This window comes from Paenibacillus sp. MSJ-34, assembly GCF_018918005.1.
Classification (GTDB): domain Bacteria; phylum Bacillota; class Bacilli; order Paenibacillales; family Paenibacillaceae; genus MSJ-34.
The window spans coordinates 1-57,671 of record NZ_JAHLPR010000006.1 but is presented as its reverse complement, the minus strand read 5'-3'; the positions used below and the strand labels follow the sequence as shown (position 1 = coordinate 57,671).

The following is a 57,671-nucleotide window of genomic DNA, read 5'->3' as shown; positions in this document are numbered from 1 at the left end:
ACAATGACCCGGTAAAGAATCACATAACTCCCCCACTTTTTACTTTAATTGAATAAGCCGCCGGTTGCGCTGCTCCAGCAAATGCTCGATATGTTCGATCGACCGTCCGAGCTTGGCCGTTTCTTCATACGGTTCCTCCACCTCGTTGAGCAAACGGAAACGATCCTCCAGTTCGCGCATCTGTTCAAGCAGAAGCTGATCCGTCTCGAACAAGGAAGCATGAGTTACCGGATCGCTGTATTTCACCTTCTCCTCCAATTGATGAACGAGCTTGCGGAGCAAATCGCTCTGCTTCACATCGCACATCTCCAGATTCCGCTTCGCGGCCGAAATCGTCAGCTGCATCTCCTTGATAAGCTGGGTTTGCACCTTGGTGTCCTGCTCTTGGCGTTCAATATATTTGACGCATACGGCCACAACGCCGAACAAAATGGCTGCCGCCATAAAAGCGATGGCATGAATGATGAAATACGAAAAGACCGAATGAAAAGGCGAAAATAACAAGACGATCACGAAAGCGGCAAGAAAATACAAGACGGCCACCGTGCCGTAAGCAAGAAATCCCGGAACCTGTTTCTGAAAACGCCGGGAATGAAGCAAGGAATAGAGAATGACGCCGTAGATCGCCGACTCCGCCACAATCAGCGCGCCTATTGAGATCATTAAATTGTAAATGCGCCCAAACGGCAGCCCGATCCATAGAACGATCGCAACGGTCAATGCTGCGGCCAGAATATAAACCGTATTCCAAATGGCTAAATAACTCCGATCTTTGTTCATGCCGCTACCCCCTACTCAAATCATTGCCGCATTCCAAACAAAATTTTTGATTCGGCTTGATGTCGTGTTGGCATCGGCTGCATGTAAGCGATGTGCTCGTTCCGCAATTCATGCAAAATTTGGCTTCGCCGCTCAGCGGTTCGCCGCAACTATGGCAGTTGATTTGCGGGCCGAGCGATGTGCCGCATTGGCCGCAACGCGCGGCGTTCTCCGGATTATCGGCGCCGCATTTGGGACATGCGGAATATAAATCTCCGCAATGCGGGCAGAATTTGGCCCTCGCAGGCATCGAATTGCCGCAATGGCTGCATGTCACCGTTTGCGGAGCGGATGTCTGCGCCGCGGCAGGCGGCGCGTAACGGTAGCCGCAACTCGCGCAAAATTGGGCCTCCCCTTCGTTCATCGCATGACAACTGGGGCAGCTCTTACCGGACGGTACCTGGAATTGATTCGTTAACATCGACATGACTTGGCCCAAATTGCCGCCCAGTCCGAACCCCATGCCGAGTCCCATGCCGGCATTCATGACGCCTCCCCCCATACCGTCGTTGCGCGCGGCGCCTTCCAACGTATCGAAGGTGCGTTCCTGTTGATAGGTATAACCCATAATATCCATTTCGGCTTTTTTCGCCAGCGCTTCCTTCAAACGCGCGGTAGCCGGGTCGTCATCCGGTACATTGATCGATTCGACGTAGAAATCGAGCAAACGGACGCCGTATTCCGCAAAAACAGAAGCGCTCCGTTCCATCACGTGGCTGGCAATTTCCCCGATGAAAGCGTTCATTTCCAAAATGCTGATTCTTTTATGTACGATATAAGAAGTGATTAGTTCGCGAATATTCATCATCAGCACGCCGCGAAAATATTTCGTCATCGCCTCCTTGTCGAATATAGGAAGCGTGCCGATCAATTTCAGCAAAAATTTGCGCGCATCTTCGATCTGGAGACCGAACTGTCCGAAGGATCGCACCGGCAAAATGACGTTATATTTCGGATCTTGAAGCTGCAGCGGCGAAGCCGTTCCCCATTTAATATCGAGCGTGTTCAATTTATTAACGAACCATATTTCCGCGGCGAAAGGCGACCGGCCGCCGAAAGGTATATTGATCAACGATTGCAGCAACGGTATATTGGGCGTACTTAACGTATGCCTCCCCGCGCCGAACAGATCCAGGGCCTCCCCGCCCTTGAACAGGACCGCTTCTTGCGTTTCATTGACGATTAATTGCGTCCATGTGCTTAATTCGCTATTCGGATGCTTCCAAGCGAAAACATTGGCAGGACCGTCGTATTTAACGACATCGATAATAGCCGCTGCACATCCTCCTCTGGCAATATTCCCCGACCTGAAGTCATATGTATATTTTACTAGTTTCCTACGCAATGTGGAATGATAAGTTGCTATTTTCGGTAAAAATCATGAATAAATGATAGCTTTCGAGACGATCGAACATCCGGCCGCAGCCTTCCGTCCGATTTGCATTTGCCGTACGGTCCTCTGGTATAATCTTCATCGAGATGTCGAATGATAGATCATAAAAATAGGAGTAGGTGCACAATGAGAATTCATATTCTAGTGGCGGATGACGATCCTCATATTCGCGAACTGCTGCGGTTTATTTTGAACAAAGAAGGCTATTGGACAGTCGAAGCCGAAGACGGGGAACAAGCGATGCGCTTGCTTGAGAACGAGCAGGTCCATCTGGCCGTGGTCGACGTCATGATGCCCGGGAAGGACGGTTTGGAGCTTTGCGGCATGATTCGCAAGCATTACGATATTCCCGTTATCCTTCTCACCGCCAAAGGCGAGTTGGACGATAAAGAAAAAGGGTTTCTCTCGGGAACGGACGATTACATCGTCAAGCCGTTCGAGCCGAAAGAATTGCTGTTCCGCATCAAAGCGCTGCTGCGGAGGTATAATATAGTCTCTTCGGAAACGATCCGGCTGAACGGCGTTCTGATCGACCGCAAAAGCTATGAAATTCGAATCGGGGACGATACGATGATGATACCGTTAAAAGAATTTGAGCTGCTGTCGCAAATAGCGAGCCATCCAGGACGGATCTTTACGCGGGAGCAGCTGCTGCAATTGATATGGGGCGCGGATTATGAAGGGGACAGCCGTACGATCGACGTGCATATTAAACGTTTGCGGGAACGGTTCCACGACCGAACCGGCGACTTTGTGATCAGCACTGTACGCGGCCTGGGATATAAGCTTGAGGTTCCCGTCAGATGAGGACGCTCTATTTCCGCATCGTCGTCACCTTCGTTCTCATCGCCATCGTAAGCAGTATGCTTGCCCTCCTCCTGACGAACGTATATTACATGTCTTATATGAAATCTTATCACGAGCAAAAAATATGGAATATCGGCAAAGAAATCCGGACCCTGTTCGAGCAAACTCCTAATCTCGATTTAGACAATTATTTGGCTCATGTCGCAAACATGGGATTTCAAATCTATGCCGTGGACGAACGGATGGAAGGCGCTTTTTACGGCGCTCCTTTCAAACATAAGCAATTCGAGCAGGAGCAGATCCGCCGGGTGCTGGCGGGAGAAACGTATCATGGAATGGAGAAAAAGGTCCGTTGGCTGACGGTTACCGGCTTCTTCGAGAATAGCATCCGCAATAGCGTCGGTCTTCCGCTTGAGGCGAACGGGGTGAAGTACGCCTTATTTATTCGACCGAATTTGGAACAGCAAATCGGGGAAGTGCGAATTTTGCTTGCTCTGCTCCTCGGGTTTACTTTTTTATTCAGCCTCATTTTCATCGTCATTTTTACCCGTTATATTGTCAAGCCCGTGAAGAAGTTAACGGAAGCAACGAATAAAATTGTCGGCGGGGATTACCGGATCGAAATGGATGTAACCCGAAAGGACGAGATCGGCAATTTGGCCCGTCATTTCACCCATATGGCCTCGTCGCTGCAACAGCTTGACCAAATGCGGCAGGAGTTCGTCGCCAATGTGTCGCATGAAATTCAATCTCCGCTAACGTCCATTCAAGGGTTTGCCCAATCGATTCTGAATAAGGAGACGACTCCGGTAGAAGCGGAACGCTACTTGCAAATTATTGAGGAAGAGAGCAAACGATTGTCTTCCCTAAGCAAACAGCTATTAACCTTGGCTGCGCTGGACAAAGAAGATAACGTCGTGAAGCGGACCCGGTTCCGACTGGACGAACAAATTCGGCAAGTGTTGATCGTGACGGAATGGCAATGGACGGAGAAGCGATTGTCGGTGGAGCCGGACATGCCGGAAATCATCGTCTCCGCCGACCGGCAACTATTGTATCATGTATGGTTGAATTTGTTGACGAACAGTATCAAGTTTTCCGAACCGGGAGGGATCATCTCGATCGGCATGGCTGTGGATCGGCACATTGCGGTGAGCATTCGCGATACGGGAGTTGGCATCCCCGAATCGGAACTGCCCTATGTATTCGACCGGTTCTATAAAGCGGATAAAGCCCGAAACCGTTCCCGCGCAGGCAGCGGATTGGGGCTGTCCATTGTAAAAAAAATCGTCGAACTCCATCAAGGGAGCGTGGAAGTGCGGAGCGAATTAGGCAAAGGCACGACGTTCACGGTGCGGCTGCCTTATTTGTAATGTTCCGTTCATCATCCGTTCATATACCAGTTCTTGCTACAATCCGCAGTATTTTCTGAGACGAAGATGCATAATTTTCTGCTCTCCGATCGGACCTGTCTTCCTGCCTCCGCGGTCTTCGAAACCCGCCTTGGCATATAGAGTTTGGGCGGCAACGTTCCTGAGGTTGACGGACAGCACGATCTCATCGATTACCGGAAAATGCGCAGGCACGAAACGATGAAGCGATTCGAGGCCTTGTTTGGCGTAGCCCTTCCTCTGCCGGCGATAATCGATGGAGAAAGCGATCAATAATAACGCATTGGGATTGACGGTATACTCTTTGACCCGCTCGCCGGATACTAACACGAAGAAGCCTACCGGTACGGAATCGGCCGTAATGACGATCGGATGCTTGTTCGCATCTCCTTGCGCCTCCCCAACCATTTGTGCGGGAATTCCGGTAAAAACGGCCTGCTCTTCCGGAAGCTCGAATTGGCGAACGAACTCGTCAAACTTTGCTTCATATCTCTCCAATTTCACCGATTGATCCGTCATAGTACCTCTCCTTTTCTCCTCCATTTGCAACAAAATATTTTCTATTTTTAGTATCGCCCATTTTCTCGACATGAATCTACTATTTTTTTCGCAGAGTACTTGACTATCGAATCTATTAGATTTAATCTAGTAATAGATAGGGCAATTTTACCAAATTCATATATTTATCTTTATTGATAAAGGCAAACCTATTGAAAAATAGGGACGCAAAACTATAGGGGTTAAGGCGCTTCGCGCTAAGCCAGCCAGTTACCGATATAGAGGAACGACGCCGTTAATGCGGCGTTGTCTGCGAACCTTCTTATTCGGTAAGAAGGTTTTTCTTATTCACCCATATCTTCAACTCTATATCTCATATTGATAAAGGCAAATCCATTGAAAGATGGAGACGCAAAGCTACAGGGGCTACCACGGGTCAAACCGTAATGCCAGCCAGTTGCCGATATGGAAGAGTGTATCGCCTTTCTCGCGTTACTTCAACCCTTCCTAACTCGGTGTAAAATGTTTCGCATCCGTTTTACGATTCGGGAGGGTTTGAAATGAAACGCACTCTTACTTTAGCGATTGCTTTCGTATTATTCGCCATGCATTTGCTCGCTGCGCCGGCCTATGCCGCTACGAGCGCCGATCTATTGAACGATATCGTCGTCTTACCCCAAGGCGAATTTAATAAAGCCGAGGCGGATCGCATGATCGGCCGACTGGGGCTGATCCCCGCGCCTTTACTGCAAGGCTTGAAGGATCGCGGCGTGAAGATCAAGCTCGTCAACGGCAAAATTACGGACGAGCCCGAATTCGCGCAATATAAAGGCGTTACCCCGCGCGGCTGGGAGAACACCGGCCTCACTTGGGACGACGTGCCCGGCGTAAGCGCGAATAACGTCGTTGCAAGAATCGGCTATAGCGACAAAAATCACGGCCACACCAGCCACAACCTGGAAATGCACGAAACGTTCCATGCCATTGACCGCCTCGTCTTGAATGAAGTCAGTTCTTCGGCCGAATTCATCGACGTTTGGCAGCAAGAAGCGAACAACAATTATAGCGGCGACGGCTACGTATCGGTATATTCCACCGAATATTTTGCGGAAACGGCCACGTTGTATTTGTACAGCGAACAAACCCGCAAGCAGCTTCAAGAAGATATGCCGTTAACGTACGATTTTCTGGACAAGCTGTTTACGAATTTATAAGAACGACAAAAGAGCTCCTCTCCGGCAGCTTGGCGGCTGCTTTCGGAAAGGAGCTTTCTATCATTAGAAACGGAGAAAAGGGGTTATTTCGCCGGTATAGGTTAGCTCCAATTTATGCATTGCTCTCGTACAAGCAATATACAGCAAGCTTTTGTCCAAATCGGTGCGATAGTTCGATTCATTAACGAACGGCACGATCGCTTGGTCGAATTCCAATCCTTTGGCCATATGCGCGAAAGTGACGACAATCCCGTCATGGAATTGTTCGCTTTCAAAATCTACGCAGTAAATGCGGTCGCTGAAATGCCGTATCTTTTGAAAAAGATCATTCGCCTCCGCCCTCGTTTTGCAAACAACTCCTAGCGACTGCCGCTCCGATTGCAGAAATTCGCCAACGAGGCTCCTGATCGTCTCAAGCTCTTGATCGGAACTATCGCATTTGACGATGCGGGGCTCCTCCCCGTGCCGCTCCATCGGGATCAGTTTGTCGTTCCGTTTTATTTTTTGTGCGAAATTCGAAATTTGAACGGTCGAACGATAGCTCTTGAAAAGCTCGACGACGTCCGCTTGGGAAACGCGTTCCTGATCTCGGCCAACGACGACGAAGTATAAGGATTCACGCTTTGACCGCCGTCTCCCAAAATCGTTTTTTTGCAAGGGAATAATTTGGATAAGACCGCGTATTGAACCGGCGTATAATCCTGCATCTCGTCCACGACCAAATGCTTCATATCCTCGTAGGAGGTTGTACCCTCGAAATCGATTTTCATATAGATGAGCGGAAACACATCGGCATATTCCAGCGTTTTGGCCCGTTTCCATTGGAACATCTCGGGTTTGCCGATATCGAGGTAAAATTGCTTATATAAAGAAATAACGTTCTGGAACGGCAACATTTTTGCGATCGCCGATTTGACCTTTCTTGTAGTGGATGGCGTTAATTTTTGCCCGTCCGCATCGCGTTTTCCGGCGGCGATGACGGAGGCCGTCTTGTCCAGCCTTTGTTTCAAAGGCATTCCCTTCGTAGCCTGGAAGCTGCGCAGGAGCTCGTCTTGTGAAATGAAAACGGAATCGATGCTTATATCTGCGGGTACATAATATTGGGAATCGATATGTTCGAGAAAGGAATCCAATTCGTTCACAAAATTCGGAGAAGCTTTATACTTCATCCTTTGAATCATGGCATCGTCCGCGGTATCGAGAAGCTCCGACACTTGCTGGCTGAACGTCTGAAACTTGCATACGCCCGCAAGCTCTCTCGCTGCCAATTCTTCCAAGCTCGCTTCCGCGATCGGTTCTTCGCCCAACTCGGGCAGCACGTTGGATATATAGTCGGAAAATACTTTATTAGGAGACAGGATCAGCACATTCCGCGAGGTTAATGTATCCTTAAACCGGTATAGCAAAAAGGCGACCCTGTGCAAAGCGATCGACGTCTTGCCGGAACCGGCGACGCCTTGAATAATGAGTACGTTCGAGGTTTCATTGCGAATGATCGTATTTTGTTCCTTCTGGATGGTGGCAACGATATTTTTCATTTTTTCGTCCGTCGTCCTGCTTAATTCTTTTTGCAAAACGTCGTCATTGATGTTGAGCGAGCTTTCGAGCATGTATTCCATCGTTCCGTCTTTAATTTTGTACTGTCTCTTGCGGCGAATCTCGCCGTTTACTAATCCCGAGGGCGACGTATAATAAGCCTTTCCGACGCCGAAATCGTAAAAGATGCCGGATACGGGGGAACGCCAATCGTAAATTAAATTCTCATGCCCGTTATCTTCGGCAAAAGAGTGAACCCCGATATAAAAAGGCTTGGCCTCGGCTTCATTGTCGCCGATAAAATCGACTCTTCCGAAATACGGCGATTGAATTAATTTATGAATCTTTCTGCGCTTGTCCACCGCCTTCTCGCCAAAGTCGATCGCAAGCGAAACGTCAACCCGATTCGCCGCCCGTTCTGCCGGATCGATGGCGGCCATATTTTCCCACATATATTTTTTGGCTTGAATGACTTCGCGGTAAGAAGTAGAAATCTTCTCGTCGATCTTCTCCAACGCTTGCCGAAGTTTCTTCAGAATGATTTCCAGGTAACGCCTTTCCTCCGCTTCCGTGCCGTTCAACATAAATAGGCCCTCCTCGTCAATAAGAATACTTCCTAGTATAGAAAAAAACTCGAAAAAGTATAGACTTTTTCTTGCCGGTATAGTATTATATATTGAACGTGGGTCCTAAAAACCGTGTACGAATGATCGATAAAAATAGAAGAACCAGGCGCGCCATGCCCTGGTTTTTTATATTGAGTTCATAAAAAAAAGCTCCTTTCCGAACAGCTAACGCCGCCTCGGGAAGGAGCTTTGCAATTGTTACGTTTATGGGTAGATCCGGTCTGGTTTCACTTGTTCCCAGATTTCAAATCCGTTTTCTTTGCGCGAATATTCATGATGATTCGTGGCTTCCTGTACATGCTCGTAGTACCACTTGTCAGGCGTATTGTCCGGCCACGTTTTGGCATCGGCATGAATATCGTCTTTCTTCACTAATCTGTTCAGTACGCTGTTGATGAAGGCCATTGCCTCCGCGCGCGTAATGTACTGATTCGGTCTGAACGTATTGTCCGGATACCCTTTGATCCATCCTTTATTCGCTGCGGACGCGATATACTTCTCCGCCCAATGTCCGGCGACATCCGTAAACATATCGTTGGTCCGCTCGTCGAGCTTATCGAATCTGGATGCGATCGCTGCGAACTCGGCTCTCGTAATGAATTGCTCCGGCTTGAATGTTCCGTCCGGATATCCTGTTACGATGCCCGCATTCTCCATCGTGGAAATATGTTTGTTCGACCAGCGTTCGTTTTCGATATCCGTGAAACTGTTGCTCGTTTTCAAGTATTGGGCACGGCTCTCGTCGTCCATTAACCGGTAGAAAATCGCAGCGACCTCTTCGCGGCTGATGCGGTTTTCCGGTTTGACCATTCCGTCCGGATACCCGTTGATGTAGTTGTAATGATTCTCGGTGTCAAGCTTGGGCGGTACGGCCGGCAACGGCGGCAGTGCAGGCACTTCCGGCGCAGGCGCAGGCGTAGGATTCGACGTAACTATGGTCGTGGATCCGCCGGGACTTGATGTATTTCTATTGTAGTAGAAAATGTATTCCTGGCTTTCCTTTTCCGTAAAAGTGTAATTCTCTCTAGCCTTGACAGCCGTATATCCGGAGATCGAAGCTGCCGTCAGCGTAACCGTCTCCCCGACTCGACCGCTTATCGTGGTCGGATTCGCCAATTGTCTGTCTGTCCCCAATTCCAGATACTTCACGGTCACGTGTCGTTCGACATTTGGCACTTCTTTCGTGTAATAGAACACGACTTGTTGATTGGCTTCCGATGTAAAGGTGTACTCGATGCTCGCTTGCTCCGGCTTGTAGACAGACCCGTTCGCGTTGATTTCCTTCGCTTTTAATGTAACGGTTTCTCCCTCTCTGCCTTGCAAGTAGGTTGGTTCAGCCAACACAGCACCGGTTTCTCTGTCCAGATAATTTACAGTCAATTGGTAAATATCTGTCGGTTCGCCTTTCGTATAGAAGAAGGTGTATTCCTGTTCTTCATCGATCGTAACGAGATAATCGTAATTGAAGTTCTCTGGCGTGTACACCGCATCCGCTACCGTAATCGGCTCGGCGTGAAGCGTAATCGTTTCACCGACTCTGCCTTCCGCGAATGTAGGCTCTTTTAGCGCTGCTCCCGTTTCTCTTTCCACATAATTCACGGTTACATAACGTACAGCGCCGGAATCGTCCGCAGTATATTCGAATACGTACTCCTGATGAACCGGTTCTGCTGCGAAGGTGTATTCAACGATATACTCATGTGGCTTATACACCACACCGGATACTGTAATATCATTCGCTTCGAGAGTGATCGTTTCTCCTACTTTGCCCGAGTAATCCTTAGGATCGGATAAATGTTCCCGCGTCACGGCATTCACGTAGGTGACGGTCAAGCTTCGCTCATCGCTGGTGTCTTTCGTGTAATGGAAGATATACTCTTGGCCTTCCACAGCAGTGAACGTGTAACTATCCTTCGACTTCGTCGGCGTGTAGCCCGGTACTTCCTCGGCAGTCAGTTCGATCGTTTGACCTGTCTTGCCTTCATGAGTCGTCGGGTCGATCAGATCGCGGCCTTCTTCGTCGACATAGCGTACTGTCACTGTTTGCTTGTTCGCCTTGTACTGGAAGATGTACTCTTGGCCTTCCACAGCAGTAAACGTGTAGCTGTCGCTCGACTTCGTCGGCGTGTAGCCCGGTACTTCCTCGGCAGTCAGTTCGATCGTTTGACCTGTCTTGCCTTCATGAATCGTCGGGTCGATCAGATCACGGCCTTCTTCGTCAACATAGCGTACCGTTACCTTCTGTTCCTTCGCTGTGTAATGGAACGTGTACACTTGATTTTCGTCAATGGTGAACGTGTAACTATCCTTCGACTTCGTCGGCGTGTAGCCCGGTACTTCCTCGGCAGTCAGTTCGATCGTTTGACCTGTCTTGCCTTCATGAGTCGTCGGGTCGATCAAATCTCGCCCTTCTTCGTCAACATAGCGTACTGTCACTGTTTGTTTGTTCGCCTTGTACTGGAAGATGTACTCTTGGCCTTCCACAGCAGTGAACGTGTAGCTGTCCTTCGACTTCGTCGGCGTGTAGCCCGGTACTTCCTCGGCAGTCAGTTCGATCGTTTGGCCTGTCTTGCCATCATGAGTCGTCGGGTCGATCAGATCGCGGCCTTCTTCGTCGACATAGCGTACTGTCACTGTTTGCTTGTTCGCCTTGTACTGGAAGATGTACTCTTGGCCTTCCACAGCAGTAAACGTGTAGCTGTCGCTCGACTTCGTCGGCGTGTAGCCCGGTACTTCCTCGGCGATCAGTTCGATCGTTTGACCTGTCTTGCCTTCATGAGTCGTCGGGTCGATCAGATCGCGGCCTTCTTCGTCGACATAGCGTACTGTCACTGTTTGTTTGTTCGCCTTGTACTGGAAGATATACTCTTGGCCTTCCGCAGCGGTAAACGTGTAGCTGTCCTTCGACTTCGTCGGCGTGTAGCCCGGTACTTCCTCGGCAGTCAGTTCGATCGTTTGACCTGTCTTGCCATCATGAGTCGTTGGGTCGATCAGATCTTGACCGTCTTCGTCAACATAGCGTACCGTTACCTTCTGTTCGTTCGCCGTGTAGTGGAAGATGTACTCTTGACCTTCCGCAGCGGTGAACGTGTAGCTGTCCTTCAACTTCGTCGGCGTGTAGCCCGGTACTTCCTCGGCGGTCAGTTCGATCGTTTGACCTGTCTTGCCTTTATGAGTCGTTGGGTCGATCAGATCTCGGCCTGCTTCGTCAACATAGCGTACTGTTACAGTTTGATCCCCTGCCGTGTAATGGAACGTATACACTTGGTTTTCGTCAGCGGTAAACGTGTAACTGTCCTTCGACTTCGTCGGCGTGTAGCCCGGTACTTCCTCGGCAGTCAGTTCGATCGTTTGACCTGTCTTGCCATCATGAGTCGTTGGGTCGATCAGATCTTGACCGTCTTCGTCAACATAGCGTACCGTTACCTTCTGTTCGTTCGCCGTGTAGTGGAAGATGTACTCTTGACCTTCCGCAGCGGTGAACGTGTAGCTGTCCTTCAACTTCGTCGGCGTGTAGCCCGGTACTTCCTCGGCGGTCAGTTCGATCGTTTGACCTGCGACTCCATTCACCGTTGTCGCTTCAGCCAGTACTTTATTTGAACCTTGTTCCAAATATTTGACGGTAACAGTTTGTTCAACAGCCTCCGTATAACCGAACCAAATAGTAGGCGTTAAATTCGTTGTCGTCAATGTGACATCTTGCGGGCTGGTTCCTACTTTAAGTTGGTAACCTGAAAGGATAGGCGCTGTGACCGTATATGGTACTCCTCTTTCAAGAGCTTCGTTGCCGTTAGAATCTTTGAAATATTCACTGTGCAACTGTTCAGCGAATTCCCGACCCTCAACGACTTCGCCGTCCGCATTGACAGGTTCTCCATTCGCATTGACTTTATAGCCTTTAATTAGAATGGATCCACTGCCGATGCTAACTCTCGGCACTTCAAAATTCTTGGACGTATCCCGGCCGTTAACATCTGTATAGTTCATGGTCGTCGTGCCGTTCGTCGGGTACAATTTATTGGATTCCGGATTTTTGGATTGATCCATCACGACTTTGTAAGTTAATGTTGCGGGCTGGCCTTCCATAATGTTGCCGGCTTCCCAAGTAAACGTCTCGCTGACAGGATCCCAAGATACCGTTCCTTGCGAAGGAGTATAATTTGCAGCCGGCGGGACCAGATTGAACATTTCGCCCATCGGATCGGTAATGATTGCGTTTTGCGCGGCATATGATATTTTTCCTGCCAGCTCGGAGTAAATTTTATCCAAGTCAGCGCTGCTAGCAGAGTAGTAGCCTTTATCTTGGCTGTTCTTGAGTACGTATTCCGCATTATTGCCGCTTCCTACATCAAGTCCGATCGAGTAGATTCCAATTCCTTCTTTTTGAGCGAGCTTCGCCTCTGATAAAGTGGCTATTCCATTGTCATTAACCTTATATCCACCTGCGCTGTAAGTTTCATCACACCATCCCCACCCTAGAAGACCACAGCCCTTATACCTCAATTCGAAGTTGCCGCCGGAACCCAGAATCGTGCCGGTATAATCAAAGTTATCGAGTGCAAAATTATACTTATTGTTCGGCCATGATAGAGATTCTGCTGCACTAGCCTTATAACTATATGTCGGCTCCCCGTCGCTTAACAATACAATGACCTTGTTCTGGGCATTGCTTCCTTCCAATAAGGTGCGAGCTTCGTGCAATCCTGCTTGAATATTGGTGCCGCCGCTGGCGGAAATCCCATTGATTGCCGTTTTTAAAGCAGTTTTATCGTTAACTCCTTTAAAATTGGTAACGGTGACATCCTTATTGAAAGACACAACCGCAATTCTTGTTTCGGAGCCCGCTATGAGCAAGTTATCAACGAACTTCGTCGCGGCCTCTTTCGCTTTGGCCATCCTAGATTCCTTCGGATTCCATGTATTATCCATACTGCCCGATCTATCAATCACTAGTACGACATCCGAACGGCTCTTAATATTTTTGCCTTCAATTTTTAACGTGACTTCCCATTCGCCGGATTTCCCCGTCGGTTCCGCCGTCTTGCTTAACTTGATCGCTCCGGGATTCGGCCAGATCAATTCCCCTGAATTTGCAGCCTGCCCGAACGCTCCCGGCGTCAGCCCGAAGAAAACCGCGAACAAGCATAGCCATGTGACTACGACTTTTAAACGCCCTTTCATATGTACCTCCTCATTTTTTCATTAGAATCCTCCTTTTCAGACTCTATTTCCCCTACCCTCCTCATCGAAGATTGGATCTATGCTCCTCGGAATATAGTATTCCGTTGAGAACTCAGGAAAATAAAAAGTCCGGCCGCATTAACATTTGTTAATTGCAGCCGGACGATCATTAGTCAAACGACTATTAGACTCCAAAGCTTTGCGACCTAATCTTTCGATTAGTGTGCCGAGTTTTCAATTTTACATTAGTACAATAGTCCTATATTTATGTTGCCAATTTTAATATATTTTACTAAATGACTTTTGTCAACTGTCATAATGAAATTTTTGTAATAATTTTCATTTTTTACAGCATTCCCGGTTTCGAGGCCAATAGTTTGTCTATTGTTTCTATGATTTCCGCGCCATGGCACGGTTTCACGATATAATCTTTGGCCCCTAGACGGATCGCCTCCAGGATGATCGTTTTCTGCTGAATCGCAGAACACATAATAATCTTGGCGTGCGGGTCCAGTCCTTTTATTCGTTTCAGCGCGGTTAATCCATCCATGCCCGGCATCGCAATGTCCATCGTTACGAGGTCGGGTCTCACTTTTTGGTAGAGAGCTACGGCTTCGTCGCCGTCAGCGGCTTCGGCCGCAATTCGAAATCCGTTGGATGTCAATACGGATTTCAACATGGTCCTTGCGAAAACTTCGTCATCTACAACCATGACAGATTTCATACGTATTACGAACCCTCTTTTCCATTGTCGTACTTAACAGGGATTAATTCTAAAAGATACAAGCATATCTCGCCATCCCCCAAAAGAGGTGTTTTTCACGAAACCGTATGTTCCATGCCTGCTCCGGTTGTGCGGCATATCGCTTTGTTAATGGGTATTCGTTCAATACAAGCAGTTAGAACAACACTTTTATATTTTTTCAATTGTAAGGAATTACCAACGCAAAAAAACCGATCTGTACGAAACAGATAGGCCATTTGCTGAAAAATTTTCGCATCTCAATGAAATTGAACGTCGATTCTTTTTTTGGTATCTCCTTGCACTTTCGGCATATGGATCTCCAGAACCCCGTTTTTGTACTTCGCCTGGATTCCTTCGGAAGATACGTTTGATGGCAAGCTGATCGAGCGGTGAAACCGGCCGAAAAACCGTTCTTGCCGATGCATTTGCTCTTCTTGCACTTCGTTGACTTTGTTAATCGTTCCGCTGATGGAAAGGACGTTGTTTTCAATGTCGATATTGACATCCTCTTTTTTCTCCAAACCCGGTATGTCGCATGTGGCGACAACTTCATTCTCGGTTTCGTATACGTCTACATTCATATTGCCCGTATGTTGGGAAAATGCGGTTCTGAAATCGGGAAAATCATTCGTGAAAAAACGGTCTAATTCCCGTCTCATATTTTCAAGACGACGGAACGGTTCGTATGGAACTAAAGCCATTGGATGCAGCATCTCCTTGAATATTTTCGTTTTCAAGGTCATTATCCCCGAGTGCGCGAGCAATTATTCCGCATATTGCCTGCCCGTTCAGAGCCGCAACTCCCCGGCAAATTCTTTGCGAATGATGTCGATGTTACCCTTATGGCAATGCTTCGTAAAATCCGACAAAAATCGATGTTCGCTCTCCATTTTCGCAATCGCGGATTCATCGCCGTTCGTAACAGCCTGCTTCAAACGTTCCAAATAATCGAGCGACACCGCAATCCGCTCGGCCATTTCGGAACGATCGGCAGTATGCCGCCCATGACCCGGGATTAACAACTTAATGTCGTGTGCGCTCATCAACTTCTCCGCCTTCTTTAACGTCTGTTCGTACGCAATCGCGCTATGATAAATATATGGCAGTTCGATGTCGGATAAATAATCTCCCGCCAGCCATATGCCTATAGAATCAACGAAGGTAAACAAACCGTCTGCGGTATGGCCCGGAGCCAAATAAAATGTCAGATTGGTGGATCCGATCGCAACTTGCTGACCGTCCCGCTTCACAACGATATCGAGCTGAGGGAATTCGATCTCATATTCGCGGACAATGTAATACTTGGCGTCGAAATCCTTGATCTCTCCGACCGTTCCTTCCTTATTCGGATGATTCAGCAGCCTGGCGCTGCCGATCGTTATGGCTCCAGGGAAAGCGTTATATCCTATAATGTGATCGAAATCGCCATGAGTAAACAAAAGATAACATTGCTTATTGCCTTGGATCGATTTCACATGGCCCTGAATTTCGATAATTTCCGCAGGCAGCCATGTCGGATCTACGATGAATATGCCGTCGTCGAGGTTGACCACGGTGGAAGTGGTCTGAAACAATGCGCTTTGGAAAACGGCAACTCGCTCGTCCGAATATTGAATCATCAAAATCACCTCTTCGGGAATAAGATTGATTACGCGAACTAATGTTTGATACAATGGCAATGATAGCAATGATTGGGGAGGTATTATAATATGAAGCCGAACGATAAGAAGCCAATCATAAAAGAACAGCCCGCCACGTATGACGATTATGCGCAATTGCCCGATGACGGCAAACGTTATGAACTGGCCGACGGAGTATTGGAACTGATGACTCCCGCGCCGACGCCTAAGCATCAGGTGATCGTTACCAATATCTCAACACTGCTTTCGAACACTTGTCAATCGGAATATATCCTTTTCGTGTCGCCAATCGACCTTATTTTATCGAATACAGAGGTTCGCCAGCCGGATCTAGTGATGATCCATCGCAGCCGAATGGATATCATCACACGGAGAGGAATCGAAGGCATTCCCGATTTGGTCGTGGAAGTTATATCTCCTCATTCCGTTAAGCGCGATAAACAAAACAAATTAAGAACATACGCCGCTTATCGCATCCCGGAATATTGGATCGTCGACCCTGCGCATGAATCGCTGGAGCAGTATGTGCTGTCGGAAGCAGATAACCGATATGAACTCGACACGGTATACGACAGAGAAGAGACGGTCCAATCGGACCGCCTTCCATGGGTTTCGTTCACAATGGCTCAAGTTGTCGATCCGGCTGCCGGCCTGCCGGGCTAATCCCTGCCGGTTGGACAAACCGGGCAGGACATTCAATCGATTTATCTATAACTTGATTGTACTCGTTCGAAGAACTGTGTTATACTACGTTTAACGTAGTAGTTAATATTCTATTCAGTTGTTTGCGTATGAAGTTGGTCACTGCTGCCGAATACTAATAAGAGTCTTCACCGCTGGAACGTTGAAGACTCTTAGGACCAGAAAAGGATATGGAACACCACGGCGCGCAAGCACTAAATGTTAATGCAAAGCGAAACCACCGTCCAGGCTCTCCAACCTATTTAGCGGTGGTTTTTCGCTTGCAGCGGAACTTACGACGCGCCCAACGATAGAACTTTCGAATAACAAACACTAGGCTTGTATCGTTATAATCCAACGCAGCACGTCATAAAACGCCGCAATTACGACCATCGGCATCACCCCCTTCTGGAAGCTGCGCCGTGGCCGCCAATTCCACCACTATTCATAGTCCATAGAATTAATTATAACATGTCCCACATTATGCCGCTACTAATCCGTTAAGATTCCGATCGGATCGCCATTCATGCGCCGTAAGACATCACAACCGATTCCATTCCTTGCTTAACTTCAGTACCCTTCTTTGCCCTTGCCGCCCGTCACTACCGCCACGCTTGCGCTCGCTCCGAGACGATTGGCCCCCGCTGCGATCAACCGGCGCGCAACGTCGATATCCCTGACACCGCCTGACGCCTTCACTCCCATCTCGGGACCGACCGTTTTACGCATTAATGCGACATCTTCCACCGTCGCCCCGCCTGAACCGAAGCCTGTTGACGTTTTGACGAAGTCCGCGCCGGCCATTTTGGCAATCGCGCAAGCCTTCGCCTTCTCTTCATCCGTAAGCAGGCACGTCTCCAGAATCACTTTAACGACCGCTTGTCCTCTGCAAGCAAGAACGACACCCTCTATATCCTTCTTAACCGTATCCAAATCTCCCGATTTCATCGCTCCGATATTCAATACCATGTCGATTTCCGTAGCTCCGCTAGCAATGGCGTCTCTCGCCTCCGCAATTTTGGCAAAAGAACTCGTCGCTCCGAGCGGAAAACCGACCACCGTCGTAACGCCGGTTTTCGTCCCGGCTAATTCCTTCGCCGCCACCGGCACCCAGTAGGGATTGACGCATACCGTTGCAAAGCCGTATTGCTTCGCTTCCTCGCATAGCGCAACGATCTCGTCTCTCGTACATTCCGGTTTCAGCAACGTATGATCGATCTTGCGCGCGATTTCCGGTCCGGTCAACATATTGTTCTGCGACGGATACTGGCCGAAGCCTCGAACGGATTCGTTGGACACGGAACGGTTGGGGGCCGCGGTTTCCGCTTGCTTGGCGATTTGCTCCATCACTTTTTGCGTAATCTGTTGAACTAAACTCTCTACTTCCAATATGTTCCCCTCATTTCGTCTTATTCCAATGTTGGTCTGCTTGCATCGTCAAAACGATCGACAACCCCGACAATTACCGCGTCAACGGCCGCATCGGGCCGCTTCATCGCTTCGCGCGCGGATCCTCCTTCCTCTACGACGAGGACCAGATCCCCTTCTCCGGCATGAGAGCAATCTACCGCGATGAACGGATCTCCACAGCTATTTCCGCGTTCATCGACAGGCTCGACGACCATCAATTTGCAGCCATGATGACTGCCCGTTTTCACGGTCGCCACGATGTTCCCTAGAACCCTTCCTAGTTTCATAAGGCATTAAGCCAATTTCGGCAATATCTGTTCGATCTCGTGATGCGGCCGCGGGATCACATGAACCGATATCAATTCGCCTACCCGTTGCGCCGCTTCCGCTCCGGCATCGGTCGCCGCTTTAACGGCTCCTACGTCTCCTCTTACGAATACCGCAACCAATCCGCCGCCGACCGTTACTTTGCCGGCAACCGTCACATTGGCGGCCTTGACCATCGCGTCCAACGCTTCGACCGCGCCGACCATACCTTTCGTCTCAATCATTCCCAAGGCATTATTCATATTCTGCCCCTCCCTGTTTTTATCGTATGATAGTGGTCCACTATCCCCATAATGCCGGCGTCGGCCGCCACCAGTTCCAATCCGAGCGGAAGACCGGACTCCCTGCTTTTCGCCAAATATACCAGATCCCCGTAACCGGACACGCCGATCGTGTCGATAGCAACAACTCGTTTCCCCGCCTCCCTCTCTGCATCCTTCATAGGTTGAATCACCAAAAGCTTCAAACCCGACAGGCTTTCGTCCTTATGAGTGCATACCACCGAGCCGACAACTTTGCCCAGAAACATACGGCCTCCTACCTGAACCGTTTCAGAAAACGGCTCTCGATTTCCATGATTTTCGTGACCCGCTTGTCATGCCTTCCCCCCGAGAAAGGGGTTTCCAGCCATGTCTTGACGATCTGTCTGGCCAGGCCTTTGCCCAGCACTTGGCCTCCTATCGCGAGCATATTGGCATGATTGTGATCTCGGCTGTTAATAGCCGAACTGACATCCCAGCAAAGGGCGCATCGTATGCCCGGAACTTTATTGGCCGTCATTGTGCTGCCGATGCCGACGCCGTCAATCATAATGCCCGCATAATTCTCGCTCGTGGCGACCGTTTCCGCGACCAGAAAGGCGATATCGGGGTAATCTACCGAATTGTTGTCGTAACAGCCGAAATCTATCAACGGATAACCCAGGCCGGCCAAAAAGGTTTTGATATCTTCCTTCAGCTCGAACCCTCCGTGATCGCTACCGATAATTACTGTTTTCATATGCTACTCCGCTTTAGGTTGAGGCAAGATTCCTTCTACTTCGTTGTGAGGCCTTGGAATGACATGCACCGAAATTAATTCCCCGACTCTGCGCGCAGCCTCGGAACCCGCTTCCGTTGCCGCTTTCACGGCTCCGACGTCGCCGCGAACCATTACGGTCACCAATCCGCCGCCCGTCAAAACCTTCCCGACCAACGTTACGTTTGCCGCCTTCACCATCGCGTCCGCCGCTTCGATCGCTCCCACAAGACCTCTCGTTTCAATCATTCCCAACGCTTCTTTCATATGGACTGCTCCTCCTTTAATTTCGGCGATTTGCCGTTCCTTAGGCATTCTCTTGGCCATCTTCACAACACCCCGCTAAACGATATGGAAGCCGTCGACAAGCACGCATCTCCGTTTCCGCGTAAACGTGCGAGCGGATGTCAATCCCTCCCCGGTAGGACCGGCGATCGTCAATGTAGCGAATCCTTCGCCCCCGTAACCCAAGCCGGCATAGGAGGGCCCGTTTTTGACAAAGATGGTGGCCTGCAAGGCTCTGGCCATTTTCGTCAGGTTTCGTATATTTTGCGAATGCATCACCGCCGTGTGCTTATTGCCTTTCTCCGCTTTCACCGCAAGAAGGATTGCCGCCTCTACATTCGGCACGCGGACGATCGGAAGAACAGGCATAAGCATTTCCGTATGGACAAGTGGATGATCTTCCGCTGTTTCTGCTATAATAAGTTTGATATTTTGATTTGTTTTTGCGCCAATTTTCTCCAGCAGAAGGTTGGCGTCTTTTCCCACATATTCCTTATTGGGAATCCATTTCTCTCTATTTCTAATAAAAATCAGATCCAATAACTTTTCCAACTGCGGCCCGCGCAATTCGTAAGCGCCATTTCCGATCATTTCCGCCTTCAGGCTGTCCGCCGCCGATTCGACGACGAAAACTTCTTTTTCCGCCGTGCACAATACATTGTTGTCGAAGCTGGCCCCCAGTACGATATCTCTTCCCGCTTGCGCCAAATCCGCCGTTTCGTCTACAACCACGGGAGGATTGCCCGGCCCCGCCGCAATTACCTTCTTGCCGGAAGCAAGCGCCGCTTGCACGACCCCGCCGCCGCCCGTTACCGCTAACGCATGAATGCGCGGATGCTTCATAACTTCCCCGCTCGTCTCCATTGTCGGTATTTGCACGCTTGTCAGCATATTTGCGGGACCTCCGGCTTCGACGATCGCCCGGTTCAACAACTGCATCGTTTCGATGGAAACCCGTTTGGCGTTCGGATGAGGATTGAAAACAACCGCGTTCCCCGCAGCTACCATAGAGATGCTGTTGTTAATGATCGTCGCCGCGGGATTGGTTACCGGCGTGATAGCGCCGATCACTCCGAGAGGAGAATACTCCAGCAGCGTTAACCCGTCGTCCCCCGTGTAGGATTCCGAAACCAGATCCTCCAGCCCCGGCGTCTTCTGCGCCGCCAATCGATTCTTGGCGATTTTGTCTTGCGCATTGCCGAGTCCCGTCTCCTTGACGGCAAGCTCGGCCAGCCGCTCGGCATGGGACAGACTCGTCTCCCTCATCTTCCAAATGATCGCCTCCCGCTTGGCTAACGTTAATGAGGCAAATTGTTCGAATGCGGCATTGGCGGCTTCGGCTGCTTCGTCCACTGTAGCAAACACGCCGTGATTCAACGGGGGAAGGAGCGGATCCGGGTCGGCCATCGCCAAGTCTCCTCGCAACTTGCTAACGACTTCGGCTACAATGGATCTTATGCTTTCTTCCGTAATACTCAAGCTTATTCACCTTCTTTCATTTTATCGTACGTCACCTTCCCGTCGATCTCGATGGTGTCGACAATGGCGATAATCGTCGCATCGACCGGCACTCCTTGCGTGGCTTTCGTCTGGCGTGCCGAGCTGCCGCTGACCGTCATGACGATCTCGCCTTTGCCCGCGTGAACCGTATCGATCGCAACCAACGCTTTGCCGTCGGGGGCGCGGGTTATCATATCGACAGGCTGTACGACAAGCAGCTTTTTCCCCGTCAGTTTCTCGTCCTTGGTCGTCGAAACAACGGTGCCGATCACCCGGCAGATGTTCATATCACCCCTCCTTCCTCTCGTTCTCTCCATGCACAAGCCTAAGTCCGAGCATGCCGGCCTCTTCGCGGGCCAGAGAGGTAATCAATGCGCTTGCGGGAAGCGCGATTTGCGACTCGCCTTCCTTCGCCCACTCCCGCACATGTTTGGCGTGCACCAGCGGACGCCGTCCGGCGCGCGGAGCGGCGATCAGCGTCTCGACGAGCCGGTGCAATTGATGCAGGGCTTCCGCGTGAACGCCGTACTTCGCAAGCTGTTGCCAATGCGAAGCGACCTTCTCTATGACAACGGGCGGAACCTTTAGGCGATCCGCCCCCGACGGCAAAAGATGCGAGGTGGACAATACCGCGTCTTTCCCGCTCACGATCGCATAGACCATCGTACCGGCAAAAGCGTCTTCGTCGATTAGCTGCGATATTCTCACAAGCGTACCGATCGTCAGTTGCGGCGCCGCTACGACGGAAGCTTCGTCCGCGGCAGCCTTCCAGCCAGGGCGATCGCCATTCGACAAGCGGATTGTCGCGCAACCGATGTCCCCCGGGAACGGCTGCAGCGGCCGGTCGCCGCAAAGACCGATAACGGGTTCGGAGAAAGCCGAAATATGGCGAATGAACGGTTCAATTCGCGCAGCGTCATAGCCGTCTGCCAATAAGACGAGCACCTTGGCGCGGTCTGTCGGCGCGGGAATCTGCCCCTTGCTTCGCAGCAATTCTTCAACGACTTGGCGGACGATAGTCGAGACCGCTTCCTCCAAGTTCATAGGTCGCCCTCCTTAACCGAGTAATATGCCTTTCCGTCCGGTAGCGATCTGCCCCGCATTCGCCTCGTCGAGATCGATATGCATCTCCAGCCGGTAATTGGCGGAGACGCGTATCAGAACATGATCCAAAATCAGGCCGCGGGGTCCGTCGACGCTCACCTTGACGCGCTGCCCGTTATGAACGCCGAAGGCCGCCGCGTCTGCGGGATGCATATGGATATGCCGCGCAGCGCATATAACTCCCTTGTCTATGCGAAGTCTGCCCCTGGGGCCTTCCATGACGATTCCCGGCGTTCCTTCGATATCCCCCGAATCGCGAACCGGCGGAACCACCCCTAACGTATATCCGTCGTATAATGAAATTTCCACTTGCGTTTCTCCCCTGGCAGGACCCAAGACGCGCACGCGATCGATGCGTCCCTTCGGCCCGATCAGGGAGACGGTTTCACGGCAAGCGAACTGTCCCGGCTGAGACAATTCCCGCAGCGGGTTCAAGGCGTTGCCGGGCCCGAATAACCGCTCGACGGCCCTGGGAGATAAATGCACATGCCGGTTGGAAACGCCTATCGGAATTTCTTTGACAGGCATCTCCCCGCGCGTACGCTCGCTTAAGAAACCGCTTTCCAAAGCTTCTTTAACGGCTTCGCTAATGCTGCGAACCAACAGTCCTCGATCCATGGCAGCCCTCCGTCTAGGCTTGATAATCCAGCAAAGATGTCGCCGTGAACTGATCGGTAATCAGAACATTCGTGTACTTCCCTTGCAAGGCGCCGAAGATGGCGTCGACTTTCTTCGCCCCGCCGGCTACAAGAATCGACTTTTCCTTGCTCCTCAATTCCGCCAGGTCGATTCCGATCGTACGCCCATCGAGCTCCTCGTTGCAGATATCGCCTTTGATATCGATAAATCTGGAACAAATATCGCCGACACAACGTTCCTGAATCATTTCAAGTTCCTCTTTCGAAAAATAATTGGTGCGAACGAGAACCGAATCTTCCGTCGGCACCCCAATCGTGAACACGGCGATATTCGCATTCTTCCCCATGTCCAGCACTTTGCGGATATGGCGGTCCGCCTCGATAGCCTGCTTGACGACCGTGTGGTCGACGATGGCCGGCAAAGGAAGCAGATGAGGATTCGTATGATACGCTTTGCCGAAAAGGTATACGATTTCCGAGGCGTGGGTGTTCGTTTCCGAATAGCTGATGCCGCCGTTCAACTGTACGATGTTGACATCCTTGACATGTTTGTTTTGCAGGCGTTTCGCTATTTCGTACAGCGTAGTGCCCCAGGTAACCGCGATCGTATCTCCGTCCTTCACAATTTGGTGCAAATATTCCGCCGCGGCCTCGCCTAAATATTTTTTGGCCACTCGATCTTCATACAGCGGAATCGGAGCGACGATGACCTTCTGCAGCCCGTATTTCTCTTCGAGCTGCTGCGCGATCATGCCGCTGTTTTCGGTAGGGTCCATAATTTTAATCTGAACGATTCCTTCCGTCTTCGCCTGCTGTAGAAAACGCGATACCGTCGGGCGAGATACGCCGAGCTTCCTGGCAATATCTTGTTGGCTGTAATCGAGCTGATAATACATGCGGGCCGCTTCAATGATTTTTTCAAGTTTTTCTCCGCCCATGGCAATCCTGCTTTCTTCAAAGGTTTGAAATAATGTTCATATCAAATTAACATTATTTCAACTTTATTATACGCACCAATTCGAAAAAAAACAATGCATTACCTGTTTCCCTTTTCGTAAGGAATTCCGTTGGCGGCCGGCGCAATAGCTCGTCCGACGAAACCGGCCAAGACGAGAATCGTGATCGCGTACGGGAAAATATAGATGAAATCGACCGGGATATAGTTCGTAACGCCGTAAATTTGAAACACGGATTTCAAGGCGGAGGCGACTCCGAAGAACAATGCCGCGAACATTCCGGCAACCGGCCTCCACTTGCCGAATATTAACGCGGCCAAAGCGATAAAACCTTGGCCCGATATCGTGTTATGCGAAAAGTTGCTCGTCGTCGTGAGCGCGATCGTCGCTCCGCCCATGGCGGCCAAAGCGCCGCTGATCATGACGGCGATATATCTCATGCGGAAGACGTTGACCGCGACGGAATCCGCCGCCATCGGGTGCTCGCCCACCGCGCGCAAACGCAAACCGAACGGCGTCTTATAAAGAATGAAAGCGGATAAAGCGACCAGAATAAACACGATATAGCTTGTCGGATAACCGCTGAACAGCGCGTTGCCGATGAACGGGATATCGGATAGAAACGGTATATGCCATTTCGCAAACGCATTTTTCAAGGTCGGGGTTTGCGCGGAACCGTTCAGCAAAATTTTGCATAGGTAAAGCGTCAGTCCTGTCGCAAGGAAGTTGAGCGCCACGCCGCTGACGACTTGATTGGCCCTGAAGGTGATCGAAGCGACGGCATGAGGAATCGCAAACACGAACCCTACGATCATGGCCGAGAGAAAGCCGATCCACGGAGATAACGGCCCGGTTCCCAATTGTGTTTCCGCAAAATACGTTACGATCGCCGCCGTGAACGCGCCCACAGTCATCAGACCTTCCAAGGCGATGTTCACCACGCCGGACCGTTCGGAGAACAAGCCGCCCAGCATAGCGAAAATAAGCGCGGTAGCGAATACGATCGTCGTATTGGTCAAATCGCTTGCCATTTGCAGGAATTGCATATTAAGACGCCTCCTTCTTCCGGTTTGCAAAGAGCTTGAGGAGCCAGTTCACGCTTGCGCTCGCCGCAACGAAGAAAATGATCAAGGCGATAATGATATCGACCAGTTCTTCGGGCACTCCCGCGCCGAACTTGATTCCGGCCGCTCCATAGGTCAGAATGCCGAGCAAGACGGCGCTTAAAATGACGCCAAGCGGCGTGTTTCGACCGATAAGGGCAACCGCGATCCCCATCAGACCGTATCCCGGGAACGCCGAACTGATCGATTGATAATGAAAGACGCCCATCGCTTCGCTGGCGCCGCCGATTCCCGCGAAAATTCCGCTGATCAGCATCGCTTTGACCATGCTGACGTTTACGTTAATCCCCGCATATTCGGCCGCATGCGGATTAAAGCCTACCGCGCGGAGTTCGTATCCCTGCTTCGTTTTCCATAAGATCATGTAAAAAATCAATGCCAACAGCAAAGCGACGACGATTCCGAAATGAATGCGGGAATTGCCAAACATTTGCGCCAGGCCGGCGTTGTTAAGCCAAGCGCTCTCGTGCATAAATTTGGATCTCATCTGGTTAGGCTCCAATAGATATGCCCTGACGACGTAATTCGCCACATGCAATGCGATCCAATTCAGCATTATCGTCGTAATGACTTCGTGGACGCCGCGCGCCGCTTTTAAATACCCCGCAATCGCCCCCCATAAGCCGCCGACGAGCCCTCCTACGATCATTGCGAACGGGATATGCACATACCACGGCAGTTGAAATTGGATGCCGATAAATGCGGCGGCGAGCGATCCCATAATAAATTGCCCTTCGGCCCCGATATTGAAAAGCCCGGTGCGAAACGCGAAGGCAACCGACAAGCCCGTAAAGATCAGCGGAGTGATCTGGCGAATCGTTTCCCCGAGGCTGTACCAATCGCCGAAAGCTTTATTAAACAAGGAAGTATAGGCCAATATCGGATTATAATTGCCTATTAGCATAATAACAGCCCCAAACGCCAAGCCGATCACAATCGAGACAAGCGAGACGACGGACGATTCTTTAAACAACCACTTTGTCAGTTTGCTCATGCGATTCTCTCTCCCTGCCCTCGTTACTGCCGGACATCATTAAGCCGATTTCTTGCTCGCTGGTCGTCTTCGGATCTACGATTCCGACAATTTTCCCCTCGTACATTACCGCGATCCGATCGGATAAACTCATGATTTCATCGAGCTCTAACGAATATAGTAGAACGGCCTTGCCGTTGTCGCGTTGCTCCACCAATTTTTTATGAATAAATTCGATGGCCCCGACGTCAAGCCCGCGGGTCGGTTGCGTTGCGATAAGAAGATCGGGATCGCTAGCGACTTCCCGGGCAATGATTACCTTTTGCTGATTCCCCCCGGAAAGCGCCCTCGCCTCCGTCGTTTCGTTAGGCGTTCGAACGTCGTATTCCTCAATTAGAGCGATGGAATGACGGTTTATTTTGTTGTAGTCGAGCAATAAACCGCGATTGAATTGGGGGTAATAGTAGTTTTTAAGCACCATATTTTCGCTAACCGTAAAATCGAGGACCAGTCCCCTTTTTTGGCGGTCCTCGGGGATGTAGCCGATTTTGGCTTCCGATATTTGCCGGGGCCTGGCGTTTTTAATCGATTTGCCGCCGAGCAAAATTTCTCCGGATTTTACTTTCCTTAACCCGGTCAACGCCTCGATCAGTTCTCTTTGTCCGTTTCCTTCGACACCCGCAATGCCCAAAATTTCGCCTTTGCGCAATTCGAACGATAAATCCCGCAAGACGGGAATTCCCCTTTGATCTATTGCGGTAACATTCGAAACGCTCAAAATCGCGTTCTGCGGATTCGCCTCTTCCTTCTCCACTGTAAAATTAACTTGCCGTCCCACCATCTTCGCCGCCAGTTCGTCCACGGTCGTATCTTTGACGGGAATGCTGTCGATTACTTTGCCACGTCTAATGATCGTTACTTGATCGCACACCGCCATAATTTCTTTCAGCTTATGCGTAATGAGAATGATGGTCTTGCCCTCCTCGATGAGACTGCGCATGATGCCCATAAGCTCCTGGATTTCCTGCGGAGTCAGGACGGCCGTAGGTTCGTCGAAAATTAAAATGTCCGCGCCGCGGTATAACGTTTTCAAAATTTCAACCCGCTGCTGCATGCCTACCGATATATTTTTGATCAATTGATTCGGTTCCACTTGCAGGCCGTATTTGGCCGATAGTTCCTTCACTTTCTTGACGGCGTAACTGTAGTGGATCGTAAACCCTTTTCGCGGCTCCGCGCCGAGAATAATGTTTTGCACGACCGTGTAGGGCTCAACCAGCATAAAATGCTGATGGATCATACCAATCCCCAGAGAGATCGCCTTCTTCGGATCGGAGATGTCCGTCTTCTCCCCGCGAATCAAAATTTCGCCCTCATCCGGTTGATATAATCCGAACAGGATGTTCATCAGGGTGGATTTGCCGGCGCCGTTCTCTCCGAGCAAAGCGTGAATCTCCCCTTTCTTCACCTTGAAGCTGATCGAATCGTTCGCAACAATGCCGGGAAACCGTTTCGTAATTCCTCGCATCTCCACAACAGTTTGCTCTTCCTGCATAGAAGCACCACCTACATCGTTTTTATCGTAACAAGGCTAGTTCGTTGTACGACTAGCCTTGTTAATGAATCGCCCGTTATGCCGTAGGAACCTCGATTTCGCCTTTCACGATTTTGTCGGCAAATTCCTTCACTTTTTGCAAAACATCGTCCGGAACGTTCGGATTATTATCCGGCAAGCCCACCGCGTTGTCGCTCAGTCCCAAATTTTGCTTGCCGCTTTTAAAATTGCCGTTCGCCAGATCCGTCGATATTTGAATGACGGCCTTGTCCACTCGTTTCACCATGGAAGTCAATGTGATTTCATGGCCGAACGTCAACGCCTGATCTTTATCGACGCCGATGACCCAAATATCGCTGTTTTTCTTCTTCCGTTCGATTCCTTCGTTAAATACTCCGTCGCCTGTCGAACCGGCCGCGTGGAATATAATATCCGCCCCGTCGTTATAGATCGTGGCCGCTGCCGCCTTGCCCTGGTCCGGAGCGTCGAAAGCGCCCGTGTAGTTGACGATCACTTTCAAGTCCGGATTCGCCGCATTCACCCCCGCGACGAAACCTAACTCGAAACGTTTGATAACCGGAATCTCCGCTCCGCCGACAAAGCCTATTTTATTGGATTTGGTCATCAGCGCCGCAACGACTCCGACGAGAAAAGATCCTTCCTGCTCTTTAAATGTAATCGAGGCTACATTCGGCGCCTCGACTTCCCCGTCGATAATGGCCAGCTTCGAATCCGGATTCTGATCCGCCACTTGCTTGATGGCGTCGGACATCATAAATCCGATTCCCCATGTCAAATCCGTTCCGTTCTTGACGAATTGATTGAGGTTGGGAACATAGTCCGCATCGCCCTGGCTTTGCAAATAGCTCACCTTCGAGCCCGTGGCCGCTTCGAAGGTTTGCAGCCCTTCCCAAGCGCTCTGGTTGAAGGAATTGTCGTTCACCCCTCCGACATCCGTTACCATGCCGACGGTAATCGTTTTCTTCGGTTCTTCGGCCGGCTTTTCCCCGGCGCCGGAGTTATTGTTTTCCGCCGGAGGCTGTTCGGCGGTTGGATTGTTCTTCCCTCCGCAACCGGCCAACGCCAGCGTAAATACCATGACGAATACGAATAATAAAATCCAACTTTTCCTTTGTAAATTCATCTTGCATGAAACCCCCTTAAATGGTTTGATCGTTCACAACATAATATAGAATAGACACCATATAAAACGCTTACAAAATAAATTATGGAATATACCGCCCTCCTGACACCTCCTATCGCAAGCAAGTGCATCTGAAATAATGATCATCTTAGTATGAACATATGTAATATACGCTCATTATATTTGATTTTCCCATAAATGTAAATGATTAATATGCTATTATATGAAATATTTGCAATTTAAAATGGACGCCCTGATGCAAAACAGGGCGTCCTTCCATTAAAATATCAACCGGCGGTCTAAAGATTCAGCAAGCCCGCAACGACTTGGGCCGCTTCCGCTCGGGTCGTCGTCTCGCGCGGGGCGAAGAGATCCGCTCCCCGTCCTTGAATCAACCCTAAACCGTACGCTGTCCGAATGTAGGTTTCGGCCCATGGCGCGGCTTCGGCATTGTCCTTAAACGGAGCGGGAGCTTTCGTCTCCGCTTTCGTTCCCGTCATCGCTTCGTATGCCCGAATGATCATCGCCGCCATCTCTTGCCGCGTGATTGCGTCGTCCGGTGCGAACGTCTTCTCGCTCTTGCCGGAGACGATTCCCGCCTGGACGGCATAAGAGACCGGCTTGGCGTACCATTGATCGGAGCCGACATCGGTAAACAGGACGTCTCCCGGAGTATTAAGATGCAGGGCGCCTGCCAGCAAAGCGGCGAATTCCGCTCGGGTAACGGCCCGATTCGGCTCGAACGCCGTCTCGCTAACGCCTTGAACGATTCGTTTCGCCGCCAGCTGCTGTATCGTTTCCAACGCCCAATGCGAAGGCGGAACGTCGGCGAACGTCTTTTTATATTCCAATGCTCCGTATTGGCCAAGCCCGGAAATATCCGCCGCGATATAACCGTTCTCGAGTTTGCCGCCGATATAATCCAATCGGCCGCGTTCGTCGGCACGGTATAGACCGACAAGTCTAGGATTCAAGGACCGATCCGCCTTCAAGCCGAGAGTTACAGGCTGATCGAGCCGCGGCAGAGCAACCTTGTCTCCGTTTTTCTTCACAGCGAACAATTGCAAATCGTACATCGAACCGGTTAACGTTACGCCGGTCGGATGCGAATCGAATTTTTTCTTCCAATCTTCCATCGGAGTGACGAAAAGCTTGATGACGACGCCGTCCCTGTCTTCTTCCGCAATGAGTTCCGACAAGGCTTTAAGCGTTCCGGCGGGCAATACGATCGCCCATTTGTTCGAACGGATTGCAAGCGGATGACCCGCCAGCAATTCGGATGTTTCGACGGGCATCGTTATTTCCGTGATCCGATCTTCTACGGAAATCGTCACCTGGCCGCCGTTTGCCCGATTGTTGTTGATGTCGTCTGCGGTAATCGAACGCGACACGTCCCGATTTTGTCCCGGATCCGGTTTCGGCTGCGTTACGTTCCCCTTGCCGCTGTCCCCGACAGGTACGCCCCACACCGGATTTCCGCCGCCCGACGAATCGCCCGGCTTGTTGCCCGGATCTGTCGGGCCAGAATCGGTCTTGATCAATTCTCGCGTATCGCGCACGCGAATCCAGTATCCGCCCTGAAATTTGCCGGCCAGTCCTACGGCTTCAAGCGTATCTCCAACTTGGAGCGCAGGAGGTTCTCCGCTTTGTTCCGCAATATAGCCGTCGATAAAGATAAGCGCTTCGCCGCTGCCGTCGTCGATAATAAACGTGCGGTCCGGAATTCTCTTAATTTCTTTGACGACTCCCTTCAGTTTCACCAGGAGTCCTTGTTTATCTTCGTCCCGAGCTTCGCCGGTTTTGATCGTTCTCGGCTGCAACGGCTCGCCCGGCGTTTTGTTCAGCTTCAGAACGTTGTTCTCGAAATTGTCGAACATAATCTCCAGGTTGTTTTCGAATATTTTCACATGGCCGTAAATTCTGACCGTATCCCCGAGTTGCACCGCGTCTTTGGGAACTTCGTTAAAGGCCATAATGCCGCCTGTGTCGTCCTGGATATAGAAAGCGTCGAAGAAGACACCCGCCGCGCTGGTCGCTTTGCCTTGAACGACGATATCCGTTCCTTCCGGCAATTTGCGCGCTTCGGCGATCGGCAGAACAACCGTGCCGCGCTTCGCCAGCCAATTGAACGCGTTGCGCGTGAAGCGGTCGTTCTGATTCTTATTGCCCACCTGTCTATCATTAAACACGTTCATGCCGGACACCAGCACGCGGCCTTCTCCGATTTGCTGGGAAGCGATCAGCGGGATCACGGCGCCTTTCTCTTCGCCGGACGTATCGTAGGCCATCCCCTCGGATTTAATATTATTCTGATACGTCGTTACGTTCCCTCTTGCAAGGATCGTAACGGAATCGTCTTCCGTAAGGGGTTGCTTGCCAATTTTCATCAAACTGGCCCCGCTGTAATAATCGATTTTGCGAACGAAATCCGTCATGTAATGATCGGCAGGTTCCGGATGTAGCCGCACCGCCCACGGACTGGCCGCTGGATTGGACCAGAAATTCCCTTCGTCGCTATCGTCGAACACGCCGTCATGATTGACTTGAATCTCCGATCCTATTTTTTCCAATAATATGTTATTCAATGTCGGATCGCCGCTGTTATTGCTTTTCGCCGTTACCAATAACGACCCTCCGCTCCGCACGAATGCCGCGACAGCCGCGATCTCGTCCTCCGTCAACCGGCTGTTCTGGCTCGGATGCGAAATCATCAACACCCCGACATCGCGCAAGAGCGACTCCGTCAGCGGATTTTTATTTTCGACGACAGTGTATCCCTCGTCGCGCAATATTTTGGTCATGCGTTTCAATTCGTCCTTATATTTGCCGGGGTCGCTCGACGAGTTTTCGTTCCCGTGCGCCGCATCGATCATGACCGTAATGCCGAGCGGTTCCTTGACATGGACGGGAAGTTCGAACAAATTGTTCTCCGCGGCGTTCCCTGTCGGCGGATTGGCAATCACGGCAATTAGCTTCCGGTCGCCTCCCTGCGGGTTATCCCAGGCGATCGTTACATTTGCCACATTTTTGGCCGGTAGCGACTCGATAGAAGCTTCGCCGATCCAATGTGCTTCGTCGACGGCATCGTAGTACATTTTTACAGTCAGGTTCCCTGCATCCCTCTTACCGAGGTTGCTCACAACGGCCTGAAGGTTAACCGGATTGCCGGCAATGATGCTGCCACCGATCACTTCAATGTTTTGCAGCTTGACGTCGACATCGACTTCTCTCGTCCAAATCGGAGCCGAGTAGGTGCGGCTGCCGTCCATTTGAGTTACTTTCACGAGAAACCATTGCTGTCCCCCGTCCACCTTCACTTCCGGACTCCACGTAAAGCTTTTGCCGTCCTCCGCGAAGTTCCCGCTATTTCTGCCTGGGGTGATAGCATCATATACTTTCCCGCCGTTTGTGATAAGCTCTACCGTTTTAATCCGTTCGTCAGGCTGAAACCCTTCCGGCACATAAGTGTAAGGTTCGCCCGAATCCCCGCCCTTGATGGAGAAATGAAGCTGCCGGCTGTCCACCACCGAGCCCATATAGTAACCGTTGGCTTGCACATCCAATGTAAAATGCGGCGACTCGGACATGTACACCCGCATATTCCGCATCGAGTCCAGCAACGCTTCCCTCGTCAAATCTTCCGCCACGATAATCGTCCGTCTCATCGTCTGGCCCCATACTCCGTTATGATGGTCCTCGCCGAAGGTAGGGGCGATATGCCAGCCTTTATCCAGCGTCTTATAATACAATTCTTCGATATTGGAATACGTGTACTGTCCGGAACCGTTCCCTACCTCGAACATCGTAAACACCTTGTCGATGTCCTGATCATACGGAATGAAGCCGTTAAACGGAGGCGTCGATCCCCCCCAGTTCGGATGGTTGAATTGGGCGACCAAATCGTAATCATGCGTTTTCGCCCATTTATAATAATTATTCAGATTTTGATATATACCGCCGTCCTGCACGCGATCGATGAAATTTTCCGTTCCGAATACGTTGGAATGTCCCCATACCGTCGAAGTCATCTCGAAAGAGCGAAATGCGACGAATTCACCGTCTTTGGTGCTTGCGTCAGCCACCCTTTTCAATCTGTGCCATTCCGATGTTTCCGGATCCATATTTCCTGTCCGCTCCGGCATGCCGCGATGATCGACACTGTCCTGATTACGGTCGTCCACATCGATGTCATGGGAGTGATCGGTAAAGGCGAACCAGTCGTAACGATGGAGCCGGGCGGCAGTTACCGCTTCCTCCAGAGAGCCCTGCGCGTCATGGGAAATGCCTGTATGATTATGCGTCGAACCCCGATAATGATTTCCGCCTTCGAATGTTTTGACGATTTCGAAAGTCCATGCAAATTGGCCTTCATTCCCCTTCCGGTCCTTGACGCTCATGTCGACACGATATGTACCGACGGTTAAATCCCCCTCCGTCCGGATGTTAATTCGTCCCGTTTCGGGGTCGTAGTCCGCAGACACACGCGCGTCGTTCAGTTTCGCTTCTATCGAAGCATCGTCGATCCCGCTCGGATCGAATACCTTTACCGATATTTCCGGCCGTTTGTTTTCCGTTCGGCTTCCATCTGCCGGCATTTCTTCGGAAAATACCGGACCTTCCCGATCCTCCTCCAATGTCACGCGAATCGGGTCGCTTGCCGTGCCGGCATTGGCGATTTGCGCCCCCGCCGTCGCTTCGATGTAATATTCGAAGACATTGCCGGGAATTTGCGATTTGGGAAGCAGCGCTACGTATTGATCCGTGGCCGAACTTTCCATAGGAATGACACTATAAGAGGACCCGTCGATTCCGCGGTAATAAAACGTCACCGATTCGGCATTGAACGCCTTGGCGGCAAATGCAAGATCCAGGTCCGTATAGCCCCGCTCCACAGGTTCGTGCTGCAATTCGAGATAGCCTACAAGATCCGCCGGGCTCCGCGGATAAATTTCATATCCCGAATCGTAAGGGGCAAACGTTTTATGCTGTCCGACAATTCCTGTGAACAAATACGACTTGTTTATTTTCAACTGCTGAACCGCATCGATATGCGTGCCGCCGAATACTTTGACGACAGCCGATTTCCCGTCTTCGGCGACGATCGTTACGATATGGTTCGCACCCGCTGCCGTCACGCCGGAAACTTTCCCGCGTACGGTGGTCAAGCGGCCTTCAAGCGGCTCCGCCACGGCGTAATCGTTCAGATCGGAAATCGTCGCATGGAACGGAGCGGGCATAGGCTGCTCGCTTTCTTTGGCGATCGTGCGAGGAACCACGAGCGTCATCCCGTCGGCGAATCCGACTTTTCCGGCAATCAGCAATTCGTTGCCTTGCCGTATATATTGGCCGTACACATCGTCCGATACGCCCGCGATCAGAACTCCGCCGGTATCGTCTTGTATGAAGAATCTGTCGTCGCCGAATACATGATTGTCTACCGTAACTACGCCGCGAATCATGACGGCGGCGTCGAGGTTCACGGGGATGCCGTTGCGGTCGTTAACCCGTATTTCCGCAATATCGATCACATCTTCCGAAGGATCGTAGCCTGCGCGGTCGATGCGAACAAATCGGCTTTCCGCGCGATCCGGCACCTTGTAAGTAATATAGACGGTGTTATATATCCCTGATTCAGGCAATTCGATTTGAAAGTGTCCTTCCTCATCCGTTGCCCCCGAAGCGACCTGCCTATATTCGGCGCCGTCCAAAACATAAATGTTCACCTCTGCGTTATACGGCGGCTCCCCATATACGATTCTGGTGACGGTATCCTTGGCGACGGAATCGTCATAGGCAAAGCGAATGCCGCTCGCATCGGGAGCGGGCGAGACCAGAACCGGCTCGGAAGCGCTTTGCGAATTGCGAATTCTGATGTTCTTATCCGGGTCCAGCGGATCGGACGCTATATGTATGACAAAATCCGCAGACGCGTCTCTCGTGAACCAGCCGTTGCCGGCGCCTGTTCCTTTTCTGGGATCGCCGCCGTCGTTCGTTTTGCGGAGCAACGTTCCCTTCTTGAAAGCTTCGACGCCCACGTAGCCGTCGTAATCCGGCGAGGATTCCGGCGCGATGATCGGATTGCTGCCCCAATACTCGTTAGGCATGTTGGAGGAACTGTCCGCCCAGGCCACGAAATCCACGACCGCCGGATCGTCCTTGCCTCCAATCGGCTCCGTCTTTCTGGCAAGCGCCAATTTCCCGTAGCTTTGCGACGGATTGATATTGGAAGCAATATCGGGGGAAATTGGCAACGGTTGCCCTCCCTTATCTCCTACGGTTCCGGTAATTAAAAAATAACTGCGGGGTTTAATAATTCCCGACAAAGCTTGAAGATTGTTACCCGTTTTAAAATTCCCGGTTCTGGCGGCATATTGCAGCGACCAACCGGTTAAATCCACATCGTGATCAGTGGGGTTATAAAGCTCGAAAAACTTCGTGTTGTAAATCGCGCCGACGTTTCCCCCGGCATTATAAATTTGGCTGAGCACCACATGGTCCGCCGTCGCAGCTTCGACACGCGGGACCAGCGCTTGCGGGATCGCCGTCGTCACCAACATGATCGCCGCAAGCACGAGGCCGAACCATTTCGTTTTTCCGTATTTGCCCATCAATCGAATCATTCCACGAACCTCCCGTTTTCACGAATTCATTTGCGCCAAACAAGAAGTATATGGTAAAATGGGCATGGCCTATTTACTATGAACGCAATTCATAGCAAATTCAAGGTCGTGCGGCTATCTGTCAAATGCGCCCCGTCACAAGCCTTTTGATAGATAGCTTTCATTATTCCTTTAAACGGATTGCTCCGTTTGCCATGACCCCATATTACCGATTATCCAGCACCGAAAGGCATGTCAAACATCATTTGACAGCGCTTTCTTAATTGGCGTCACCTCCTACTCTTTTTTGCGCTTTCCCCTCATTTTGCAATTCTGAACATATGTAAAATCGGGTTTTTTACAACTATAGTTCATATTCGATAAATTGTAAAGTATTTCTAAGTTTTTTGTTTCCTTATAAATAAATTAAGATGGTATCGTGAAATTACGTTTCAACTTCCATTTCCATTTGTTCAACCCACTTTATTAAGCTTATTTTCCCGAAATACCCCACAGAGGAGGAGAAGCGACAGACAGTGTGAAGAAAAAGGGATATCTACGGCGGCAGTCTAAATCGGCCAACTAACGAACATCCCCTGCAGCTTCGATCGGAAATAGCAAAGCCGGCGAGCCCGTGCTCGCCGGCGTGAAACCAACGGTTTACAGAGTGGCCGCCGTATCCAAAGCCACTTCCATCATTTCGTTGAAAGTCGTTTGCCGCTCTTCCGCCGACGTTTCTTCTCCGGTCAGCAGATGATCGCTTACAGTCAAAATCGTCAGCGCATTCACCCCGTATTTGGCCGCGAGAGTGTACAGCGCGGTTGTTTCCATTTCCACGCCCAGCACGCCGTAATCCATCAGCTTCTGCACAACGGATTTATCGTCGCGGTAGAACATATCCGAGCTGAAAATATTCCCGACATGAAGGTTCAATCCTTTGGCGACGCCCCGTTCGTACGCGGCTTTCAACAATGGAAAGCTGGCGATCGGCGAATAATCGTATCCCCCGAAAACATGGCGGTTCATGCTCGAATCCGTACAGGAAGCCTGAGCCAGAATGACGTCGCGGACGCGCACATGCTGCTGCATGGCGCCGCATGTTCCTACGCGAATCAAGTTTTTCACGCCGTACTCGTTAATGAGTTCATTCGCATAGATGGAGATGGAAGGAATACCCATGCCCGAACCTTGCACGGATACGCGCTTATCCTGATATGTACCCGTATAGCCTAACATACCCCGAACTTCATTGTAGCAGGTCGCGTCCTGTAAATACGTTTCTGCGATATACTTCGCCCTTAACGGATCTCCAGGCAACAGGATTGTTTCTGCGATATCGCCCGGTTTGGCGCCGATATGCGTACTCATCGTAACTTCCTCCGTTTCATGTTTTGGTTTTATTTCATTACCTTTAAAATATAGTTTTACAACTCCAAATGCAACCGGCGCGTGAGAAACTTATCAATTCTATTGTGGTCGAAAAAAATCGACCGCGACGACCGGTACTTATCATACATTATTTGATCAACAGTTCGCTGATCTCTACTAGATTTTCCGCAAACCCGACGAACACCTTGTCGCCAATTACGATCGTCGGAACGATTTGTTTTCCCGTCAAGTTCCGGACTTCTTCGGCATAAGCCGCATCTTCTTCGCAATTAAAATCGGTATACGCAATGTTATGTTCTTGAAAATAACGTTTGGCATGGTTGCAATCGCTGCAGGTCGGGATCGAATATATTGTGACCGGTTCATTCATTGTACGCACACTCCTTTATGCGATAACTCATGTAATCTCCTTCATTTCTGTTTATTATGGAGTTTTTTGCAGTTAAAAATCCGATACCGGCCAAAGCGGCCGGTATCTTTGAGAAAGTATAATGGCTTTTATACCGCATTATATCCTTTATTGCGGATTACTTCTTTGATGTCGGCGAGCTGCAGCTTCGATTCGTCGTACTTGACGCGTACGGTGCCTTCCGCCATATTCACATGGGCTTCGGCGCCAACCGCTTCAAGCGCGCCTTCAATTTTGCGAATGCAGGAGCTGCACGACATTCCTTCTACTTTCACGGATGTTTCTATCATGCTTCTTCACCCCCTTCCGTCCAGCCGCGTTATCCCGCGATTTGCCGCAACTGCTCAATCGACACCCGATTGACGAATTTGCTGAATTTCTCTTTCCCTTTGGCATTAGCTTTATAGTATTCAATGATTGCCTTGACGGCCGGAACGAGCCGCTCTTCCGTCAATCCGGCCATAAGCAATTGGGCCAATCCGGCCTTAATGCCCTTCGGTTCTCCTCCGACGTAAATGTCGAATGTATCCTTCATTTTGACGATGCCGATATCTTTCAGCAAAGGCTCGCTTGTTCCGAGCGCGCAACCCGCGTAACCGATCTTAAGCGGGGCCGGCGTTTCGATGCCCGCCACAGCTTGGTTTAGCATTCGCGCCGTTTCCAAACCGGCCGCTTCCGCCCCTTTGCAAAAATTGCATGCGATGAGGCTTTTGGTCACGAAACCTGCCGGGTACACCTCGAGACCGAATCGCTCAAGCTCCTCCTTAACGGCATCGCGCCGATCGAGAGGCACTTCGACATAAAGCTGCCGGAACGGCGTCATTTCGATTCTGGCGTCCGGGCCCGCGACAATACCGATCTTGGCGAGCTGTTCCGGTGTAAATAGGCTCCCTCCGACTTGAATCGGAGGGGCTACCGCGATTTTCGTCGTCTCTCCCATGCCCATTCTCCCTTACTTCGGTGTTATTGGCGAATTTTAACCCGTTGCAAACGAAGCGCATTCAGGACAACGGAAACCGAACTTAGCGCCATCGCCGCGCCTGCCACCCACGGTGCCAATAAGCCGATCGCGGCGACCGGAATTCCGAGCGAGTTGTAACCGAGCGCCCAGAACAAGTTCTGCTTAATGTTTCTCATCGTCTTGCGGCTCATAAAGATGGCATCCGGAATGCTCGACAGATCGCCGCGCATGAGCGTTACATCCGCCGCTTCCATGGCGACGTCCGTGCCGGTGCCGATCGCCATCCCGATATCCGCCGTCGCGAGAGCCGGCGCATCGTTAATGCCGTCCCCGACCATGGCGACTTTCTTGCCTTGGGATTGCAGCTTCTTCACTTCTTCCGCTTTTCCTTCCGGAAGCACTTCGGCGCGCACATGATCGATGCCGACCTGCGCGGCGATCGCCTTCGCCGTCCGTTCGTTGTCGCCCGTAATCATGATGACTTCGATGCCCATTTCTTTCAAGCGGCCGACCGCGGCTTTCGACGTTTCTTTAATCGTATCCGCTACCGCCACAATACCGGCATACCGATTATCGATGGCGACCAGCATGGCTGTTTTCCCCGCTTCCTCCAGGCGGGCCATCGTTTCATAGGCATGGCTCGCATTGACTTCATATTTTTCCATCAATCGGCGGGTACCGACCAGCAATTCCTTTCCTGCTGCGACAGCTCGAATGCCATAGCCGGGGATCGCTTCGAACGATTCCGTTCCCGGCAGCGCGATATTCCGTTCTAGTATGCCCGCTACGATCGCTTCTGCGAGAGGATGCTCCGAATTTTTCTCCGCCGCGCCGACCAGCGTGAGAAACTCTGTCTCGTCGCCTTCCGCCATAATGTCCGTCAGTTCCGGCTTCCCTTTCGTTACTGTGCCTGTTTTGTCCAGAATGATCGTATCGATTTTATGGGTTTGCTCCAAATGCTCTCCGCCTTTGAACAAAATGCCCAGTTCGGCCGCGCGTCCCGATCCGGCCATAATCGAAGTCGGCGTTGCCAGACCGAGTGCGCAAGGGCACGCAATGACGAGGATCGCGATCGCTTTTTCCAACGCCCCGGCAAAATCGCTCGGCGTTACGAAGAAATACCAAACCAGGAAAGCGACAATCGCGATACCGACGACAATCGGGACAAAAATGCCGGAGATGACGTCCGCCACCCGTTGAATCGGCGCCTTGGAGCCTTGCGCTTCTTCCACGACTTTAATAATTTGCGCCAACGCCGTATCTTTGCCGACTTTCGTCGCGCGAATGCGGAGCATGCCGTTTTTGTTCATCGTTGCGCCGATTACCGTATCGCCGGCTTTCTTCTCTACAGGGAGACTCTCGCCGGTCAGCATCGATTCGTCCACCGACGAAACGCCTTCCAGCACTTCCCCATCCACCGGCACTTTATCGCCCGGGCGGATAAGAACGATATCTCCCACGATCACTTCTTCCACCGGAACCGTTAATTCTTGACCGTCGCGAATCACTAGAGCGTTCTTCGCTTGCAGTCCCATCAACGATTTGATCGCTTCCGACGTCCGGCCTTTCGCCAGCGCCTCGAACATTTTTCCCAGAATGACTAATGTAATAAGCACTGCGCTTGTCTCGTAATACAAAGCCGGTGCATGATGCACACCGTCACCGGCAAGGAACCAGTCGATCGTTAAATACAAGCTGTAGAAATACGCCGCCGATGTTCCGAGCGAGACCAGTACGTCCATATTGGCGCTGCCGTTGCGCAATGCTTTAAACGCGCCCACGTAAAACGGCTTGCCGATATAAAATTGTACCGGGGTTGCCAGAATCAGTTGAAACCACGGGTTCATAAAAAGTTCCGGCGTGTAAATCCATGAAGTAAACGAAAAATGTCCGACCATCGTCCATAAAAGAGGGAACGAAAGGATGGCCGAAATGATCAATTTCTGTTTTTGGCGACGCACTTCGCGTTCCTTGTGGTCGCTCGCGTTCGCATCCTCCTGCTTCGTTACCGCTTTATAACCGAGCTGTTTTACCTTGTTCTGCATATCGGATATCGAGATATCGCCGGGCGTATACTCGACCCGCGCCGTTTCCATCGCAAAGTTTACGGAAGCATTCGTGACCCCGGGCAGTTTCGCCAGCCCTTTCTCGATTCGGTTCGCGCATGCGGCGCAAGTCATTCCTTCCAATTGGAAATCGACGACTTCCTTGGCCGTATCGTAGCCCATTTTTTTGATCGTTTCTTCCAGCCGCCCGACGTTCACTTTTTCGGGATCGAATGTGACGCTTGCTTTTTCCAAAGCGAAGTTGACATTGGCGGAAGAAACGCCTTCCAGCTTATTTAATCCTTTCTCAATCCGGTTCGCGCATGCCGCACATGTCATGCCGGTAATTTGCAAAGTCGTCTGGCTGTCTCCCTTCATTGCTGTCGATGCCACGATGTCCACTCCTTCCGCGTTCGTCTATATTACAAAACGTCGTATCCTTGCTCTTCAATCGTTTCCTTAATACGTTCCAATGTAATCCGGCTTTCGTCATACGTTACGTCCACCGTGTTGTTGTCCAAATGCACTTTTCCGGTCGCTCCGATTTCCGCAAGCGCTCCTTCGATCGAATTGACGCAATGCTGGCAGCTCATGCCTTCCACTTGCAATGTCATGTTTTTCATTACAATCATCTCCTTAAGTAGAATCTCGTTTCTTTTTTTGTATTGTTGCCATTTCTGTCGTTCTTGTTTCTTAGTATACCCCCCTACCCTATATTGAGTCAAGTGTTTTTTTTACAATACCTCCGCACCCTATATTATGAGGAAAAAGAAAAGCAGCCATTCATGCTGCTTCAGGTTGATTGGCTCCCCGCAAGTTGTATGGAATACAACATGGAAAGAGGGTAAGGGCTTGATTGGGACGTTATGTTGCACAATCTACAACAAAAACGCAATATCAAGGCCAAACTGACGACGATCGGCACCATAATGTTGTAGAAAGTACAACATGGCACCTTTTATAGCACGGTGAGAAGATGAAATGTTGTAAATCGTACAACATGAATCCCGCTTGTAGGCAATAATGTTCCTTAAAAAGCATTGAAGCAGCATAATCGCTGCTTCAGACAGGAATTCCTTTTATCTCATTAACTTATTGATCGTTGTCATCAGTTCGGTCAATACTTCATCATCGCCTTCCTGAATCCGTTCAATGACGCAGCTTTTCATATGATGCTCCAGCAAAAGCTTACCGACGCCGTTGAGGGCCGATTGAACGGAGGCGATTTGATTCAATACATCGTCGCAATAGGTGTCTTTTTCAATTAAGCCTTTAATGCCGCGAATTTGGCCTTCGATCCGGTTCAAGCGATTGATTAGGCTGCTTTTCACTTTGTCGGAATGATGGCTCTTGCGCTCCGTCTCTCCGTGCGAGCAGCAATCCGCTTCCAAATCCATGGTTTGATCCGTTAATTCCGTATTCACGCTCATCCTTATCGCCTCCTTCTTAAATCGTATTATAACATACCCCTCACCCCTATATCAATTGGACCGATTAAATTCGGATGAGTCGCTTCATTGTTTTGATCGCATCGAAGTGCATCCCCTCATGATACAGGCAAAAACTCAACAATTCTTCTACCGTCGATAAGGTAAGCCCTGTGGAAGTTGTGTACGGCTGCTCGATTTGATCCTTCAGGCGCATTTCCAATGCTTGCTCTATTCTGTCCGTCTGACTCTCGAGCAATTGCATTAACTCGCGCATCGGCGGGACGCCGTCGTCCCAATCGCCCGGTTTCGTCCCAGGACCGAACAACCCAGGATAATGGTCCGGCATATTCGATGTCTCCCCGGTGAGAATAAAAGCGAACTTTTCTTGCGCGACATAAATATGCCCTAGATTCCACTTAATATTATTATTGAAGCCTACCGGTACGATCGCCGATTGCTCGTCTCCGATTTCCGCTGCTTGCCGCATCGTATTGTTCCGAACAAAACGAAGCTGATTGAAAAGGTAATGTTTCATCGTATCCCTCCCGCCCTTATTTATCATGATTATCTCATAATATGCGACTGAGTAAAGGATAATTTTGTAATGGCTTTGTTCCGGATTCCTGGACGTCGACAAGCAACCATTGGAATATTGGCCGATGTCAAGAACTTGATCCCATTCCCGTTTCGAGTCAACGAACTCTATTTCATAACAAATTAAAAGCTTGACACGAAACCATATGGTTTCGCAAATTACAAATGGAGGTAATGAATATGCAAAGTAACACTTCAGATCTTTTGCCGGACATCCGGCACACGTTCGAGTTAGACGCTTCCATTCTAACGGTATGGCAGGCTGTCACTACATCGGAAATTTTGGCCCAATGGCTTATGCTCAACGACCTTCAACTTACACTGGGACATACGTTCAATTTCCGCTCCCAACCTATGGGGGATTGGGATGGCGTCATTCAATGCAAACTGACCGAACTCGATCCTCCAAACCGCATCTCGTTTAGTTGGTCCGCCATGAATATGAATCACCATGTATCTTTTGTATTAAACGAAAAGGACGGAAAAACGCAGTTCACCCTCGTGCATTCCGGTTGGTCTCAGCCGAGTTCCATGTTCCGTGGAATTATGGATGAGGGCTGGGTCAAAAACGTTGAGCAACTGAAGACGTTAATTAAGGCATAAACGGCTGATAATTCTCAAGGCATTCTGATGAAGGAGAGTAAAATGGATAGCGCAGTACTTAAAAAACTTCGTTATAAACAAGGTAGAGCGATCGTAATCAACGCTCCGGGCGGATATGCACACGGCATTGAAACCGAGCAAGAGCTGCAGGGAAAATTCGATTTTGTTCAACTGTTTGCTTTGAATGCACAAGAAGTAAATGAATGGCTGCCAAAAATCATTCCAACACTAAACGAAGAAGCGCTATTTTGGATTAGCTATCCCAAACAGACTTCAAAAATGAAGAGCGATATCAACCGGGATATTGTATGGAAAATGATCGAAAGCACAACCGAGTATCGTCTGGTAAGTAATATTTCGATTGACGAAACTTGGTCCGCATTAAGGTTTCGCCATCAGGACAAATTTAAGAAATAGCTTGCTGTCTAAGTTATTGCAGCTTCTTTCACCCAAAAATGAAACAAAATAGTTCCATTTTTGGGTGAAAGGGGGAATTCAAATGCTATTTTGGGTCATTGGCTTTTGCCTGACGATGCCTAATGATTAGTTCGCCAAAGCAGGATGTATTTCAAGCCATCTCCGATCCTACCCGTCGCAAGATATTGGAACTGCTATTCGATACGGAGAAAGCTGTAAATGAAATATGCGGTCACTTTCCGATAAGTCGCACGGCCGTCACTAAGCATCTTCATATTTTATTGGATGCAGGTCTTGTCAAAGCGCAGAAAAAGGGGCGTCATACCTTTTACTATCTACAGCCGGAGCCACTCCTCGAACTGAGACGGTGGCTCTCCTTTTACGAGCAATTTTGGAATCGCAATATGGCGAATCTGTTGCGTTGTATTGAAACATTAAAACAAGATTCGCATAACGAAAAGTAAGGAAGTGAGTTCAGGTATGTCGAATAACGGAACGAAACTATTACCTGTTATGATCGCATTGCTCCTCGGCGTATTTATCGCATCGTTGGATAATACGATTGTAGCTACTGCAATGGGGACAATCGTGTCAGAATTAGGGGGGTCGATAAATTTGTTTGGGTCTCCTCCGCTTATTTGGCTATGGAGATGGCAGGTATGCCTGTTTTCGGAAAATTATCCGATATGTATGGCCGAAAACGCTTTTTCATACTTGGAATTGCCTTGTTCATCGTCGGCTCCATTTTATGCGGAACTGCGCAGAGTATAGTTCAATTAAGCTTGTACCGGGCTATTCAGGGAGTTGGGGCCAGCGCCATCATGCCGATTGCCTTCACGATCGTCTGGGATGTGTTTCCGGCCCACCAGCGCGGGAAAGTGAGCGGAGTGTTCGGGATCGTTTTTGGCCTCTCCAGTATTCTCGGGCCGCTTCTTGGAGCCTACATAACAGAGAATTTCGGTTGGCGCTGGGCATTCTATATCAATATACCGCTGGGAATTGCCGTTTTACTTTTGATTGTTCTATTTTATCGGGAATCGTCCCAACATAAGAAGCAGAACATCGATTGGCTTGGAGCCATCACATTAGTAGGTGCCATTGTTAGTCTCATGTTCGCGCTGGAGCTTGGAGGTCAACAGTACGACTGGAACTCCGGTGTCATCATCGCTTTAATTGCTTCATTCGCTGTATTACTATTCGTTTTCATTATAGCAGAAGCAAAGGCTGTCGACCCGATCATTTCTTTCGAAATGTTTAAAAGGCGGCTGTTTACTGCCAGCAACCTCGCAGGAATGTTCTACGGTGCCACTTTTATGGTGGCAACGTTGTATATTCCAATCTTTATTCAAGGCGTCACGGGAGGTTCCGCCATCAACTCGGGCTTGCTGCTATTGCCAATGATGCTCGGGACTTCCGTGACAGCAGCGCTTGGCGGCCAACTTTCGACCAAGCTCAGTTATCGCACTGTCATGATCATTTCAGCAGTTATCTTTATTGCTGGGATGCTCATGCTTAGTACGTTGTCGCAAGATACGTCCCAGTGGCAAATCTTTTTGTACATGACGATTGTCGGTCTTGGAACGGGAGCTTCGTTTTCCGTGCTCGGTATGGCTGCTATCCATCATTTCGAAAGTCATCAACGCGGCTCTGCAACTTCGACCAACTCTTTTCTTCGTTCGCTCGGAATGACCGTCGGCATTACCGTGTTTGGAGTGATTCAAAGAAACGTGTTTTCTCACAAACTTGCAGAGGATTTTTCCGGGCAAGGCCAAATCTCGACTGATCTTAGCTTTAAAGATCCGCACACCATACTATCACCGGTCACCCGTGCTGCCATACCAGAGCCTGCGTTGGAAAAAGTCACGATCGCTCTGTCAAGTTCCATTTCTCAAACGTTTCTATGGGCGTTGATTCCTGCGGCATTGACCTTAGTGTTCATCTTGATGATGGGCAAAGAGAAGTTGGATGCCGCAAAGGAAGAGAATCATACCCATTCCTACAATTAAAGGGTTGTTCCGTCATCCTTGACATAAACCGACAGGAGTTTTACAATCCATTGTGAAACCAATTGGATTCATGATGCACTGCTATTCTAAAGGAGGATGCAGCAAGGATGGAAAATAAAACCCAAAGTTTACTGCCGGATATCCGGCGTACATTTATTTTCAATGCTTGGGCGCCTCATTCTCCGGTTCGCAACAATATGGGTCAAGGCTGGGCAAGGCACGGACAGTCGCTCGGCAAATATGTTGAGGGTTAATATGGCAGCTGCGTCTCCGAAACATGACGTTTTTCAAGCTATCGCCGATCCGACCCGCCGCCGCCTGCTTCAATTGCTGATCGATCAAGAGATGCCGGTCACGGCCATCAGCAGACATTTCCCGATGAGCCGAACGGCCGTCTCCAAACATTTACACATATTGGCGGAAGCAGGACTTGTCAAAGTGAGAAAAGTCGGCCGTGAAACCCGATACAAATTGCAACTGGAGCCTCTTCATGAGTTGAAACAATGGCTCTCTTATTATGAACGTTTTTGGGACAATAAGATGAACGCCCTTGCAAATTTCGTTGAAAACGACGACGAATCAGATCAGTAGTGTTGCATAAACGGTGACGCGAAAAGTTGTTGCAATTGGCTGAATCGTCTTAAGTATGGCTCAGGACTCCTTCGGGCTGTGGCTTACCCTGAAAATGAACAAAAATGAACTACTCCGTGCAGCCGGCTGCTTCACGGAGTAGATTAGTTTCTTTATTGCGACGCGAATGGGTTATGATGGCTGGCCGTCGATCCCGAGCCTCCGCACTTGGTCAGCTTCAGCTTATCGTCGATCATTTCCTCGGCATCCGTGCCAAGCAAATATTGCCCTTGCGCGAGCAGCGATTTGCGCACTTCCGATACGTCTACTCGACGAGTGGCGATGCCTCTCTGCGCCGCAATCGCAGCTGCCGTGCCGGCGCCTTGTCCAATGCCCATCGCGGTAGCCATGACGCGCACGGAGCCGAAAGCGGCATGCGTTGCCGAGATGCAGCGCCCGGCTACGAGCAAGTTGTCAACACCTTGCGGAAGCAGGCTGCGGTAAGGAATTTCATATACCGCCTTGCCCGAGCCGGTGAATACTTGCTGTTCTCCTTCCGGCGGATGAATGTCGATCGCGAACGTTCCGCAGGCGATCCCGTCCGGGAAGGCGCGGCTGGCGAGGACATCGTCCTCCGTCATCGTGTAATCGCCCACGATATGCCGGGTTTCCCTCACGCCGACTTGAACGCCGGTATCGAGCACATAGGACCGTTCGAAGCCCCCGATGCGTTTCTGCATAAATTGATGGATTTGCCAAGCTTGTCGCCGGGTGATCCGTTCGGCACGCGTCAAATCTACCACACTCGTGCCGTCTATTCCTTGCAGCCTAGTGCAGTTCACGGCGATCTGCCCTTCCCGCGGCAATTGATACATTAATATGCGCGGCGCCGCGTCCGCCGGCCATTCGCCATCGTCCATCGCCTTCTTGATCAGATCCTTCATGCCGAGGAAAGCAAGCGCTTCGCTTCCGTCGATCTCCTCGTCGGTAGGCGAATCTTTAAGCAGATCGCGGTTATCTTTCATCCATTGGCGCAGTGTCGGGAAGTCAATGCCTCCGATCCGGTAGAACAGCGTTACCGGCTGCATTGCTCCGTCCGACTCGCGCCCTTTAACGAACGGCGCTCCAATTCGGGCAACAATATCCGCGTCCGCCGAACAATCGATGACGATCTTCGGCACGATCGCTTGGCGTCCCGACTTGCTCTCGACGACGACCGCCTTCACGTTCCCGTCTTCCTTCACAGCATCCGCTACGATCGTATGCAGCATCAGCTTGACGCCGGCCTCCTCTACCATATCGAACAGCAGCAATTTCATGCCTTCGGGATCGAACGGCGTCATCGACGCGTTGTCGAACGTAAGATCCGTCACATGGCCCGGAGAAGCGGTAATGTCGATCAGCCGGTCGACAACCTCGCCGGCGATGCCGCGAATGACTTGCTTGCCGTTCACATCATGGAAGGTGAACATCGGATTGACCATCGCAATCGTCAAATTGCCGCCCAGGAAGCCGTAGCGCTCGATCAGCAGCGTGCTGGCTCCGCTGCGGGCGGCAGCCACGGCCGCTCCGATGCCGGCGGGACCTCCCCCAACAACCAATACGTCCGGCTCGGCAATGACCGGCACGCTTCTTTCCTTTTCTATAATGAAGTTCATTCTCTCGATCTCCTCTCGTAAGTTGTACTGAATCAACCGCGTTTGCAAGACAGCAATACAACGGAATGGGCCGGACAAGTCCATTCCAGCGTTCCTTCTTCCAAACGTTCCGTTACCGGCACGATCCGGTTCGGCGAATCAAAGTCGTTCACCGCATACAAATCTTCGTGATGCAGCGTCCACGCTTCGGCGATTCGGCTGCCTTCCGGCAATACGAGCCGCACCTTCATCTCTTCCGTCTGATGACGGTTGACGAGCGAAACGGCAATGCCCTCCTCCGTCATGGCGGCGGCCGCGTCCACGAAGCTCACGTCGCGTCCCTCTTCTTCGTCCGGCACTTGAACATGCGGAAACTGGATTTGCGGTTTCGGCGCTTTGGTACGCGGGCTGTCCACCGTGACTTCAAGCGCCTCTCCGCGCATCCAGCGCGCGTATTGCTGGAATAAATAATAAAGCGGAGTCTTTACAACGGTGTCCGCATTCACGTTCATTACCCCGTTGCCGTTCACAATAAATACATAGTTGGCCATGCCGATCCGCGGGCTGAGGCGAATCATCGCATTCAGCACCCCTGCCGCAAACACCGCATCCTGTGTATTGCGCGGGCTCTTCCGAATCAAATCGTATCCGTTCCTCTCCTCGTTCCAAACGCAATGGCGTATATTCCATTCGTCCACGGAAATCCGAATCGGCCGCTGTTGCGGGCGATCGGCCATCAAGTCGATCGCCTTCAGCATTTTGCGCATGCGGCTTTCCATATAATCGGCTGTAAACGCCACTGCGTAATATTCGCCGCCGCTGACACGATCTACGGAACAAGCGTACGTATGAAGCGTCAAATAATCGATATATTTCCCCGCATGTTCCAGTACCGTACGATCCCAATCGGGATCTGAGGCGTCATTGGAACCGACGGCCAAAATCCGCGCATCCGCCTGCTCCTTCCGTACGAATTCGCACCAATTCGCCAGCTTCCTCGCATAGGCATCCGCATCCATTTGCCCCGCTTCCCAGAATCCCCACGTCTCATTGCCGATGCCCCAATATTTTACATTGTATGGCTCTTGCCGGCCGTTCCGCCTTCTGCTCAATACATCGGCCGTCGGTTCCTGGCCGTTGCAGTAGTCCATCCATCGTAGCGCCTCGTCAAGCGTGCCCGTCCCCATATTAAAGTTGATATAAGGCTCTGTCCCGGCCAATCGGCACCACTCCAGAAATTCGTCTGTCCCGAATCGATTCGGCTCATGGCCGCCCCAATGCCAGTTGCGGCGCAGCGGACGTTTCTCGCGCGGGCCGATTCCATCCTCCCAATGATATAAATCGGCAAAGCAGCCGCCCGGCCAACGGACAATCGGCGCACCCAGCTCCTTCGCGGCCTGGAGAACGTCCTTGCGGAACCCGTTATGGTCGGACAAAGGCGAATTCTCGTCCAGAATGGACGGGTAAATGCAATCCTCCAAATGTTCAAAATATTGACCGTAAATATTGGGGCTGATCTCTCCCAGCTTGCGAAGCGCCTTAACCTCGACAGTCGTTACCATAAGTTGTTCCCCTCCAATAATCGAGGGGATCTCCGCCGGCACCCGCCGGTTTCCGTGATCCCCTTTCTTTATTCATTAGACCCTGCTATTGTCCGGCCTTTTGATACCATTCGTTAACCCCTTGATTGATTTCTTGTCCGCCGGCCGCTCCCCATTCCTGAAGAAACCCTTCGTGATCGTTCAAGTTTCCGGTACCCATAATCACTTTCACGAAATAATCTTCTTCCATTTTACGCAGCGTTTGTTCGTATTTCGTCACCGCTTCAATCGGCGGAGCAAGCGATACCGGATTCATTCTCGCATATTTGTCGTACTCCTTGTTCAACCGCTCGAACACTTCGAATTGCGTCGGATCGCGACGGAGGCGCGCCAGCCACATGTCGGGATAGCGATATTCGTCAATGCCGTTTAAGAACCAATAGGCAGTCCCTCTCTTCTCGGAGAAAATCGGCATAATCGGCGTGTATTTATCGTCTTCTTGCGTGAACGTCACATTCTCTTCGCCTAGCGTCAAATAGGTAAAATTGTCCGGTTCAAGCTTGGCGTCAATGTATTGAATCGCATCTTCCGCGTGTTTTGCGCTTTTGGGAATGGCATGAATATACTGAATGCGCAAATTCGCCTGAATGCCGGCGTTGCCGTTGTTATCCTTCAGCGGATCCAAATAACCGAGCTTCGCTCCGGGCACGTTCTGCAACGTCGTCGGCCCGACTTTGGAGGAGTCAAACCATGACGACTGCATGGCAAAGGCTTTGCCGGCCATAAACTTCTCCTGCATCGAAGCGACTTTGTTCACACCCCAATCCTGATCAAGCAAGTTCTCCTGGTACAATTTGCTCATATACGCCAAATACTCTTTAAATTCAGGCATTTCGAAACGATAGATCAGCTTGCCGTCCTGCTCGGTCCAATCGGTAAAAATTCCGAACCCGCTCAGCAATGTGCGTATATCGCCGGCTCCTCTTCCCGTCAGCGGAATCAGCTCCGGCTTCGCTTTCTTGACCGCCTGCAGCGTGGCGTAGAACTCCTCCGCCGTAGTCGGAACCGGCAGCTTCAGCTCTTCGAGAATGTCTTGCCGGTAGACGATCGTATCTTCGATATTTGGCCGCTCATTTTTTTGCGGAATACCGTACAGCTGCCCGTTCACGCGCGACAGTTCCCATGTTTCCTCTTTAATCACTTTTTTCAAGTTTTGTCCGTACTGTTCGATCAGATCGTCGATTGGCCGCAAAGCCCCTTGCGCTGCCAGTTTATAAAACTGCGGCGCCGTCAGCATGACGATATCGTAATTCGCGCCCGATGCGATTTCCAGGTTCAGCTTCTCGTCCGGCTTGTCCTGCGGAAGCATGGCGAACTCGACTTTATAACCCGTCGTCTTCTCGATTTCCTGTACCATTAGATCCTTATTCGGATCCAGGTTCGGCGCAAAGTTCCCTAAAATTTTCAAGGTTGGCTTTGTTCCCCCGCCTGCCGCATTATTGTCTTCCGTCCGGCTCTCCTCGGCCGTTTTCCCGCTGCCGCATGCCGTCGCGGCAAGCATTAGCATGGCCAGCACAAGCCCCCAAAGAATCCGTTTCTTCGTCATCTCATTACCTCCATGAAGTGTAGTGGCAATTCTATGTTTCAAGCCGTCTGTCCGCATGCGCCGACAGGCGGCCGTTAAACCGGCTGGATCGGTTTAGCCTTTGACCGAGCCGATCGTCAAGCCTTTCACGAAATATTTCTGCAGGAAAGGATATACGATCAGCACCGGAACGATCGACACGATGATGGTTGCGGAACGCACCCCTTCCGTTGAAATTTGCATCGCCGCTTCCACGCTCATTCTGCCGATATTTTCACTCGTGCTTGTAATCATCTCCATTAAATAAAGCTGGAGCGGCTTCAACTCCGGTTTGCTTATAAATAGAAGCGGATGAAAGTAATTGTTCCAATAGCCTACCGCATAAAACAAACCGATGGTGGCCAGCACCGGGGTGGAAATCGGCAAAATGATCGAGAACAGCACTCTCCAATTCGAAGCCCCTTCCATTTTCGCCGCTTCTTCCAAACCTTCGGGCACCTGCTCGAAGAAGGTTTTGACAACGAGCAGATTGAACGGCACGACGAGCAACGGAATAATCATCGCCCATACGGTATCGATCAAATGCAGCTCTTTCATGAGCATATAGCTCGGAACGATGCCTCCGTAAAATAACATGCTGAAGATATATAATAGAAGAATATATTTCCCGCCTTTAAATTGCGGCTTCGACAACGGATAGGCGGCCAATACCGTAATAAGGAGGCCCGCCAGCGTACCAAAGACGGTAACGAACACCGTAACGCCGAACGACCGGAAAAAACTCGATTCGAACAGAACGTACGAGTAGGAGGATAAATCGAACCCTTTCGGCCAAAATCCGATTTTACCGGCGTCTACAAACGCATTGTCGCTGATCGATTTCGCCAAAACATGAAGGAAGGGAATGACGGACAGCAGCCCGAGCAAACTTAGCAACACGATGTTGGCCGAATCGAATAAAGCGGCGCCCGACAGTCTGTAGAATTTTTTCATCTTATCTCCTCCCTGTTACCACAAGCTTCTGCCTAGCGTTTTTCTGCAAAGGGCGTTGCAGGACAAGACGAGCACGAACGCGACGAGCGACTCGAACAGGCCGAGCGCCGTACCCAAACTGAAATCCATCTGGCCCAGGCTTACCCTGTACACGTATGTTTGAATAATATCGGCCACTTTATAGACCGACGGATTGTACATCGCCAAAATCTGCTCGAAACCGGCGTTAAGGATCGCGCCGACCCGCAAAATAAGCATCAGTACAATGACCGGCAAAATACCGGGAATTGTAATATGCAGCATGCGCTGCAGACGATTGGCGCCGTCAACCTTGGCCGCCTCGTAGAGCTGGGGATCGATGCCCGTCATGGCTGCCAAAAAGACGATCGCGCTCCATCCCGCTTCTTTCCAGCCGTCGGTTGAAACGAGCAAGGCCCGGAAATAAGACGGATCGGTAAAAAATTTGATCGGACCGATCCCGAACGTCTCCAGCAGTTGATTCACTACGCCATAGCTACCCAGCAACGTATAAAATAAGCCGAAAATAACGACCCACGACAGGAAATGAGGCAAGTAAACCAACGTCTGTATCGTCCGCTTGAACCATTCGCGGCTTACCTCGTTAAGCAGAAGCGCCAAAATAATGGGGAGCGGAAATAAAAACACGATTTTGTAAATGCTGATAATGAGCGTATTGCCGATAATCTGCAAAAACTCCGGATTGCCGAATATGCGCTCGAAATGTTTCAAGCCTACCCATGGACTTTTAAATATCGAGTCGACGACACCGTTGCCAATAAACATGTTGAAGTCTTTGAAGGCTAAAGTAAGACCGTAAATAGGAATAAATTTGTAGACGATCAAATACAGCAGCCCCGGCAATGACATGAGCCAAAAATCCAGATTGTTGCGAAAATAACCGCGGCCTTTGCTGCCTTTCATGGAGTATCCCCCCTTCTTAGCTGACTCTTTTCAAATATGAAGTTTCCCGTTATAGTGTGAGTGTGAACTCCTTTCTTCCGCTTTTTACGCTACAACTTTCGACTACATAGATTGTAGCCTGAATGAGCGGATCGTCTCTAGATGACAGGTTTTTGATTTATGGTAGTTTTCTATAGTCTTGAATAAGACGCCAAAAACCTTGTCGACGCTCGTCACAGGCTTAGAGAGGAGCAATTGCAAATGCAAATGTATACGTTATTGATTGCGGATGACGAACCGTCTACACGCACCGGGTTAAACGATTATTTCGATTGGGCGTCCTGCGGCATTACCGTCATCGGCACAGCGGAGGATGGCGACAGCGCTTATCGGTTGTTCGTCGAGCGTCAGCCTTCGATCATATTGACGGATGTCTTGATGCCCGTTATGGACGGCATCGCCCTGGCCGGACGCATTAGAGAGAATCACAGCAACGTGCCGATCATCTTCATTAGCGGCCACGACGATATCGAGTATATGAAATCCGCATTGCAAATGGATGCGGTCGATTACATATTAAAGCCGATTCAGTTCGCGGAACTGGCCAACGTCATGCGCAAGACGGTATCGCGGCTTCAGGAGGCCGATCGGCGCAATGAACTGATGGCCGGAATGAACGCCCGGCTTAGCCAAAGCCTGCCGCTGCTGAAGGAGAAGTTCTTCAGCGCCCTGATTCAGGACGGTGCCAAATCTGCCGTCGATTTGCAGCGCCAGCTCGATTTCCTGGATATCGGACTTCCGCAGACCGGCTTGTACTGCGCCTGCATCATTAGCGTAGACCAATATTCCAATCGGCTGGGAGCGCTGTCCGAACGGGACAAGCAACTCATATCGTTCGCGCTGTTGAACATCAGCCAGGAATTGATCGACGCCTTTCGCGGCGGCTATGCCTTCGAGCATCGCCAAGGGGAATTTGTCTGCATCGTCAGGATGGATATGGATGAGGACGAAGGAGCGCTTCATTCGCTCGCGCAACGCCTGCAGCAAACGCTGTCGAATTTGCTGAAGCTAAGCGTCACGATTGGCATAGGCCGATCCGTAACCGGTCTCGGACAACTCCCGGTATCCTATGCGATGGCGGTCAATGCCGTAAATCAGAAGCTGTTCCTCGGAAGCAGCAGCATCATTTGGATGGACAGCCTGCAAACCGGCGAAGAATCTCTGTTCAAGCTGACTCAGCGGGAATCCTCCGCCTTCGTCGCTTCTCTTCGCGCCGGGGACGAAGAGAAGACACTCTCATTGCTTGAGCTGATCTATCAAAAGCTGTCGCAGCATCCTTGCATGAGCCGGCGCCAATGCCAAAATCTGTTTCTGCAGCTATTTCTGAACAGTTCAAATATTCGGATGGAGCTCGGCCTCTCTTCGGACGAGACCGACAAGGAGGAATCCCGCTTCTGGGAACAAATGGCCTCGCTTGAGCTTGCGGCCGACATGAAGGAACTGCTGGCGGAGCATGTAAGAAGAATATGCGAAGCGGTCCGCAACAAGCGGAACGACCGTTCAAGCAACGTGATTGAGCAGACGAAGGCAATCATTCACAACCGTTTCGGCGAAAATCTCACCATTCAGCAAATCGCGGACGAAATTTATTTAACATCGACGTATCTGTGCCTTATTTTCAAGCAAGAGACCGGCTTCACGATCAATGAGTATTTAACCCATGTTCGTATGGAAAACGCCAAAACGATGTTGCGCGATCCCCGGCATAAAATGTATGATATTTGCTATTCCGTCGGTTACACGGATCCAAGCTATTTCACGAAGCAATTCAAGAAGCATACCGGGTATACGCCGAAGGAATACAGGGAGCATGCGCTATGAGCGGCCGCCGCGCGAGCCGTATTCGACTGCATTGGAGGCGGCTGTCGATCCGGAGCAAGACGATTGTGCTGTATATTGCGATCGTGCTTATTCCGAGCTGTTTGCTCATGTACTTTTACTATTCGAAGTCTTCCGAGCTGCAGCAGATCGAGGTGAACCGCACCATTCTGCAGACGCTGAAACAGGCCGAGCTCAATATTACGAACCGGTTAAGCGAAGCGGTCAATGTATCGAACGCGCTTTCGGGAACGCCGCTGCTCTATGAATATACGACGGTCAAAAGCGTGCCTAAAATACCGTATGAACAGTATAGGGACTATAAAGAACTCGAAAAATTGATGGATAGCTTCCAGAGTTCGTCCGTCATTCTTCAAATTCGTCTCTTTGTCGATTCCAGCCTGATGTTCTCCCGGGAAAGAGTCCGCTACTTCCCCCTGCCTGAAATCGAGAACTCGCCGTGGTACGAGCAAATCGTCGGCCATAACGGCGCCATCTATTGGACCGGAGCCTATCGCCTGAAGCCGAACGATCCGGAAGAGCCCGTTATTATTACAGCCGCCAGAGTGTTGAGAGATCCGAGCCATTACGACCGGGTCATTAGCGTGCTTGCCGTCGATATGAACATCAACAAATTGGAAGAGGTTTTGAGCGGCATCGATTTGGGAAATAAGGAAGGCATCTATTTAACAGCCGCCGACGGCACCGTCATTGCGCGTTCGGGCGGGGCTGGAGGCGCGGCAAACCTATTCGAGCATTTGCGCATCGATGCCGGAGAGCTGGAGGAGGACGGTTACGTCAATACGGAAGGGCCGGAACCTGCCCGCAAAAATTGGCTCATTTACCGGACCGTCCCTATGACGGATTGGAAACTTGCCGCCGTTGTCGACGCGAAGGAATTGGCCGGGAAGAATATCGCGTTTAACCGGATTTCGATGGCGATTTTCATCATCGTCACCTTCGTGCTGTTCATTCTTGTTATGCTGTTGCTATTCGCTTCCTTCGCCGATCGGATGAACTTGCGCATCCGCCAGCTGATTAAAGCGATGAAATTGGAGGGCCTCGAAACCGTCGACGAAAATTTATCGCAAAGCTCGGGCGATATGGGGCAGCTTGAGCAGGGGATCGGCCGCATGATCCAAACGGTCAAAACGTTGACGGAGGAATCCTTTCAAGCGAAGCTTCATGAACGGGAAGCGATGCTGAAGGCGCTGCAGGCGCAAATTAATCCCCATTTTCTGTACAATACGCTCGAAGCAATCAACTGGATGGCCATTCGGCGAAATGCCGACGATATCAGCTTCATGATCGATTCCTTGTCCAAGTATTTCCGACTGACGCTGAATAAGGGCCAAGATATTGTCACCGTAAAAGAAGAGCTTCTGCTCGCCAAAGCGTACCTGGATATTCAGAATGTGCGGTTTCAAGGCTCTTTCGACGTGCACATCGAGGATGCGCTGGAGACGCACGATTTGCTTATCCCGAAGCTGTCTCTTCAGCCGATCGTGGAGAACGCTTTACTGCATGGACTCCGGTCCCAAAAAACGGAAAGCGGCCGCATAACGATTAAAACGTCCCTCATGCAATCGGAGACAAGTTCCCAGAAAGAGCTGTCGATCATCGTGACGGATAACGGTGTCGGCATGGACTCCGAACGAGTGAAGCAACTGCTTATTAAAGCTTCCGTTCATGACTCGCCGACGAGGGGCTACGGCCTTCGCAATGTACATGAGAGAATTCGTTTGTTCTCGGGCGAATTGTACGGGCTGCGCATCCAATCGGCCGAAGGGGCGGGCACCACGGTCGAAATTCGGCTGCGCCAAACGCGCCGGGACGCGCCTTCATAACGATCGATAAGAACCGGGACCAAGGAAAGCTCCCGCCCGGCCGACGCTCCGTACATGTGACGGTACGGGTGGCACCGAGTCCGGCATATTGCCGGCATGTACCAAATCAAAACCACCCGTGTGAACGGGTGGTTTGTTCTGCGGCTGAAAGCCTTTGTTACTGGCCAACCCTTAAAAGGGCTCTGAATAGTTCGCCAACCGCACTACTTCCACGGTCACCCCTAAAGGGGGACTCGTTCACTTCTTCTTTCTGCTTTTCTTTGTTTCTTCACCTGTAAATGGATCGATATATTCCTCCATCGTTAGTTGTTCTGCGATCACATCCTCCTGTAGTTGGTTTCGTATATATTCTTCTATCACTTTCTTGTTTCTTCCGACGGTATCTACGTAGAATCCTTTACACCAAAATTTTCGATTCCCATGCCGATCAAATATCATCAGGCTACTTTTCCCTTTCAAATACCCCACAAATGAGGACACACTTATTTTCGGTGGGATACTGACCAACATGTGAATGTGATCCTTACACGCTTCCGCCTCAATGATTTCAACACCTTTCCTTTCGCACAGCTGCCTTAGGATAACTCCAATATCTCTCTTTAGTTTTCCATAGATCACTTGTCGTCTATATTTTGGGGCAAATACAATATGATACTTACAATTCCACTTCGTGTGTGCTAAACTATTCACATCAGATGGCATCTGAGTTCCTCCTTGTGTTCATAAATTCGGTTGGCGAACCAAATTTATTCTAACACGCTACATGGAGGAACTTTTTTTGTTACACCGCTAAAGCTTTCCCGAACCATACGCATAGTGTATGGTTTTCAATTTACAATGAATAAGAATGCTTCCGTCCCAAGGAACGAAAGCATTCTCGTGTCTGTAACATTCTATTTCTTATACATCCCAGTTCCGTCTTGGCTTGTAGCCGGCATTTTCAAGAAAATCGCGCTCGACGGTTTGGCTGAGTCCCTGAAGGTCAATCTTGGCGGCCATGGACGTAATCAGCATACGGCTCGCCATTTCCAGCGTCTGCAATGACATTCGGGCTTCCCAGATGGTAGTGTCATACACAACAACGCCATGATTCTCCAGCAGCAGCACATTCGCGAGCTTGGCCTTTTCGCGCACGGTTTCGCCCAGGTCGCTGCTGCCCGGATGGCAGTAAGGAACGCGCTCCACCTTCTCCAAATAATACATCGTTTCCACGAACAGATTGGACGGAAGTTTTATATCCGAGCAGGCAATCAGGGTCGTATAGAAAGGAGAGGCGTGAAGCACCGCTCCAATCTCCGGACGGCTCTCGTATGGCCCGGTGCATCGGGGTTTCCTTCGACGGCTTGCGTCCCGCGCCTCCGTAAATGCTTCCCGACAGATCGCACTCGATGAGATCCGCTTCGTCCAATTCCCCGAGGAAAGTACCGCTGGCCGTAACGACATAGCGATCCCCTTTCGTTCTGGCGGATATATTGCCCGCATTCCCCCAGGCTAAATCATATTGCATCATATATTTCCCAGTGTGCTGCAACTCTCTTTTGACCGCTTCTACGTTTGGCATGATGTTTCCGCTGAAGCATAATGCCCGAAAGCTGATGGTATTGCCTGTCCAGGGTTTGACGAATATAATGTCCGTATCACAGTAAAGGAAAAGGATGCCTCCATAAAGCGTAAGCCTGTTC

50 protein-coding genes, 2 pseudogenes and 3 riboswitches (1 of these 55 running past the window's edge) are annotated in these 57,671 nt (G+C 50.5%); of the genes and pseudogenes, 11 read left to right on the top strand and 41 right to left on the bottom strand.

Going from position 1 to position 57,671, the window contains the following annotated elements:
- The 3 genes in view from KQI79_RS04395 to KQI79_RS04385 are tightly spaced (at most 16 nt apart) and all read right to left on the bottom strand, a layout consistent with a single transcriptional unit that may run on beyond the window.
- Positions 1–23, bottom strand: the beginning of a protein-coding gene (locus KQI79_RS04395; protein ID WP_216537011.1) for a PCI domain-containing protein. It extends 805 nt beyond the left edge of the window; 23 of the gene's 828 nt are visible here — the first part of the coding sequence; it begins with the start codon at positions 21–23; its stop codon lies beyond the left edge, outside the window.
- Between the two features lie 16 nt (positions 24–39).
- A complete protein-coding gene (locus KQI79_RS04390; protein ID WP_216537010.1) occupies positions 40–780 on the bottom strand; it encodes a hypothetical protein in 741 nt (246 codons plus the stop codon).
- A 4-nt stretch (positions 781–784) separates the two neighbouring features.
- Positions 785–2,164 (bottom strand): SPFH domain-containing protein, encoded by a 1,380-nt coding sequence (locus tag KQI79_RS04385; protein WP_253297945.1) that lies wholly within the window; start codon positions 2,162–2,164, stop codon positions 785–787.
- A 174-nt stretch (positions 2,165–2,338) separates the two neighbouring features.
- Between KQI79_RS04385 and KQI79_RS04380 the strand changes: the two genes are divergently transcribed.
- Both KQI79_RS04380 and KQI79_RS04375 read left to right on the top strand, forming a co-directional pair.
- The gene (locus KQI79_RS04380) at positions 2,339–3,019 is read left to right on the top strand and encodes a response regulator transcription factor (RefSeq protein WP_216537009.1); all 681 of its coding nucleotides are present in this window, start codon (positions 2,339–2,341) and stop codon (positions 3,017–3,019) included.
- A complete protein-coding gene (locus KQI79_RS04375; RefSeq protein ID WP_216537008.1) occupies positions 3,016–4,392 on the top strand; it encodes a sensor histidine kinase in 1,377 nt (458 codons plus the stop codon). The genes KQI79_RS04380 and KQI79_RS04375 overlap by 4 nt, the downstream gene beginning before the upstream one ends.
- Before the next feature lie 36 nt (positions 4,393–4,428).
- Here KQI79_RS04375 and KQI79_RS04370 read toward each other — a convergent pair whose 3' ends face one another.
- Positions 4,429–4,929: a GNAT family N-acetyltransferase gene (locus KQI79_RS04370; protein WP_216537007.1), complete on the bottom strand. Its 501-nt coding sequence runs from the start codon at positions 4,927–4,929 to the stop codon at positions 4,429–4,431.
- 171 nt (positions 4,930–5,100) lie between these two features.
- Positions 5,101–5,186: riboswitch (cyclic di-GMP riboswitch) on the top strand.
- 98 nt (positions 5,187–5,284) lie between these two features.
- A riboswitch (cyclic di-GMP riboswitch) is annotated at positions 5,285–5,373 on the top strand.
- A 95-nt stretch (positions 5,374–5,468) separates the two neighbouring features.
- On the opposite strand from KQI79_RS04370, the gene KQI79_RS04365 reads away from it, so the two are divergent.
- The gene (locus tag KQI79_RS04365; protein WP_230193391.1) at positions 5,469–6,122 is read left to right on the top strand and encodes an anthrax toxin lethal factor-related metalloendopeptidase; all 654 of its coding nucleotides are present in this window, start codon (positions 5,469–5,471) and stop codon (positions 6,120–6,122) included.
- 63 nt (positions 6,123–6,185) lie between these two features.
- Here KQI79_RS04365 and KQI79_RS28155 read toward each other — a convergent pair whose 3' ends face one another.
- The 6 genes from KQI79_RS28155 to KQI79_RS04340 all read right to left on the bottom strand — a co-directional run bounded on the left by KQI79_RS28155 (position 6,186) and on the right by KQI79_RS04340 (position 15,829).
- A complete protein-coding gene (locus KQI79_RS28155; protein ID WP_367398134.1) occupies positions 6,186–6,596 on the bottom strand; it encodes an ATP-binding domain-containing protein in 411 nt (136 codons plus the stop codon).
- Positions 6,597–6,619: 23 nt separating this feature from the next.
- Positions 6,620–8,242, bottom strand: a complete 1,623-nt coding sequence (locus KQI79_RS04360) for a HelD family protein (protein WP_367398133.1) — start codon at positions 8,240–8,242, stop codon at positions 6,620–6,622.
- Positions 8,243–8,488: 246 nt separating this feature from the next.
- Entirely contained in the window at positions 8,489–13,465 is a 4,977-nt protein-coding gene (locus KQI79_RS04355; protein ID WP_216537006.1) for a MucBP domain-containing protein, read from the bottom strand.
- Positions 13,466–13,615: 150 nt separating this feature from the next.
- Positions 13,616–13,703: riboswitch (cyclic di-GMP riboswitch) on the bottom strand.
- Between the two features lie 108 nt (positions 13,704–13,811).
- Entirely contained in the window at positions 13,812–14,189 is a 378-nt protein-coding gene (locus KQI79_RS04350; protein WP_216537005.1) for a response regulator, read from the bottom strand.
- 278 nt (positions 14,190–14,467) lie between these two features.
- Positions 14,468–14,911: an Hsp20/alpha crystallin family protein gene (locus KQI79_RS04345; RefSeq protein ID WP_216537004.1), complete on the bottom strand. Its 444-nt coding sequence runs from the start codon at positions 14,909–14,911 to the stop codon at positions 14,468–14,470.
- Between the two features lie 87 nt (positions 14,912–14,998).
- Positions 14,999–15,829, bottom strand: a complete 831-nt coding sequence (locus tag KQI79_RS04340) for an MBL fold metallo-hydrolase (protein ID WP_216537003.1) — start codon at positions 15,827–15,829, stop codon at positions 14,999–15,001.
- A 90-nt stretch (positions 15,830–15,919) separates the two neighbouring features.
- Here KQI79_RS04340 and KQI79_RS04335 point away from each other — a divergent pair, with 90 nt between their 5' ends.
- Positions 15,920–16,513, top strand: coding sequence for a Uma2 family endonuclease (locus KQI79_RS04335; protein WP_216537002.1), 594 nt, complete (start codon positions 15,920–15,922; stop codon positions 16,511–16,513).
- Between the two features lie 588 nt (positions 16,514–17,101).
- Here the strand turns inward: KQI79_RS04335 and deoC are convergent.
- The 24 genes from deoC to KQI79_RS04215 all read right to left on the bottom strand — a co-directional run bounded on the left by deoC (position 17,102) and on the right by KQI79_RS04215 (position 41,932).
- The gene (deoC, locus tag KQI79_RS04330) at positions 17,102–17,779 is read right to left on the bottom strand and encodes a deoxyribose-phosphate aldolase (protein WP_216537098.1); all 678 of its coding nucleotides are present in this window, start codon (positions 17,777–17,779) and stop codon (positions 17,102–17,104) included.
- 161 nt (positions 17,780–17,940) lie between these two features.
- Positions 17,941–18,228, bottom strand: coding sequence for a EutN/CcmL family microcompartment protein (locus tag KQI79_RS04325; RefSeq protein ID WP_216537001.1), 288 nt, complete (start codon positions 18,226–18,228; stop codon positions 17,941–17,943).
- A 6-nt stretch (positions 18,229–18,234) separates the two neighbouring features.
- Positions 18,235–18,510: a BMC domain-containing protein gene (locus KQI79_RS04320; RefSeq protein WP_216537000.1), complete on the bottom strand. Its 276-nt coding sequence runs from the start codon at positions 18,508–18,510 to the stop codon at positions 18,235–18,237.
- Entirely contained in the window at positions 18,507–18,797 is a 291-nt protein-coding gene (locus tag KQI79_RS04315; RefSeq protein WP_216536999.1) for a EutN/CcmL family microcompartment protein, read from the bottom strand. The genes KQI79_RS04320 and KQI79_RS04315 overlap by 4 nt, the downstream gene beginning before the upstream one ends.
- A gap of 8 nt (positions 18,798–18,805) precedes the next feature.
- Entirely contained in the window at positions 18,806–19,267 is a 462-nt protein-coding gene (rpiB, locus tag KQI79_RS04310; RefSeq protein ID WP_216536998.1) for a ribose 5-phosphate isomerase B, read from the bottom strand.
- Positions 19,268–19,270: 3 nt separating this feature from the next.
- Positions 19,271–19,552 (bottom strand): BMC domain-containing protein, encoded by a 282-nt coding sequence (locus tag KQI79_RS04305; protein ID WP_216537097.1) that lies wholly within the window; start codon positions 19,550–19,552, stop codon positions 19,271–19,273.
- 75 nt (positions 19,553–19,627) lie between these two features.
- Positions 19,628–21,049, bottom strand: coding sequence for an aldehyde dehydrogenase family protein (locus tag KQI79_RS04300; RefSeq protein WP_216536997.1), 1,422 nt, complete (start codon positions 21,047–21,049; stop codon positions 19,628–19,630).
- 2 nt (positions 21,050–21,051) lie between these two features.
- Complete coding sequence (locus KQI79_RS04295; protein WP_216536996.1) at positions 21,052–21,357, bottom strand: EutN/CcmL family microcompartment protein; 306 nt, start codon at positions 21,355–21,357, stop codon at positions 21,052–21,054.
- A gap of 1 nt (position 21,358) precedes the next feature.
- Positions 21,359–22,114, bottom strand: coding sequence for a hypothetical protein (locus KQI79_RS04290; RefSeq protein ID WP_216536995.1), 756 nt, complete (start codon positions 22,112–22,114; stop codon positions 21,359–21,361).
- A gap of 12 nt (positions 22,115–22,126) precedes the next feature.
- Entirely contained in the window at positions 22,127–22,792 is a 666-nt protein-coding gene (locus KQI79_RS04285) for a phosphate propanoyltransferase (protein WP_483311365.1), read from the bottom strand.
- A gap of 13 nt (positions 22,793–22,805) precedes the next feature.
- Positions 22,806–23,750 carry a DNA-binding transcriptional repressor DeoR gene (locus KQI79_RS04280; RefSeq protein ID WP_216536994.1) on the bottom strand — a complete coding sequence of 315 codons (945 nt, stop codon included), beginning with the start codon at positions 23,748–23,750 and terminating at the stop codon, positions 22,806–22,808.
- 98 nt (positions 23,751–23,848) lie between these two features.
- Positions 23,849–24,814 (bottom strand): ABC transporter permease, encoded by a 966-nt coding sequence (locus tag KQI79_RS04275; RefSeq protein WP_216536993.1) that lies wholly within the window; start codon positions 24,812–24,814, stop codon positions 23,849–23,851.
- A gap of 1 nt (position 24,815) precedes the next feature.
- A complete protein-coding gene (locus tag KQI79_RS04270; protein WP_216536992.1) occupies positions 24,816–25,886 on the bottom strand; it encodes an ABC transporter permease in 1,071 nt (356 codons plus the stop codon).
- Positions 25,858–27,420, bottom strand: a complete 1,563-nt coding sequence (locus tag KQI79_RS04265; RefSeq protein WP_216536991.1) for an ABC transporter ATP-binding protein — start codon at positions 27,418–27,420, stop codon at positions 25,858–25,860. The genes KQI79_RS04270 and KQI79_RS04265 overlap by 29 nt, the downstream gene beginning before the upstream one ends.
- Positions 27,421–27,496: 76 nt before the next feature.
- The gene (locus tag KQI79_RS04260; RefSeq protein WP_230193111.1) at positions 27,497–28,564 is read right to left on the bottom strand and encodes a BMP family lipoprotein; all 1,068 of its coding nucleotides are present in this window, start codon (positions 28,562–28,564) and stop codon (positions 27,497–27,499) included.
- A 299-nt stretch (positions 28,565–28,863) separates the two neighbouring features.
- Entirely contained in the window at positions 28,864–35,184 is a 6,321-nt protein-coding gene (locus tag KQI79_RS04255) for an S-layer homology domain-containing protein (protein ID WP_216536990.1), read from the bottom strand.
- A gap of 639 nt (positions 35,185–35,823) precedes the next feature.
- On the bottom strand, positions 35,824–36,531 hold the full coding sequence (deoD, locus tag KQI79_RS04250; RefSeq protein ID WP_216536989.1) for a purine-nucleoside phosphorylase: 708 nt from the start codon (positions 36,529–36,531) through the stop codon (positions 35,824–35,826).
- Between the two features lie 148 nt (positions 36,532–36,679).
- Positions 36,680–36,922 (bottom strand): glutaredoxin family protein, encoded by a 243-nt coding sequence (locus KQI79_RS04245; RefSeq protein ID WP_216536988.1) that lies wholly within the window; start codon positions 36,920–36,922, stop codon positions 36,680–36,682.
- Positions 36,923–37,050: 128 nt separating this feature from the next.
- Positions 37,051–37,251: a heavy-metal-associated domain-containing protein gene (locus tag KQI79_RS04240; RefSeq protein ID WP_216536987.1), complete on the bottom strand. Its 201-nt coding sequence runs from the start codon at positions 37,249–37,251 to the stop codon at positions 37,051–37,053.
- A 29-nt stretch (positions 37,252–37,280) separates the two neighbouring features.
- Positions 37,281–37,901 carry an NAD(P)/FAD-dependent oxidoreductase gene (locus KQI79_RS04235; protein WP_216536986.1) on the bottom strand — a complete coding sequence of 207 codons (621 nt, stop codon included), beginning with the start codon at positions 37,899–37,901 and terminating at the stop codon, positions 37,281–37,283.
- 23 nt (positions 37,902–37,924) lie between these two features.
- On the bottom strand, positions 37,925–40,345 hold the full coding sequence (locus KQI79_RS04230; protein WP_216537094.1) for a heavy metal translocating P-type ATPase: 2,421 nt from the start codon (positions 40,343–40,345) through the stop codon (positions 37,925–37,927).
- Between the two features lie 44 nt (positions 40,346–40,389).
- Positions 40,390–40,590, bottom strand: coding sequence for a copper chaperone CopZ (gene copZ, locus KQI79_RS04225; RefSeq protein WP_216536985.1), 201 nt, complete (start codon positions 40,588–40,590; stop codon positions 40,390–40,392).
- A gap of 456 nt (positions 40,591–41,046) precedes the next feature.
- A complete protein-coding gene (locus KQI79_RS04220) occupies positions 41,047–41,364 on the bottom strand; it encodes a metal-sensitive transcriptional regulator (RefSeq protein ID WP_216537093.1) in 318 nt (105 codons plus the stop codon).
- A gap of 97 nt (positions 41,365–41,461) precedes the next feature.
- Complete coding sequence (locus KQI79_RS04215; RefSeq protein WP_216536984.1) at positions 41,462–41,932, bottom strand: DinB family protein; 471 nt, start codon at positions 41,930–41,932, stop codon at positions 41,462–41,464.
- 239 nt (positions 41,933–42,171) lie between these two features.
- On the opposite strand from KQI79_RS04215, the gene KQI79_RS04210 reads away from it, so the two are divergent.
- The 5 genes and pseudogenes from KQI79_RS04210 to KQI79_RS04190 all read left to right on the top strand — a co-directional run bounded on the left by KQI79_RS04210 (position 42,172) and on the right by KQI79_RS04190 (position 45,608).
- Positions 42,172–42,594, top strand: coding sequence for an SRPBCC family protein (locus KQI79_RS04210; RefSeq protein WP_216536983.1), 423 nt, complete (start codon positions 42,172–42,174; stop codon positions 42,592–42,594).
- A gap of 42 nt (positions 42,595–42,636) precedes the next feature.
- Entirely contained in the window at positions 42,637–43,011 is a 375-nt protein-coding gene (locus KQI79_RS04205) for a hypothetical protein (RefSeq protein WP_216536982.1), read from the top strand.
- Between the two features lie 122 nt (positions 43,012–43,133).
- Positions 43,134–43,475, top strand: a complete 342-nt coding sequence (locus KQI79_RS04200; protein WP_216536981.1) for an ArsR/SmtB family transcription factor — start codon at positions 43,134–43,136, stop codon at positions 43,473–43,475.
- Between the two features lie 16 nt (positions 43,476–43,491).
- Positions 43,492–45,017 (top strand): annotated as a pseudogene (locus tag KQI79_RS04195) (MDR family MFS transporter).
- 255 nt (positions 45,018–45,272) lie between these two features.
- Positions 45,273–45,608 (top strand): ArsR/SmtB family transcription factor, encoded by a 336-nt coding sequence (locus tag KQI79_RS04190; RefSeq protein WP_216537092.1) that lies wholly within the window; start codon positions 45,273–45,275, stop codon positions 45,606–45,608.
- Positions 45,609–45,760: 152 nt separating this feature from the next.
- Here the strand turns inward: KQI79_RS04190 and KQI79_RS04185 are convergent, their stop codons facing one another.
- From KQI79_RS04185 to KQI79_RS04165, 5 genes are all read right to left on the bottom strand, one after another.
- Positions 45,761–47,245 (bottom strand): FAD-dependent oxidoreductase, encoded by a 1,485-nt coding sequence (locus tag KQI79_RS04185; protein WP_216536980.1) that lies wholly within the window; start codon positions 47,243–47,245, stop codon positions 45,761–45,763.
- Positions 47,246–47,277: 32 nt separating this feature from the next.
- Positions 47,278–48,786: an alpha-N-arabinofuranosidase gene (locus tag KQI79_RS04180; protein WP_216536979.1), complete on the bottom strand. Its 1,509-nt coding sequence runs from the start codon at positions 48,784–48,786 to the stop codon at positions 47,278–47,280.
- Positions 48,787–48,871: 85 nt separating this feature from the next.
- Entirely contained in the window at positions 48,872–50,371 is a 1,500-nt protein-coding gene (locus KQI79_RS04175) for an extracellular solute-binding protein (RefSeq protein WP_216536978.1), read from the bottom strand.
- A 93-nt stretch (positions 50,372–50,464) separates the two neighbouring features.
- A complete protein-coding gene (locus KQI79_RS04170; protein ID WP_216536977.1) occupies positions 50,465–51,343 on the bottom strand; it encodes a carbohydrate ABC transporter permease in 879 nt (292 codons plus the stop codon).
- A 15-nt stretch (positions 51,344–51,358) separates the two neighbouring features.
- Positions 51,359–52,285: an ABC transporter permease gene (locus KQI79_RS04165; protein WP_216536976.1), complete on the bottom strand. Its 927-nt coding sequence runs from the start codon at positions 52,283–52,285 to the stop codon at positions 51,359–51,361.
- 240 nt (positions 52,286–52,525) lie between these two features.
- Here KQI79_RS04165 and KQI79_RS04160 point away from each other — a divergent pair, with 240 nt between their 5' ends.
- Both KQI79_RS04160 and KQI79_RS04155 read left to right on the top strand, forming a co-directional pair.
- Positions 52,526–54,145, top strand: a complete 1,620-nt coding sequence (locus KQI79_RS04160) for a response regulator (RefSeq protein ID WP_216536975.1) — start codon at positions 52,526–52,528, stop codon at positions 54,143–54,145.
- The gene (locus tag KQI79_RS04155) at positions 54,142–55,989 is read left to right on the top strand and encodes a cache domain-containing sensor histidine kinase (RefSeq protein ID WP_216536974.1); all 1,848 of its coding nucleotides are present in this window, start codon (positions 54,142–54,144) and stop codon (positions 55,987–55,989) included. Before KQI79_RS04160 ends, KQI79_RS04155 begins: the two co-directional genes overlap by 4 nt.
- A 237-nt stretch (positions 55,990–56,226) precedes the next feature.
- On the opposite strand, the gene tnpA is transcribed toward KQI79_RS04155, so the two are convergent.
- Positions 56,227–56,691, bottom strand: coding sequence for an IS200/IS605 family transposase (gene tnpA / locus KQI79_RS04150; protein ID WP_216536973.1), 465 nt, complete (start codon positions 56,689–56,691; stop codon positions 56,227–56,229).
- A 198-nt stretch (positions 56,692–56,889) separates the two neighbouring features.
- A pseudogene (locus KQI79_RS04145) lies at positions 56,890–57,496 on the bottom strand (class II aldolase/adducin family protein).
- Positions 57,497–57,671 lie beyond the last annotated feature (175 nt).

Excerpts from the sequence above, each read along its gene's own strand:
- KQI79_RS04390 (WP_216537010.1), bottom strand. The coding sequence starts at position 780 with ATGAACAAAGATCGGAGTTATTTAGCCATTTGGAATACGGTTTATATT.
- KQI79_RS04380 (WP_216537009.1), top strand. The coding sequence starts at position 2,339 with ATGAGAATTCATATTCTAGTGGCGGATGACGATCCTCATATTCGCGAA.
- KQI79_RS04375 (WP_216537008.1), top strand. The coding sequence starts at position 3,016 with ATGAGGACGCTCTATTTCCGCATCGTCGTCACCTTCGTTCTCATCGCC.
- KQI79_RS04370 (WP_216537007.1), bottom strand. The coding sequence starts at position 4,929 with ATGACGGATCAATCGGTGAAATTGGAGAGATATGAAGCAAAGTTTGAC.
- KQI79_RS04365 (WP_230193391.1), top strand. The coding sequence starts at position 5,469 with ATGAAACGCACTCTTACTTTAGCGATTGCTTTCGTATTATTCGCCATG.
- KQI79_RS28155 (WP_367398134.1), bottom strand. The coding sequence starts at position 6,596 with ATGGAGCGGCACGGGGAGGAGCCCCGCATCGTCAAATGCGATAGTTCC.
- KQI79_RS04360 (WP_367398133.1), bottom strand. The coding sequence starts at position 8,242 with ATGTTGAACGGCACGGAAGCGGAGGAAAGGCGTTACCTGGAAATCATT.
- KQI79_RS04355 (WP_216537006.1), bottom strand. The coding sequence starts at position 13,465 with ATGAAAGGGCGTTTAAAAGTCGTAGTCACATGGCTATGCTTGTTCGCG.
- KQI79_RS04350 (WP_216537005.1), bottom strand. The coding sequence starts at position 14,189 with ATGAAATCTGTCATGGTTGTAGATGACGAAGTTTTCGCAAGGACCATG.
- KQI79_RS04345 (WP_216537004.1), bottom strand. The coding sequence starts at position 14,911 with ATGGCTTTAGTTCCATACGAACCGTTCCGTCGTCTTGAAAATATGAGA.
- KQI79_RS04340 (WP_216537003.1), bottom strand. The coding sequence starts at position 15,829 with ATGATTCAATATTCGGACGAGCGAGTTGCCGTTTTCCAAAGCGCATTG.
- KQI79_RS04335 (WP_216537002.1), top strand. The coding sequence starts at position 15,920 with ATGAAGCCGAACGATAAGAAGCCAATCATAAAAGAACAGCCCGCCACG.
- deoC (WP_216537098.1), bottom strand. The coding sequence starts at position 17,779 with ATGTTGACCGGACCGGAAATCGCGCGCAAGATCGATCATACGTTGCTG.
- KQI79_RS04325 (WP_216537001.1), bottom strand. The coding sequence starts at position 18,228 with ATGAAACTAGGAAGGGTTCTAGGGAACATCGTGGCGACCGTGAAAACG.
- KQI79_RS04320 (WP_216537000.1), bottom strand. The coding sequence starts at position 18,510 with ATGAATAATGCCTTGGGAATGATTGAGACGAAAGGTATGGTCGGCGCG.
- KQI79_RS04315 (WP_216536999.1), bottom strand. The coding sequence starts at position 18,797 with ATGTTTCTGGGCAAAGTTGTCGGCTCGGTGGTATGCACTCATAAGGAC.
- rpiB (WP_216536998.1), bottom strand. The coding sequence starts at position 19,267 with ATGAAAACAGTAATTATCGGTAGCGATCACGGAGGGTTCGAGCTGAAG.
- KQI79_RS04305 (WP_216537097.1), bottom strand. The coding sequence starts at position 19,552 with ATGAAAGAAGCGTTGGGAATGATTGAAACGAGAGGTCTTGTGGGAGCG.
- KQI79_RS04295 (WP_216536996.1), bottom strand. The coding sequence starts at position 21,357 with ATGAACATCTGCCGGGTGATCGGCACCGTTGTTTCGACGACCAAGGAC.
- KQI79_RS04290 (WP_216536995.1), bottom strand. The coding sequence starts at position 22,114 with ATGAACTTGGAGGAAGCGGTCTCGACTATCGTCCGCCAAGTCGTTGAA.
- KQI79_RS04285 (WP_483311365.1), bottom strand. The coding sequence starts at position 22,792 with ATGGATCGAGGACTGTTGGTTCGCAGCATTAGCGAAGCCGTTAAAGAA.
- KQI79_RS04280 (WP_216536994.1), bottom strand. The coding sequence starts at position 23,750 with ATGGGCGGAGAAAAACTTGAAAAAATCATTGAAGCGGCCCGCATGTAT.
- KQI79_RS04275 (WP_216536993.1), bottom strand. The coding sequence starts at position 24,814 with ATGCAATTCCTGCAAATGGCAAGCGATTTGACCAATACGACGATCGTA.
- KQI79_RS04270 (WP_216536992.1), bottom strand. The coding sequence starts at position 25,886 with ATGAGCAAACTGACAAAGTGGTTGTTTAAAGAATCGTCCGTCGTCTCG.
- KQI79_RS04265 (WP_216536991.1), bottom strand. The coding sequence starts at position 27,420 with ATGCAGGAAGAGCAAACTGTTGTGGAGATGCGAGGAATTACGAAACGG.
- KQI79_RS04260 (WP_230193111.1), bottom strand. The coding sequence starts at position 28,564 with ATGAATTTACAAAGGAAAAGTTGGATTTTATTATTCGTATTCGTCATG.
- KQI79_RS04255 (WP_216536990.1), bottom strand. The coding sequence starts at position 35,184 with ATGATTCGATTGATGGGCAAATACGGAAAAACGAAATGGTTCGGCCTC.
- deoD (WP_216536989.1), bottom strand. The coding sequence starts at position 36,531 with ATGAGTACGCATATCGGCGCCAAACCGGGCGATATCGCAGAAACAATC.
- KQI79_RS04245 (WP_216536988.1), bottom strand. The coding sequence starts at position 36,922 with ATGAATGAACCGGTCACAATATATTCGATCCCGACCTGCAGCGATTGC.
- KQI79_RS04240 (WP_216536987.1), bottom strand. The coding sequence starts at position 37,251 with ATGATAGAAACATCCGTGAAAGTAGAAGGAATGTCGTGCAGCTCCTGC.
- KQI79_RS04235 (WP_216536986.1), bottom strand. The coding sequence starts at position 37,901 with ATGGGAGAGACGACGAAAATCGCGGTAGCCCCTCCGATTCAAGTCGGA.
- KQI79_RS04230 (WP_216537094.1), bottom strand. The coding sequence starts at position 40,345 with ATGAAGGGAGACAGCCAGACGACTTTGCAAATTACCGGCATGACATGT.
- copZ (WP_216536985.1), bottom strand. The coding sequence starts at position 40,590 with ATGAAAAACATGACATTGCAAGTGGAAGGCATGAGCTGCCAGCATTGC.
- KQI79_RS04220 (WP_216537093.1), bottom strand. The coding sequence starts at position 41,364 with ATGGATTTGGAAGCGGATTGCTGCTCGCACGGAGAGACGGAGCGCAAG.
- KQI79_RS04215 (WP_216536984.1), bottom strand. The coding sequence starts at position 41,932 with ATGAAACATTACCTTTTCAATCAGCTTCGTTTTGTTCGGAACAATACG.
- KQI79_RS04210 (WP_216536983.1), top strand. The coding sequence starts at position 42,172 with ATGCAAAGTAACACTTCAGATCTTTTGCCGGACATCCGGCACACGTTC.
- KQI79_RS04205 (WP_216536982.1), top strand. The coding sequence starts at position 42,637 with ATGGATAGCGCAGTACTTAAAAAACTTCGTTATAAACAAGGTAGAGCG.
- KQI79_RS04200 (WP_216536981.1), top strand. The coding sequence starts at position 43,134 with ATGATTAGTTCGCCAAAGCAGGATGTATTTCAAGCCATCTCCGATCCT.
- KQI79_RS04190 (WP_216537092.1), top strand. The coding sequence starts at position 45,273 with ATGGCAGCTGCGTCTCCGAAACATGACGTTTTTCAAGCTATCGCCGAT.
- KQI79_RS04185 (WP_216536980.1), bottom strand. The coding sequence starts at position 47,245 with ATGAACTTCATTATAGAAAAGGAAAGAAGCGTGCCGGTCATTGCCGAG.
- KQI79_RS04180 (WP_216536979.1), bottom strand. The coding sequence starts at position 48,786 with ATGGTAACGACTGTCGAGGTTAAGGCGCTTCGCAAGCTGGGAGAGATC.
- KQI79_RS04175 (WP_216536978.1), bottom strand. The coding sequence starts at position 50,371 with ATGACGAAGAAACGGATTCTTTGGGGGCTTGTGCTGGCCATGCTAATG.
- KQI79_RS04170 (WP_216536977.1), bottom strand. The coding sequence starts at position 51,343 with ATGAAAAAATTCTACAGACTGTCGGGCGCCGCTTTATTCGATTCGGCC.
- KQI79_RS04165 (WP_216536976.1), bottom strand. The coding sequence starts at position 52,285 with ATGAAAGGCAGCAAAGGCCGCGGTTATTTTCGCAACAATCTGGATTTT.
- KQI79_RS04160 (WP_216536975.1), top strand. The coding sequence starts at position 52,526 with ATGCAAATGTATACGTTATTGATTGCGGATGACGAACCGTCTACACGC.
- KQI79_RS04155 (WP_216536974.1), top strand. The coding sequence starts at position 54,142 with ATGAGCGGCCGCCGCGCGAGCCGTATTCGACTGCATTGGAGGCGGCTG.
- tnpA (WP_216536973.1), bottom strand. The coding sequence starts at position 56,691 with ATGCCATCTGATGTGAATAGTTTAGCACACACGAAGTGGAATTGTAAG.